Origin of the sequence: Actinomadura madurae (genome assembly GCF_047130825.1) — a bacterium.
Taxonomy (GTDB): Bacteria; Actinomycetota; Actinomycetes; order Streptosporangiales; family Streptosporangiaceae; genus Spirillospora; species Spirillospora madurae.
Genome location: NZ_CP083237.1, coordinates 10217611 through 10275281, shown reverse-complemented (window position 1 = coordinate 10275281; position 57671 = coordinate 10217611). Strand labels below are relative to the sequence as shown.

Below are 57671 nucleotides of genomic sequence, written 5' to 3'. Positions count from 1 at the left end.
CACGGCGACGTCGGTCACACCCTCGTGCCTCGCCAGGACGGCCCGCACCTCGCCCGGCTCCACGCGGAACCCGCGGATCTTGACCTGGTCGTCGACCCGGCCGGCGAACACCAGCTCCCCGCCCGCCGTCCAGCGCGCCAGGTCCCCGGTCCGGTACATGCGGCCGCCGAACGGGCACGCCACGAACCGTTCCGCCGTCGGGCCCGGGCGACCCACGTAGCCGCGCGCCAGCTGCGCGCCCGCGACATAGAGCTCCCCGGCCACACCGACCGGAACCGGCTGCAGCCGCTCGTCCAGCACGTACAGGCGCGTGTTGGCCACCGGCGTGCCGATCGGCACCGCACCGGACGCCGCCGCCTGCGGCGACAGCCGCGCCGTCGCGACGCCGATCGTGGTCTCGGTCGGGCCGTAGTGGTTGAACACGCCCCGGTCACCCGCGGCCGCCAGCAACCCGGCGACGAGCTCGGCCGACGCCGCCTCGCCGCCCAGCACCAGGGCCCGTCCGGGCATCACACCGGCACCGAGCGCCGCCACATGCGACGGCACGGCCTTGACGAAGTCGATCCGCTGCTCGGTCAGGTAGTCCCGTACCGCCACCGCGTCGGTCACCACGTCGTCGGCCGGAATGTGCAGCCGGCCCCCCGATACCAGGCTGGCGAACACCACCGTGTTCCCCAGGTCCGTCGCCTGCCCCTGCAACACCGCGGACCGGCCGCCGTCGAACCCCACACGCGCGGGCACGGTGGCCACATAGTTGGCCAGGCCGCCGTGGGTGACCGCCACGCCCTTGGGACGGCCCGTCGACCCGGACGTATAGATCACGTACGCCGCGTTCGCCGGCGCCACCCGTACCGCCGGCGCCGTCTCGGCCTGCAACGCCACCAGCGGATCGTCGACGCTCACCCAGCGGTGCCGGCCCGCGGGCAGCTCGTCCATGATCCGCCCGCTGGTGATCGTCATCACCGCGCCGCTGTCGGCCAGGGCGAAGGCGATCCTGTCGAGGGGCTGCTTCGGATCCACCGGCACGTAGGCCGCCCCGGCCTTCCACACCCCGAGGATCGCCGTGACCATCTCGGCCCCGCGGGGCAGGCACACCCCGACCACCGACTCGGCCCCGACGCCCTGGCCGCGCAGGAAGTTCGCCAGCCGGTTCGCCCGCGCCTCCAGCTCCGCGTAGGAGACCTCGGCGCCGTCGGCGACCACCGCCACCGCGTCCGGGGCCCGCTCCACCTGGGCCTCGAACGACTCCGGCACCGACGGCATCGGCACCTCGGCCGCGGTGTCGTTCCACTCCACCAGCACCCTGCGCCGCTCGGCCGGGTCCAGGAGATCGACCGCGCCCACCGGCACCGACGGATCGGCGGCCACCGCCGACAGCACCCGCACGAAGCAGTCCACGATCCGCTCGACCGAGCCCGCCTCGAACAGGTCCGCCGCCGCCGTCACCACACCCCACAGGCCGGCCGGGGCGCCCTCGGCGTCGAAGTCCTCTCCGACCAGCACGTCGAGGTCGAACTTCGCCGCGGGACGCACGGTCAGCACGTGCTCGCCGGTCAGGCCCTTCAGTTCCGGCTTCACCGACGCGGCGTCCTGCATGGTGAGGACGACCTGGAAGAGCGGGTGCCGGGCCAGCGAACGCGCCGGGGCCAGCTCCTCCACCAGCCGCTCGAACGGCACATCCTGGTGCGCGTACGCACCCAGACTCGTCTCCCGAACCCGGCCCAGCACCTCGGCGAACGTCGGATCACCCGAAAGATCACTCCGGATCACCAGCGTGTTGACGAAACACCCGACCAGATCATCCAGCGCCTCGTCCAACCGGCCCGCCACCGCCGACCCCACCGGCACATCCGTGCCCGCCCCCAGCCGCGACAACGTCACCGCCAACGCCGCGTGCAACACCATGAACACCGTCACACCCTCGGTCCGCGCGACCTCCCGCAACCGCGCGTGCACGTCGGACGGAACGTTCACGGCGGTCGCGTGACCGCGATGCGATGCGACGGCCGGCCGCGGGCGGTCGAACGGCAGCGGCAGCTCCTCCGGCGACCCCGCCAGAGCCTCCCGCCAGTACCCCACCTGACGGGACAGCAGACTGCCGGGATCCTCCTCCGACCCCAGCAACTCCCGCTGCCACAACGCGTAATCGGCGTACTGCACCGGCAACGCCGCCCACTCCGGCACCCGGCCCTCACACCGCGCCGCATACGCCACCGACAGATCACGCGCCAACCGGCCCATCGACCAGCCATCACCCGCGATGTGATGCACCACCAGCACCAGCACATGCTCATCCGGCCCCACACCGAACAACCACGCCCGCACCGGCACCTCGACCGACAGATCGAAGGCGTGCCGGGCCGCCGCGAGCACCGCCTCGCTGAGCTCGGGAGGTCCTTCGCCGCCCTCCGCAGGGGCGGGCGCGGAGAGATCCTGGAGCCCCCGGAGCCGCTCGTAGGATTCGGGTGTCGCGACCACGTCGACGAACGGCAGGTCCCAGACGAGTTCCTCCATGCCCACGACCCGCTGGTACGGCTCACCGTCGGCCACCGGGAACACCGTCCGCAGCGACTCGTGCCGCCCGATCACGTCCCGCAGCGCGGCGTGGAGTTCCGAGCGGTCGAGCCCGCCGGAGAGGTTCATGACGAGCGGCGGCGCGTTGTACGTCGGGCTCGGGCCCTCCATCTGCCCGAGGAACCACATGCGGCGCTGGTTGAACGACAGCGGCACGCGCTCTGGACGCTCCGCCGCGGTCAGCCGGAGGCGTCCGGCCTCCGAGCCGGCGATGCGGGTCGCGAGGCCGGCGACCGTGGGGGCCTCGAACACGTCGATGACGTCCATCTCGACGTCGAGAAGCGCCCGGATCCGGCTGATCAGGCCGGTCGCCATCAGGGAGTGGCCGCCGAGGTCGAAGAAGTTGTCGTCCACACCGACCTCGTCCACGCCGAGGACGTTGGCGAACGCGGCGCACAGGATCTCCTCCCGCACCGTGGCGGGCGGCCGGCTCGCGGCGCTCGTGTACGCGGGCGCGGGCAGGGCACCGCGGTCCACCTTCCCGTTGGGGGTGAGCGGGATCGCGTCGAGCACCACCACGGCCGAGGGGACCATGAAGTCCGGGAGCCGCTCGGCCGCGAATCCCCGGACCGAGGCCGCGAGCCCGTCGCCCTCCCCCGTCACGTACGCGACCAGGCGTTTCTCGCCCCGCTCGTCCTCGGCGACGATCACCGCCGCGTGGCCGACCTCGGGGTGCGCGGCCATCACCGCCTCGACCTCGGCGGGTTCGATCCGGTAGCCGCGGATCTTCACCTGCTCGTCGGCCCGGCCGACGTAGACCAGCCGTCCGTCGCCGGTCCACCGGACGCGGTCCCCGGTCCGGTACATCCGGGTGCCCGGTCCGCCGAACGGGCAGGCGACGAACCGTTCACCGGTCAGCCCGGGCCTGCCGAGATAGCCGCGCGCGAGGCCGGTCCCGGCGACGTAGAGCTCGCCCGCCACTCCCGCCGGCACCGGCCGCAGGAAGGCGTCCAGCACGAACACGCGCGTGTTGGCGAGCGGGCCGCCGACGTCGGGCTCCTCGCCCGCCGCCAGCGGAGCCGAGATCGCGACGCCGATCGTGGTCTCGGTCGCCCCGTACCCGTTCACGAACCGGCGGCCCGGCGCCCAGCGCGCCACCTGCTCGGCGCTCAAGGCCTCGCCCACCGACGTCAGCGTCACCACCGACGGCACGTCGGCGGGCTCCAGCATCGCCAGCGCCGAGGGCGGCAGGGTCGCGTACGAGACCTCGTGCCGGGCGATCACATCGGTGAGCCCCGGCCCGGGCAGCAGCTCGCTCGCGGACGCCACGACCAGCCGCGCCCCGGGGTAGAGGGCCATCAGCAGGTCCGAGGTGGCCGCGTCGAACCCGACCGCGGCGAACTGCAGCACGCGGCTGCCCGCGTCCACCCCGCACCGCTCGGCCTGCGCGGCCGCGAGGTTCACGCCGCTGGCATGGGTGAGCATGACGCCCTTCGGCCTGCCGGTGGAGCCGGAGGTGTAGATCACGTAGGCCAGGCAGTCCGGCCTCGGGGCCGCGGCGGGGGCCGTCGCGGGTGCCGCGTCCAGCGCCGCGCGCACCTGGGGGGAGTCGACGGCGACCGCCAGGATGTTCCTGACGGGCAGCTCGTCGAGGAGCTCCTCCTGGCCGAGCAGCACCGCGGCATGGCTGTCGGCCAGCATGAACCTGATCCGGTCGGCGGGATAGGCGGTGTCGATCGGCAGGTAGGCCGCACCGGCCTTCCACACCGCGACCAGCGCCACGATCAGGTCGACGCCACGGCTCATCGCCACCGCGACCACCGACTCGGGCCCGATGCCGAGGCTCGTGAGGTGGTGCGCCAGGCGGTTCGCCCGCTCGTCCAGTTCGGCGTACGTCAGCCGGGCCTCGTCGGACACGACGGCCACCGCGTCCGGTGCCCTCGCCACCCGCTCGGCGAACATGTCGGAGAGGTCGGTCTCCGGGACCTCGGTCGCGGTGTCGTTCCAGTCGACGAGCAGGCGCCGGTGCTCCTCGTCGGCCAGGAGGGGCACCCGTCCGGCGCGCTCGGCCGGCGCGACCGCGGCGAGCCGGTCGGCGATGGCCAGGATCCGCCGGTGGATGCGCTGGGCGGCGGCGGGTTCGTGGACGTCGAGGTTGACATCGACGTCGGTCCGGAACCCGGGATCCCCCGGCCGGTCGTAGACGTCGATGCGGGCGCCGTCGATCGCGCCGGTGGAAACGTTGTGGCCGGTGACGGCGCAGCCCCCGAACTTCTCCGGGTAGTCGAAGGCCATCACGTTGACGTACAGGTCGCAGAGAGCGCCGCGCCTCGACTCCCTGAGAGCGTCCTCGTAGCGGTAGCGCTGGTGCCGCAGGCCCCGGTGGACCGCGGTGTTCGTCTGCCGGACGAGATCCGCGACGGTCGTGTCACGGTCGATCCGGAGCCGGATCGGCAGGTTGTTGGCGGTCGTGGCGGGGGCGAACACCCTGCGGCGGTCCGGCAGGCCGAGGACGGGAAGACCGATGACGATGTCCCGCTCGCCGGTGACGCCGTGCTGGTGCACGGCCGCAGAAACGATCATCAGCTCGGTCAGGCCGGTCCCCAGCCCGCGTGCCGCCGACCTCAGGCGCTCGGCGGCGTCGCCGTCGAGGTGGCCGGCGTGCCGCGCCAGGGGGGCCATCAGCCGGGTTCCTCCGCGCCCGTGCGCTCCGGGGGCGTCGGGGAGGTCGGCGAGGACGCCGAGCCAGTACGCCCGGTCGCGGCCGAAGTCGGGCGAGGCCCGGTAGGCGCGTTCCGCCTCCAGGAGCGCGCCCAGCGGCTCCAGCGGCCCGTCGGCGGCGGGCGGGCCCCCGGTGAGCTCGCCGTAGAGGGCGGCGACCCTTCGGACGAGGACCACGAGGGCCCGGCCGTCCATGATCAAGTGATGGTACCGGTGGTACCAGCGGTGGTGATCCGGGCCGAGGACGAAGACCGCGTGCGTGAACAGCGGGCCGCCGGTGAGATCGGCGGGCGTGCGCACGTCCTGCCGCATCCACGCGTCGGCGGCCGCCGCCGGGTCGGGCCGGCCGCTGACGTCGATGACGGGCACCGCGTGCTCGGCCGAGGCGTCGACGTACTGCTTCGGAACACCGTCCACCACGCGGAAGCGGAGGCGGAGGGCGTCGGCCTCGGCCGCGGCGCGCCGCAGCGCCTCGGCGAAGAGCCCTACCTCGAGATCGCCGCGAATCTCCAGATACTCGGCGATGTTGTACGCCGGATTCTCGGGTGCGAACTGCTGGGCCCGCCAGATATCCAGCTGGCCGGCCATGAGATCATGAAGCACGCGTTCCACGACAGCCTTTCCCGACCGATCAGGGCTTCTACTTCTCCATCTTCTCCATGGCCTCGATCAGGCTCTTGGGCCGCATGTCCGTCCAGGACTTCTCTATGTAGTCGAGGCATTCCTGCCGGCCGGCCTCCCCGAACACCGTTTTCCAGCCGTCCGGCACGTCGATGAATACCGGCCAGAGCGAGTGCTGGTTCTCGTCGTTGACGAGAACCAGGTACATGGCATCGGGGTCTTCAAAAGGATTCGTCACCGTGCTGTCCCTTCACCGGGCCTTGAGAGTCCATGCCGGACAAATGACTAACGATCAACATGCCGCATGGTCAAACGGGTTCGCCAGCCGCCGGTTGAACGCGGCACGGGTGTTCAACCGGCGCACCGCCCCAGTTGGGCACCCGCCGCGGAGGCGCGTTCGAGCGCGCCGGGCAAACAGCGATGAACCCACGCTAGGATTCGGCCCGAACGCACGTTGTTGATCAGCGGACGCCTGACCGAATGGACCGATCACCGGTTTCCTCGCGGGCCATTGAGAATGTTTCACTCAGGCAGCTCGTGCTTCAACGGAAAAGCATCGGGCCGCGCAGCAGGTGATCGACGGGGCGCACCGGCTGCGGGCCGTGGTCATGCGCCCCTGAACCGTCCGTGCGAGAAGGGTGTCCGATGAGTTCTGGAACTGTCGAAGAATTCGATGTCGTCGTCGTGGGCGGCGGTCCCGGCGGCTCTGCTCTGGCCGCGCTCGTGGCGATGCAGGGGCATCGGGTCCTTCTCTTGGAGAAGGAGAGGTTCCCGCGGTACCAGATCGGCGAGTCCCTGCTTCCGGGCACGGTGCAGGGCGTGTGCGTGCTCCTCGGAGTGGCGGACGAGCTGGCCAAGGCCGGCTTCATGGTGAAGCGGGGCGGCACGCTCAGATGGGGCGCCAATCCGGAGCCGTGGACGGTCTCCTTCTCCCTCTCGCCGAAGATGGCCGCGCCGACGTCCTTCGCCTACCAGGTCGAGCGGAGCAGGTTCGACCAGATCCTGCTCGACAACGCCCGCCGCGTGGGCGTCGACGTACGGGAACAATGCTGCGTCACCAACGTGATCGACGACGAGGAGCGGGTTCGCGGGGTCTCCTATACCGACGCCGGCGGCACCGGCCGCGAGGCCCGCGCCCGGTTCGTCGTCGACGCGTCGGGAAACGGGAGCCGCATCAACCGGCATGTCGGCGGATCGCGAAAGTACTCCGAGTTCTTCCGAAATGTCGCGCTGTTCGGCTACTACGAGGGCGGCAAGCGCCTTCCCGCGCCCAACTCGGGGAACATCCTGTCCGCGGCGTTCGACAGCGGCTGGTTCTGGTACATCCCGCTCAGCGACACGCTGACCAGCGTCGGCGCCGTCGTCCGGCGCGACATGGCGAGCAAGATCCAGGGGGATCCGGAGCGCGCGCTCGAGGCGCTCATCGAGGAGTGCCCGATGATCAGCGACTACCTCTCGTCGGCCAAGCGCGTCACCACCGGCCAGTACGGGAAGCTCCGGGTCCGCAAGGACTACTCCTACCACCACACGGCGTTCTCGCGACCCGGCATGGTGCTCGTGGGCGACGCCGCCTGCTTCATCGACCCGGTGTTCTCCTCGGGCGTCCATCTGGCCACCTACAGCGCCCTGCTGGCCGCGCGCTCGATCAACAGCGTGATGGCCGGCATCGTGGACGAGCGGGTCGCCTTCGAGGAGTTCGAGGCGAGGTACCGGCGCGAGTACGGCGTGTTCTACGAGTTCCTGATGTCCTTCTACGACATGCACGTGAGCGAGACGTCGTACTTCTGGTCGGCGAAGAAGGTCACCAAGAGCACCCACACCGAACTGGAGTCGTTCATCGACCTGATCGCCGGTGTGTCCTCCGGAGAGTCCGCCCTCGCCGACGCGTCCGGCGTGGCGCGGCGTTTCCAGTCGAGGTCGAAGGAGTTCGCCGACGCGGTCGACGAGGTCGGCAGGGGCACGAGGGGCAGCATGATGCCCCTGTTCCGGGCCTCCCTGGTCCGCGAGGCGGTGCGGGAGGGCGCGGTGGTCCAGACGCGCGCACACCTGCGGGAGGAAGCCGGGGCCGAGACGCCGATGTTCGACAGCGGCCTGGTCTCCTCGGCCGACGGCATGTTCTGGGTGCGGGCCGAGGAGACGTAACCGGGGCCGCCCCAAGTCCCGGACGGCGTCACGGTCGTCCGGGATGCGCTCTGGAGAACGGCACCGGTGCCCGGCGCACGGCCGGGCACCGGTCGGACGGCTCCCCTCCGCCGGCGCTCTTCCCCTCGGCTCAGTTCGTCCGCTCGACGAGGTAGGCGGTGAGCCGGTTGACGGTGTCGGCCTCCCAAAGCTGGGGCGGCTCGATGTACACGCCCAGCGCGTCCTCGATGTCGGCGCAGAGCGTGTGCGCGTGAACGGAGTCCAGGCCGCCGCCGGTGAGCGACGCGTCGGGATCGATCTCGGCCTCGGGCACCCTGAGATGGAGGGCGAGGTGCTCGACCAGCCAGGAGCGGACACCCGCCGGCGTCCACGGCGCATCGGTCACATCGGTCTCGGTCACGTGGTCTCCCTTCTCAGCCCGTGATGCCTCGCACATCGGGCTCCAGCTCCGCGTACAGCGGCGCGATCTCGCCGGCGAGGAACCTCGCGCGCGTCTCGACCCGCTGGATCTTGCCGCTGGTCGTCCGGCCCACCGTGCCGCGCCGCACCAGGACGACGTTCCGCACCGGCACCCCCAGCTCCACCGTGAGCCGGCGCGACACGTCCGCCGCGACCGCGGGCAGCTCGGCCGCCGGCGTTCCGGGGGCGACCTCGTGCACGAGCACGATCCGCTCGTCGGGCGCGGGGACCCCGAAGGCCGCGCCGACGAGCCCCGCGAGCGCCGGCTGGTCGCCGCGCGCCGCCTGCTCGACGTCCTGCGGATAGATGTTGCGGCCGTAGACGATCATCATCTCCTTGAGCCGTCCGGTGACGAACAGCTCGCCGTTCACCACGGCGCCCAGATCGCCCGTGCGCAGCCATCCGGGGCCCGCCGGACCGGCGTCCTCATCGGCGAGACGCGCCTCGAAGACCTCGGCCCTGAGTTCGGGCCTGTTCCAGTAGCCGCGCCCCATGGGGGCGCCGCGCAGCCAGATCTCGCCCACGGCGCCGCCGGGCAGCCGGCGGCGGGTCCGCGGGTCGACGATCCGGGTGTCGAAGCCGCCGGGCGGCGCGCCGACGCCCACGATCTCCCTGCCCGTGCCGCGGGCCGTCGCGACGAGCGCCGGGGCTTCGGCGGACTCCAGGCGGTCCCGGTCGGCGACGAGGACGGTCGGCGGCGCGCTGGGCGGGGTGGACGTCACGAACACCGTGGCCTCCGCCATCCCGTACGCCGCCGCGAACGCCTCGGGCCGCAGCCCGGTGCGCGCGAAGCGCTTGGCGAACGCCGCCAGGGTGGGCGCGTGGATCGGCTCGGAGCCGTTGTGGATGATGCGCAGCCGGGACAGGTCGAGCGTGTCGAGATCGTCGTCCCGGATGAGGCGGGTGCACAGCTCGAAGGCGAAGTTGGGGCCCCCGGTGATCGTGCTCGCGTACCGCTCCATCATCCGGAGCCACTCCAGGGGGCGCCTGACGAAGGCCGTGGCGGGCATCAGCGCGATGGGATTGCCGAACATCAGGCCCGCCGTGAGATGGAGGAACAGGCCCATGTCGTGGTGGAGGGGCAGCCAGGAGCCGATCGAGTCCTCGGCGCCCGCCCCGGTGCCGGCGCGGATCGCGCCCATGTCGGCGAGGATGTTGCCGTGGCCGAGCATCACCCCTTTCGGGGTCGCCGTGGAGCCCGAGCTGTACTGGAGGACCGCGAGCGTGTCAGGGCCGGGACGGTGGAGCGGCCCCGCGGGCGGCTCCCCTGGTCCGGCCTCCCCCACGTCCTCGACCGGCACCTGCCCGAGCCCGTGATCTCTGAGCCGGGCGGCGAGCGGCTCCCGGTCGTCCTTCGTGGTGACGACGAGACGCGGCGCGCAGTCTCCGATGATCGCGGTGAGCCGGGTGTCGGCGCGCGACTGGCCGGGCGCCGGGACCGGCACCGCCACGAGGCCGGCGAACAGGCACGCGAGGTAGGTCTCGACGTACTCGGTGCAGGTCGGCAGCGCGATGACCACTCGGTCCCCGGGGGCCAGCCGCCCGGCGAGCCCGGCCGCCCGCACCCTGGCGCGGCGGCCGAGCTCGGCGTAGGTGAGGATCTCGTGGTCCTCGGCGGCGGGGCCCCGGACGATGGACAGCGCCATCCGGTCCGGGTGCTCGGCGACCCGTCCGGCGAACGCCTCGGCGACATTCCGGTATCCATCGAAATTCAGCATGAACGCACCGGCTTTCCTTCTGGGCTCCAGCACTTTGACATGGAATCGCGACACCGCTCAATGCGTTCAACCGCGGCCCTGAATGCACCGCCATTCGTCGGCTAATCGCCGGACCACACCGGGTCGCGCTTTTCCGTGAACGCCCGCACGCCTTCCGCCGCGTCGCGGCTGCGCCTGCGGCGTTCCTCCCAGACATAACTGGACGAGAATGCCTTTTCGAGGGGCATGTCAACCGATCGGAGAACGCTCTCCTTGAGGGCCCGCACGGAGAGCGGTGCGCTGCCGGCGATGCCGTCCGTCCATTCCGCGACGCACCGGTCCAGATCCGCGTAGGGCACGACCTCGTTGACCAGGCCGTACCGCAGCGCCGTCGCGGCGGTCATGCGCCGGCCGGTGAGCAGGTATCCCATCGCGATCTTCAGTGGCAGCTGCCGGGCCAGCCTGAACGCGCCGCCGGCCCCCGGGACCAGGCCGAGCGTCGCCTCGGGCAGCGCGAAGACCGCCTCCTCCGACGCGATGATCAGGTCACAGGCCAGCGCCAGTTCGAAACCGCCACCCACGGCGTATCCGTGCACCCGTGCGATCACTGGCTTCGACAGCGTGAACCGCTCGGTCAGCCGGGGCCACCCGGGCTGCCCCCGGCTCCCGAAGGTGGTGGGCGCCACGCCCTCCTCGGTCAGCCTGGCCCGCTCCTTGAGATCCTGCCCGGCCGAGAAGGCCCGGTCGCCCGCCCCCGTCAGAACGGCGACCCGCACTCCGTCATCGGCCTCCACGTCGTCCCACACGGCGCCCAGTTCCTCGTGCGTGCGCAGGTCCATGGCATTGAGCACCTCGGGCCGGTCGAGGGTCACATACGCGACGTGACCGCGCTTCTCGTAGCGCACCCGAGCACGGTCCTCGCGTGAGGACCCCAGAGCGGTCATTGCGACGCCCCTTCCGAAACGGTCAACTGCGTCGTTGCGCCACTTGGACGGGCCCGCGGGGATCGCCCGCCGACCAGGTTTCCCGCGACGTCCGCACCGGCCTCGGGGCCTTACAGTGCGTCGATGAGCGCGCCGGTGACGGTGTCGGCGTCCGCCGGGAGCCGGGTCACGCGCTCAACGGAGGAGGCGACCACCTCCTGGGCCTTGAGCCCGTTCCCGGAGATCACGGCCACCACCGACTCCTCCGGGGAGATGATCCCTGCTCTGGCCAGTCGCCTCGCCGTCGCGACCACGACGCCACCGGCGGGCTCGGTGAACACGCCCTCCGTCGAGGCGAGCAGCCCGATGCTTTCGACGATCTCCTCGTCGGAAATGGCGGAAGCCGATCCGTTGGACCTGCCGATCAGATCCAGGGCCACCTTTCCATCGGTGGGGTTGCCGATGGCGAGCGACTTCGCCAGCGTGTCGGGGACACAGGGCCGCACCGCGGATTCTCCGTGTTCGAACGCGTCCGCGACCGGAGCGCATCCGGCGGCCTGCGCGGCATGGATGCGCGGCCCGCCGCCGGCGGCCGTCATGCCGAGGCGGCTCATCTCCTCGAAACCATGGGCTATCCGGGTGAGCAGCGTCGCTCCCGCCACAGGCACGATCACGTTGGACGGCTGCCGCCAGCCGAGCTGTTCGACCACTTCGTAGGCGATCGTCTTGGCGCCCTCGGCATAGAACGGGCGCAGGTCCAGGTTGACGAAGGGCACCACCCCCTTGAGGGCGAGCTCCCGGCAGATCGCGTTCACCTGGTCGAACGTCCCCTGCAGCTGGAAGATCTCGGCGCCATGGACCGAGCTCACGACGTTCTTGGCCGGCTCGATGCCGTCGGGGTAGAAGACGACGGCGCGCATGTTCGCCGCGGCGGCGAGCGAGGCCAGCGAGTTGCCGACGTTGCCCGTGGAAACGCAGGCGACGGTCGACGCGCCTCGTTCGAACGCATACTGAAGGGCCATGGCGACGACTCGATCTTTGTACGAGAAGGATGGCCAGTTATAGCAGTCGAGCTTGAGGTAGAGATTCTCGAGACCGATGAGGCCGCCCAGTCGACGCGCGTGAACAAGTGGCGTCCATCCAGTATGGAGGCCAATGGTCGGCAGAGGCCCGACCGGCAGTAGCTCGCGCATCCTGTATATATTCCTGGGCCTCTCGCGCAAGGCTTCGGCATCCATCACGACGTCGTCGATCGGCGGGCTGAGGGTCGTGCTGCATTCACCGCACAGCCAAGGAACCTCTGGATTCGCGGCCACACCATGCCGTCGACAGACCAGAACTTCTTTGTTCATGACGAAATCGGCGTTCAGCGGCATGATTCTCCTTCGAAAAGCGGCTTCCGGGCATTACAACCGACCCGCGCGCAAACCGTCAAGGAGCGACTATGAAGCCGTCAGCGGCGGACGGCCGAAATGACGACCCGCGGATTGTCGTCCAACAGGGCCGGGGTGTGCGTCGCCTCTGCCCTGAGCACCTTGGCGGCCTCTTCACCGAGTTCCTCGGAGATCGCCTCCCAATTGCGCAGGATGGCCTCGTGCACGGCGATCTCCCGGTCCCGCGAACCGGTGGGACGCTTGGTGATGTCGGTGAATCCGGCTCTTTCGAGAAAGAAATCATAAGGCAGGTGAACAGGTTCCCAGCTGGTGAACACCAGCCGGCCTCCGGGACGGAGCACCCGTGCCAGCTCGCGGAACGCGCCCGACTTGTCGTGCACCATCCACAGCGCGTCGACACTGACCGCTCCGTCGAAGCCTCCGGCGGGCAGGCCGGTGTCCGTGGCGCTGGCCACGTGGAAGCCGGCCCGGGACGCCATGCCGAAGCCCGCCGCCCGATCCGACGCGGCGGCCACCGCCTCGGCGATGATGTCCACGCCGACCAGGGGGACATCGAGCTCGCGCGCGATCCAGAGACCGGGGCCGCCACGGCCGCAGCCGACGTCGAGCAGCCGTGTCGTGCCCGACTGCGCCAGGGTCTCCGCCAGCAGGCGCAGGTCGCTCAGAGTGACGAAACCGAAGGGCTCCACCTCGGCGGGGTAATCGCCGCCCAGGATCTCCCGGTAGATGGACTGGAGCGTGGAGCCCCGGCTCTGATTGGCCAGCACCGAACGGTAACGGTCCTCACTGGTGGAGAGTGGTATCTCAGCGGCACACATCGAAGCATGCTGCACCGGATGTCCAACCACGGCAACGCGTCAGTTGAACACGGGCCTTTCCCTCCGCCAATGGAACTCTGTGGCATCGCTGAGTGGGCGAATTCTTTCTCGGCCATCGCGCCGTCACCGTCCGGGCGGATCAGGCAGAGACCATCCGCGGTCTCGAAGTTCGGCGATCAGGCGCGGAGCCGATTCCGGGTCCACCGACAGTTCTGCCACGCCGACCGGCCGGCCCTGCAGATGCTCGATCGAGACGTCCTCGATGTTGATCCCCGCGACCCCGGCGGCCTGGAGGATGAGGGCGAGCTCGCCGGGGCGGTCGGCGACGAGGACGGTGACGGTCGTGAGCCGACCGGCCGATCCGCCGCGCTTGACCGGAATCCGGTCGCGGCCGGTGACGCCCCGTGTCAGCAGCCCGGCCACCGCCGGCTCCCCGCCGGCGCGCGCCCGCAGCGCGGAGGCGACCCTGGCCAGGTCGTCCGACACCGCCTCGATCACGTCGGCGACCGGGCCGGCATTGGCCGCCAGGATCTCCTGCCAGAGCGCCGGCGCCCCGCCGGCGATACGGGTGACGTCGCGGGCGCCCTGCCCCGCGAGGCCGACCATGCCCTCCGGTGCGTCGGCGAAGCGGGCCGCCATCGCGGACGACACCACGTGCGGCGCGTGCGAGACGAGCGCCATCGCCCGGTCGTGCCCGGCGGCGTCGATGCGGACCGGGGTGGCGCCGCACCCGGTGACGAGGCTGGTCACGGCCTCCACGGCCGCGGGGTCGGCGCCCTCCGCGGGGCACAGCGCCCAGGGGCGGCCGTCGAAGAGCTCGGGCCGGGCGGCGAGCGGGCCGGACCGCTCGCTCCCTCCCAGCGGGTGCCCGCCGACGAAGACCCGCAGGTCGCAGCCCAGCCGGGCCGCCTCGGCCAACGGCGGGACCTTGACGCTCGCCACATCGGTGTACGCCGCGGCCAGGCCGCGCTCCTGAGCGTCCAGCAGGGTCCTCGCGACCGCCGAGGGCGGCACGGCCAGCACGGCGACGTCGGCCGACTCGCCGCTCCACGGGGCTCCGGCCCCCAGCTCCGCGGCGAGCCCGGCGACCGCCGGATCCCGGTCGATCAGCAGGACCTCCGCGCCGACCCGCCGCATGGCCAGCGCGATGGAGGTCCCGATCAGCCCGGTCCCGATGACCGTGATCCGCTTGAGCGCCGGCCCGAGCCGCTCACCGTCCGGAGCGCGTCGCCCGTCGTGACCGATGATGGGGATATTCACGCGCCACCTCATTGGTGCCAATCTCGCCGGACGTGGTCGGCGACAATAGCCGCAGCACCGTTCAACCGTGCCCGCGCGGCGTTTGAACACCTTCATGCCGCACCGCCCCCGCATCATGCACCCTTGACGCCGTTTAGGCATTCCTGAAGGATCGCGAGGTCAGATAGGGGAGGCGACGGCCGCTCACCGGAAATCCCGACTTTCGAAGCCGGTCACTATAACTACTCCAAAACGCCTCCCTTCACCGCACGTAAGAGCCTTCTCCACCAGTGAAGAAGGCTCCACCAGGAAAGCCCGTCCCTGTGCCGGCGCCCGCGTCCTGGCCGCCGCCGGCGGCCGCCGTCAGGAGCGCGCCGTGCCGCGCGCTCCGCGGAGGCGCTCATCGACAGAGGAGCGGCCGTCCGCATCGCCGATGCGGACGAACAGCTCGCGCGCCTCCGCCCAGGCAGCCAGGGCCGCGTCGGGGTCGCCGGCGGCATCGCGTGCGTTCCCGAGGATGCGCAGGGCCCGCGCCAGATACGGAACCCATCCGCGCGTGCGCCACACCTCCACCGAACGCTCCAGGCACGCGACGGCGCCCAGAAGGTCCCCCTCCGCCATGTTCAACTCGCCGAGCACGCCGAGCCCGTCGGCCAGGTGGTGGCGGAAATTGCCCGCCAGGCTGAACGACAGCAGCCGTTCCAGCGTCGGCCTGGCCTGCGCGTCCCCGGTCGCGACGAAGAGCTTGGCGAGGTAGAGCAGCGAGAACGCCTCCACATAGCGGTCGTCCAGATCCCGCGCCATCACGATCGACTCGTCCAGCAGCCTCCTGCCCGCCTCGATGTCACCGCACAGGGCGCGGGCGGCCCCGAGGAACTGCACGATCGTCGCGACGAACCGCGGATTGCCCAGTTCCTCGGCCACCACGAGCGCCTGCTCCAGGCACTCCAGAGCGCTCTGCGGGTCGCCCTCACCGTGCACGACCGCCGTGACGTGGAGGGCACGGGCCTCCCCGGCGACGTAGCCCGCCTCCCGCGCGACGCGCAGAGCACGCTCCGCCAGTTCCAGCGCCTCGCCGTCCTCGCCGTCGGCCACCCGGCCCCAGACCATCGCCACCATCGCGTCGACCGTCCCGGCCGCGTCGCCCAGCTCGGTGAAGAGGTCGAGGACCCGCGCGGCCATCGTTCGCATCCGGATCATCGCCGGGCCCGGCCCGACCGGGGACGTCCAGGTAAGGACCTCCAGCAGCCCGCGCAGCACCACCGCCTCACCCCGCCTGGCACCGGTCTCCTGGCACAGCTCCAGCACCCGCTCGTGCATGCGGCGCCAGTCGTCGTACAGGCCGCGGACATCGCAGTACCGCTCCAGGGAGGCCGCCAGGTCCCACGCGTACTCGGTGAACCCCAGGTCGGCGGCCTGCACGGCCGCCGCGACCAGCGCCGCCCGCTCCGCGCCGAACCAGTGCATCGGATCGGCCAGCAGCCGGCTCCGCTCCGGGGACGGCGGCGGGAACCGCGGGACCGGTCCGTGCATGAGGGCGTAGCAGGGCCCCGGCACCCGCTCCGCCGCCTCCTCGGCGAGCGCCAGCCACCCGCCCAGTGCGCGCCGCAGCGCCGAGGCGCGCTCCTCCTCCGGGATGTCGCGTTCGGCCAGCTCGCGCGCGTACAACCGGAGCAGGTCGTGCAGCCGGTACCTCAGCTCCCCCGTCTCGTCCACCCCGGCGACCCCCACGAGGTGCGCGTCCACCAGCGTTTCGAGATGGTGCCGCGCCGCGGGCGGCGGCAGGTCCACCAGCGCGGCGACCGTCCAGCTCGCGAAGTCGGGCGCGTCCAGCAGCCCGATCAGCTGGAACGCGCGCCGGGCCGGCGCGGGGAGCAGCCGGTAGCTCATCTCGAACCCGGCCCGCACCTCGAGATCGCCGGCCACCAGTTCGTCGAGCCGGCGCCGCTCCTCCCGCAGGACGTCGGCCAGGTGCGACGGCCTCCAGTGGTCGCGGCCCACCAGCCGGGCCGCGGCGATGCGCACCGCCAGCGGCATGTGCCCGCACAGCCGCGCGATCTCGGCCACGACGTCCGGCTCGGCCGCGACCCGCCGCTCCCCCACGATGTTGGTGATCAGCTCCACCGCCTGCGCGGGCGGCAGGACGTCGAGGTTCAGCAGCCTCGCGCCCTCCAGGCCGATCAGCCGGTTGCGGCTGGTGACGAGGACGGCCGCGTCCGGCGTGCCCGGCAGCAGCGGCCGCACCTGGGACTCGTCGGCGGCGTTGTCGAGCACGACCAGGATCCTTCTGCCGGCCAGCCGGCTCCGGTACAGCGCCACCCGCTCGTCCAGGGACGGGGGGATGCCCGCGCCGGACATGCCGAGCGTGCGCAGGAAGCGGCCGAGCAGCTCGGCCGGCTCGGCGGGCTTGGCCGAGTCTCCGTGCAGGTCCACGTACAGCTGCCCGTCCGGGAAGGCATCCGCGACCCGGTGGGCGACGTGCACGGCGACCGTGGTCTTGCCGACCCCGCCGAGCCCCGAGATCGTGGTGACGGCCACCGCCCGCGGCCGGGAGGCCCTCGCGGTCCCGACGAGGCTCTCGACCAGCTCCGCCACCTCGGCCGTCCGGCCGGCGAAGTCGGGGATGTCGGGCGGGAGCTGGGCGGGCGGCGGGGCCCCCGGCGGGGCGGCCGCCGTGCCCGGCTCATCGATAGTGCCGTCGGCCGACAGGACGCGCATGTGCGCGCGCTGAACGTCCCGGCTCGGCTCGACGCCCAGATCGTCGGTGAGCCGCTCGCTGAGCCGCCGGTAGATCTGCAGGGCCTCCGCCGGGCGCCCGCTCGCCGTCAGCAGGTCGATCAGCGCGGCGTGCAAGGGCTCGTCGAAGGGGAGCTCCTCGATCAGCGCGCCGACGGCGCCGACCGCCCCCTCGGGGTCGCCCGACTCCAGGGCCGCGGCGGCGAGGGCCATCGCCGCCTCGCGGATCTGGTCCTCAAGACCGCGGACCAGCGTGTCCGTCCGGTCGATCCGGGAGAGGCCGGCCAGCAACGGCCCCTTGCGCTCGGCGAACGCGGCCGTGAGCGCTCGGTACCTCCGCTCGGGCGCGGACAGGGAGCGCGCCTCGTCGGCGAGCGTCAGGAACCGGCCGAGATCGGACCGGTCCGCCGGGCAGTGCAGCAGATACCCGTTCCGGTAGCTGACCTCGATCCGATCCGGCCGCCCGGTGTGGAGGGACGCCGCCCATTTGCGCAGCCGCGACACCCCGACGTGCACCGATTCGCGGCTCGTCTCCCGGACCCGGTCGGTCCAGACGAGCTCGGCGAGCCGGCCGGTGGCCAGCGGCTCGCCCCGCGCCAGGACGAGCACGCCCAGCAGCCCCCGGAGGACCGGAGAACTCGGCGGGGCCACCTCGTCGCCGTCCACACTGACGGCGAGCGGCCCCAGGACCCGGAAGAAGACACCCTCTGCACCCACGCCTCGACATCCCCGTCGACCATCGACCAGAAGTCGCCCGCCACAGCCGTCTCAGCGAAGCAGCGAACGCGAACAACACGCGGGGTGAGAACGCATAAGAACATCCCGGACACGCCCGGTGAGCCGATTCGCGCAACACTCGGGCGCGCCCCGGCTCCGGCCGCAGAGAGAACACAGGAGCACATGAGCAGTCCGATCCACGTTTGGGAGCGACCGCGGACCGCGGGTCGCGAACAGCAACAAGACTTACGCGTACACCAGAAATGCAATTGTCGAAGACCACTTGGCGGGGAGCTCGCGCACGACAAGAGGTTCCTTCCCTGCGATTTCACAGGTCCCGTACCCTCGGCGATCTAGATGATCTCCGTATTTGAACGTAGCACAACCCATAGGCGGTCCTCACCCCCTTACTCGTGCCGATTCGGCCGTACTCCGCGCACGGGCGTCCGGCCCCCGAGTACCGCGCCCCGCGCCACCGCCGGCCACCCGGGGACCCACCACGGCCGCCACGGCCGACAGGCTGTGAACTCCTGCGTCACCGGAGACGGCCGCCGGTTCAGGTGAGCGGTCGCGGCACCTGGACACAGCGCGCCGCCCCACTTTCCCGCACATGCGCACCGTGTTCAACGAACACGCGTGGACGCCTATCGTCGGCGACCTTAAAGTCGAGTCCGCACCGGCCCCCGTAGCCCAATGGCAGAGGCAGTCTCCTTAAAAGGGACCATTTGTCGGTTCGACTCCGACCGGGGGTACCCATTTCTTTCAGCACGGCCACCGAACGGCTCGTCCGGACGACGAACGCGCCAGCGAGGCGCACCCGTCCGCTGGGAATCCCGGAACGTTCGTCGGCCATCAGGTCCGGTATGCAACGGCCCACCGGCACGGTGGAAACGATTCGTGCCGCAGCGGTGATGTGCGGTGAGGCTCATCCTGGAGCGCGCCGGATTACCAGGCGGCCGTTAATGCCCCCGGAATCATCGATGACGCCAAAAGCGGGCAGCGGAAACGTCTGGGCCGGGCACGGCGCGGTGCTGGTGGTGTGGCCTACAATGACGGTCCGGCTGGGCCGCCCCCCCAGAACCAGTCCTCTGACCTGCTCAGACGTGGTGAGGCGATCGCGAGCCGGGCAGCGGACGAGGCGGTGAGGATGCCGAAGGAGCGTCGGTCCGTTCTCCGCCGTGCGCTGCGCATCCTGGACGTCTTCGAGGACGCCGCGGACGGGCTGAGCCTCTCGGAGATCAGCCGGCGGTCCGGCGTCCCGCTCACCACCACCCATCGCATCGTGGGGGAACTGCACGAGTGGGGCGCGCTCGAACGCGACGACTCCGGTGCCTACCGGATCGGGCTGCGGCTGTGGGAGGCGGCCTCTCTCGCGCCGCGGTCCGTGGGCCTGCAGCGCGTCGCTCTGCCGTTCATGCAGGATCTCTTCGAGACGACGCACCGCGGCGTGCACCTCGCCGTGCGGGAGCAGGACCAGGTCGTGTTCGTCGAGCGGTTCGTCAGCCCCGAGGTGGCCGGCGACCGGCCCCGCGTGGGCGGGCGCTACGCGATGCACGCCACCGCGGTCGGGCTGGTGCTGCTCGCGCACGCCCCGCTGGACATGCAAGAACAGGTCATCGGCGGGCCGCTCGCGAGGTACACCCCGCACACCTGCACGAGCGCCGGCGAGCTGCGCAGGCTGCTCGCCGGCGTCCGGCGGTCCGGGTACGCGATCAGCGACCGGCAGATCAACCCGAAGTACTCCTCGGTGGCCGCGCCGATCCATGGCCCCGCCGGCGGCGTCGTCGCGGCCCTCTCGCTCATCCTGCCCTACGAGGAGTTCAACGGCCCGAGCGTGCCGCATCTGGTCCAGGCCAGCGCTCGGGGGATCTCGCGGGCGCTGGGAGCGCCCCGGGGCCGGACCGGTCCACACTCCTCTTCCGATATGCGGAAAGGCGGGTAGTCGCCGCGGCGATGGGGAGCGACCCTCAGTCCGTCGGCCGGGGGGTGTGACCTGGCCAGATCGGACTTAGGAGGGGTTCGTGCCCGTAACCGAGTTCACCTCATCCGCCCTCGACCGCCGATCGTTCCTCATGATGGCCGTCGCCGCGGCAGGCGCTCCCCTGCTGGCGGGGTGCGGTTCGGGCGCCGCCGGTTCGAGCGGCGGCAAGAAGACCACGTTCCTGAGCTATCTGCCGCTGGAGACGCTGTCGCTCGCGCCCGAACTGCTCGCGGTCGCGGGCGGCCACTTCGCCAAGCACGGCCTGGACGTGAAGCTGCAGCCGGTCAAGGGATCGCCCCAGGCCATGCAGACGCTCCTGGCCGGCATCTCCCCCATCACGCGTGTGGGCCAGATCGACGTGATGACCGCGGTCGCCGACACCGGCCAGCCGCTGGTCAACATCGGCACGCTCAGCCGCGGCTCGTCCTTGCGCTTCGTGTACAGCAAGAAGAGACATCCGCTGGCCAAGCCGCAGGACTTCGTCGGCCAGACGATGGGCGTCCCCTCCGAGGGCGGGACGAGCGACAAGGTGGTGTCGCTGGTGCTCGCCAGCGCCGGGATCGACCCGAAGCAGACCAAGCGGCAGGTCGTCGGCCTCACCCCTGGAACGTTCAATCTGGTGGAACAGGGCCGCATCGTCGGCTACGTGGTCAGCGTCGACACCGCCAACCTCCTGACGTCCAAGAACTCCGACGTCGGCCTGTTCGATCCCGGCAAGTACGTCAAGTCCGACCAGCAGGTCTATGTCACGACGAAGGACGCCGCCACGAAGGACGCGCAGACCCTCACGTCGTTCATGGCCGGGATCCACGACGCGGTGGCGGCGATGGTGGCCGACCAGTCGCTCGACGAGACCGTCAAGAAGCTGCGCGACGAGTACTCCTTCGCCTCCCTCAACGACGACAAGGTCGCCAAGGCCAGCTTGACCATGCTGCGGAACTCCTGGACCGGCGGGGATCCGAGCAAGCCGCTGCTCGTCACGGACAAGGCCGTGTGGACGGCCGGATACAAGGAGCTCACGTCCGCCGGCGTCGCCAAACCCGGCGGCGATGCCCCCAGCTGGTTCGACAACGGCCTCCTGCCCAAGACGTGAACCAGATCGACTGGAGGAAGCGGATGACCAGGCACAGCGCCAGGACGCTCGGGGAGAGCCGGGCCGAAGCGCCGCCGGGCTCGTCCCCGGAAGGGAAGACGGGGACGGCGGCCAAGCTGGAGCTGATCGGGATCGGCAAGGAGTTCCGGAGCAGGCGGACCACCACGCAGGCCCTGTCCGGCATCGACCTGACGATCAGCGACGGCGAGTTCGTGTCGGTGATCGGACGCTCCGGGTGCGGCAAGACGACGCTGCTGCGCATGCTGGCCGGCCTGCTCGGGCCGTCCACGGGCGAGATCCTCGTCGAGGGCAGCCCGCTGTGGCACGGCTCCCGCGTGGACTCCTCCGTGGTGTCCCAGCTCGGCGTGGTGTTCCAGGAGGCCAACCTGTTCCCGTGGTACTCGGTCGCCGACAACATCTCGCTCCCGCTGCGGCTGCGCGGGGCCGGCAGGCGGGAACGGCGGGACCGGGCCCATGAGCTGGCCGAGCTGGTCGGCCTCGCCGGGTTCGAGTCGTCCTACCCCCGGGAGCTGTCCGGGGGGATGCGCCAGCGGGCCGCGATCGCCCGGGCGCTGAGCACCGGGCCGAAGCTGCTGCTGATGGACGAGCCGTTCGGCGCGCTCGACGCGCTCACCCGGGAGCGGATGAACCTCGAACTCCAGCGCATCGCGCTGGCCACCGACGCCACCGTCGTCTTCGTCACGCACGACATCACCGAGGCGGTCTTCCTGGGCGACCGGGTGGTCCATCTGACGCCGCGGCCCGGCCGGATCCGGCAGATCACGCCGGTCGGCTTCGAACGGCCGCGCGGCATCGACGTGCAGACCGAGCCGGAGTTCGGCGCGATCGTGCGGGGCCTGCGCCACGCGCTGGACGAGGAGGAATAGGGATGGGCAGGGAACGATCCAGGAGCCGGAGGATGCTGCCCTGGCTCAGCACGCCGCTCATCCTGCTCGCCTTCTTCGGTGCCTGGGAGCTGTTCGTCCGCGCCTCCGGCATCTCCGAGCTGGTGCTGCCGCCTCCGGCGAAGGTCTTCGAGAGCTTGCGGACCGTGGTCGGGGACCCGGCGACCTGGGGGCACGCGCGGACCACCGCGACCGAGACCATCGGCGGGTTCCTGATCGCGCTGGTGACGGGCGTCGCGGTGGGGGTCGTGCTCGGCAAGGTGCCCTGGCTGGAGCTCAGCCTGCGGCCGGTGATCGTGGCCTCCCAGGTCGTCCCCAAGGTCGCGCTGATCCCGCTGTTCGTGATCTGGTTCGGATTCGGGATGACCTCCAAGGTGATCATGGCCGCGATGCTCGCGTTCTTCCCGATCATGCTCAACGTGCAGCTGGGGGTCCGCTCGGTGGAGAGCGGCCAGCGCGAGGTCATGCGCAGCCTCAACGCGAGCCGGTGGCAGACCTTCACCCACCTGGAGCTGAAGAGCACCATGCCGTACGTCTTCGCCGGCATGGAGGTCGGCATCGTCTTCGCGATCATCGGCACGATCGTCGGCGAGTACCTCGGCGGCAGCGAGGGCCTGGGGTACCTGGTGGTGCGGACGCTCAACGAGCTGGACGCCCCCGCCCTGTTCGCGACGATCATCCTGCTGTCGGTGCTGGGGCTGCTGCTCTACTTCGTCGTCAACGGCCTGAAGCGGTTCTTCATCCCGTGGCACGAATCGGTCTACGGCCGGCAGGAGGTGAACCGGTGACCCGGCGGCTGCGCAGCGAGGTCCCGGACGGCAGCCCGCGCTGGGCCACCCGGCGCGCGCAGTGGCGCGCGCTCGGGCTGACCGACGCGGACCTGGACAAGCCCAAGATCGCGATCGTGAACTCCTCGTCGGGGCTCGCCCCGTGCTTCAGCCATCTCGACCCCATCGCCGCCGCGGTGAAGCGGTCGGTCGAGGCGGCGGGCGGCGTGGCGTTCGAGATCCGCACCGTCGCGCCGACGGACTTCATCATGAGCGCCGGCCGCGCCGGCGGCCACGTCCTGTCGAGCCGGGACCTGCTCGCCGCCGACATCGAGGCCGTCGTCGAGGGCGCCCGGCTGGACGGCATGGTCTGCCTGGCCTCATGCGACAAGACGACCCCCGGCCAGCTCATGGCGGCGGCCCGGACCGACGTTCCGGCCCTGGTCGTCGCCTGCGGCTACCAGAGCTGCGGACGGCTCGACACGGGCGAGCGGGTGGACATCGAGGAGGTCTTCCTGCGCGCGGGAAGTCTGAAGTTCGGCGGCATCACCTACGACGGCCTGTGCGAGATGAGCGCACGCGCGATCACCGGACCGGGCGTGTGCACCGGGATGGGCACCGCCAACTCCATGCACGTCGTCGCCGAGGCGCTCGGCATGACGCTGCCCGGCACGACGCCCGCACGGGCGAACGGCGAGACGATGTGGCGGGCCGTCGAGGCGAGTGGCGAGGCGATCGTCGGCGCGGTCCGCGAGGACCGCCGGCCCCGCACGATCATGACGCCGGCGGCGTTCGCGAACGCGGTGATGTCGGTGCTCGCGATCAGCGGTTCGATCAACTGCGTCAAGCACCTCCAGGCGATCGCCCGCGAGGCCGGCAGCGGGGTCGACGTCTACCGGCTGTTCGAGGAGTACGCCGGGACGATCAGGCCGCTGTCCGCCGTCCGCCCCAACGGCGAGGACTCCATCGAGGAGTTCGAGGACGCCGGCGGCGCGCTGGCCGTCCTCAAGCAGCTCGGCGGCGCCCTCGCCGGCGACGCGGTCACGGTCACCGGGGAGACGATGGCCGCCCGGACGGCGCGCGCGACGGTGCGGGACGAACGGGTCATCCGGCCGCTGCGCGACCCGCGGGCCGGCCATCCGACCGTCGTGGTCGTGCGCGGCTCGCTCGCGCCCGACACGGCCATCGTCAAGCTGTCGGTGACCGAGGACCGGCCCGCGACGTTCGAGGGCCCCGCCCGCGTCTTCGACGACGCCCCGTCGGCGATCGCCGGCATCGAGGGCGGGGAGGTACGGCCCGGCGACGTCCTGGTGCTGCGCGGGCTCGGCCCGGTGGGCACCCCCGGCATGGGCATGGCCTCGCAGACCGTCTTCGCGCTCGACGGCGCCGGCCTGACCGGGCAGGTCTCGGTGGTGACCGACGGGCAGCTGTCCGGGCTCGTCAACAAGGGCATCGTGGTCGGCGAGGTCTCCCCCGAGGGCGCGCTGCCGGGGCCGCTCGGGGTGGTCGCCGACGGCGACCGGATCGCGATCGACCTGGACGTCCGCCGCGTCGACCTGCTCGTCGACGAGCGGGAGCTGGCACGGCGGTACGCCGGACGGGAACGGCACAGGGTCCCCGGGGACAGCTCCGGATGGCTCTCCGTCTACGCACGATCGGTCGAACCGCTGCCCCTCGGCGCCACCCTCCGCGGCAACGACCTCCCCACGTCACGCCCCTGACCGTCCCGCCCGCGCCGCTCCAGGACCCTCAGGAGAAGGAATGCCGCACAAGCTCACCGAGCTTAAGATCAACACCGTCACCAAGCCGGCCGGAAACCCGACCGAGGACCTCACCGCCGACGTCTGCGTGGTCGGGGCCGGCATCTCGGGCCTGTCCGCCGCCGTCGAGGCGCGCCGCCTCGGCCGGACGGTCGTGCTCGCCGACGCCCTCCCGCTCCTCGGCGGGCAGTGCGTGAACTCGATCATCGGGCTGTTCTGCGGCGTCTACGGCAACGCCCCGGAGTACCGGCAGCTCACCCACGGGATCTTCGACCCCATGTTCGCGGACCTGGCCAAGACGGGCGACGTCCACTTCAACAGGGGCCACACGATGACCGTGGCCTACGACGAGGTCGTCCTCGGCCGGTGGGTGGAGAACCTCGTCCAGTCGCTGGGGATCCAGGTCGTGCTCGGCGCCTCGGTGCTCGACGTCGAGGCGGACGGCGGCCGGATCGACGCCACCACCTTCGCCACCCGGCACGGCCTCGTCCGCGTGCGCGCGACCGGCTTCGTCGACGCGAGCGGAGACGCCTCCCTCACCTGGGAGGCGGGCCTGCCCTGCCGGATCCCCGAGCGCACGGTGTGGGGTTCGCAGCAGATCCGGCTGGAGAACCTCCGCGAGGAGTTCAGGCCCGACCCGGACGAGCTGGTCGCCCGGATCGAGGAGAAGGCGACGGAGTACGGCCTGGTACGGCGCGACGGCCTGGCGTTCTTCTTCCCCGGCCGGAACACCGCGGTGATGAACATGACCCATGTCGAGGCGCCGCTTGAGGCCGTCCGGGCGTCCAGCGCGCAGATCGAGGGCAGGGCTCAGGCCGACCGCGTCGTGGAGTTCATGCGCAGGGAGTTCCCGAAGGCGTTCGGCGAGGCCAAGGTGCGCAGTTACGGCTTTCCCGGCCGCCGCCAGACGCGCTGGATCGCCGCCCTCCACCAGCTCTCGGTGGAGGAGGTCCGGTCCGGGTTCCGCTTCGAGGACGCGGTCGCCCGCACGGCATGGCCCATCGAGCTGCACGACAGGGCGGAGGGGTATGTGTGGGAGGTGTTCGACGCGGACCATGTGCACTACGTCCCGCTGCGGAGCCTGATCCCGGTGGGCGCGCACAACCTGGTCGCGGCCGGCCGGTGCGTCGACGGCGACGCCGCCGCGCTGTCGAGCGTCCGGGTCATGGGCCCGTGCGCGGCGATGGGGTTCGCCGCCGCCCATGCGGTCGACCTCGCCGGTGACGGCGGCGTCCAGCGGATCGACCCCGCCGAGCTGCGCGAACGCGTCCAGGAGAATGTCGATGGCTAGGAGGCGCCGGTGAAGCTGGCGGACGATGAGAAGGCGATGCTGGACGGTGCCGAGGGACCGGCGGTGGCCGCCGCGATGGACCTCCTGGTCCGGTACGGCGAGGCGCTGGGCGCCGACGGCCTCTGCGACATCCGCAACGTCGCCGGGACCATGACGCAGCCGTCGCCGGTGAAGGCCAGGCTGGTGCGCGAGGGCGGGTGGAACAAGGCGTTCTCGGTGATCAACCTGGACAGCGACGACGAGGTGGAGATCCCGCGCATGCGGGTGCCCACCTGCCAGTTGCAGCAAGGGTTCGGAGAGGACGCGCTCGGGGTGGCGCCGTACCCGGCGAACATGGTCGCGCTCCAGCGGGACGCCGAGTCCTTCTACGGCGCGCACGGCGTCAACATCCTCGCCACGTGCACGCCGTACCAGGTGGGGAACCTCCCGGTGCGCGGCGAGCACTGCGCCTGGATGGAGTCGTCGGCGGTGGTCTACTGCAACTCCGTCCTCGGGGCCAGGACCAACTGCGAAGGGACCGCGTCAACCGGGGCGGCCGGCCTGACGGGGAAGATCCCCTGCTGGGGGAACCACCTGCCGGAGAACCGGTACGGCACCCACCTGATCGAGTCCGCGGTGCCGGTCGAGGGGTTCCTCGACTGGGGGATGTTCGGGTACTTCGTCGGCGAGACCGTCCAGGAGAACCGCCCGGTCCTCACCGGCGACCTGCGCCGGCCCGACCTGAGCGACCTCAAGCACTTCGGCGCGGCGACGGCCTCGTCGGGCGGCGTGGAGCTCTACCACATCCCCGGCGTCACCCCCGAGGCGGCCACGCCGGAGGCCGCCTTCGGCGGGCGGGCGCTCCCGGAGAAGATCGTGTACGGCGAGCGCGAGCGTCGCGAGGTCTACCGGAGCCTGAACGACCAGGGCGAGTCCGCGGACGTCGACTTCATCCTGCTCGGATGCCCGCACGCCTCGCTCGACCAGATCGCCCGGACGGCCCGCGCGCTCGACGGAAGGAAACTGAACGCGGGCACCGAGCTGTGGATGATGACCCCGCGCGCGCTTCGCGAGGTCGCCGATCGCAGCGGCTACACCGAGATCATTCGCAGGGCGGGCGGGCGGCTGCTGACCGACTCGTGTCCGGCGATGTCCAGGTCCGCCCCCGAGGGCACGCGCGTGTTCGCCACCGACTCGGCCAAGCAGGCGCACTACCTGCCCGCGATCCTGGGCATCGAGGCATGGTTCGGGACCCTTGAGGAGTGCGTCGACGCGGCCGTCACCGGAACCTGGCGAGGAGAACTGACGTGATCATCGAGCTCCACGGCCGCGGCATCGTCCCCGGCCTCGCCGAGGGGGAGGCCCTGGTCTCGCACGAGACCATCTCGGGCTGGGGCGGCATCGACCCCGCGACGGGCACGGTGATCGAGCGCCGTCACGAACTGTTCGGGGTCTGCTTCACCGGCAAGGTGCTGGTCTTCCCGGGCGCCAAGGGCTCCTCGGGGTGGTCCGGCTTCTTCCAGAGCACCCGGCTGCTCGGCACGGCGCCGCTCGCGATGGTGTTCACGACGCTGTCCACCAAGTCGGCGCTCGGGGCGGTCGTCACCCGCGTCCCGGCCGTCTCCGAACTCGACCAGGACCCCGTGGAGATCATCCAGACCGGCGACCACGTCACCGTCGACGGCGACCGGGGAATCGTCACCGTGACGACCCGGCTCCCGCGGAACGCTTTCGAGGAGTGGAAGACTGCCACCATATAGTTTACTTGGGTGCAACTAGACCTGAACCTGCTGGTAGTGCTCAATGCCCTCCTTGAGGAGGGCAGCGTGATGGGTGCGGCCGAGCGGCTGCATCTGTCGTCACCGGCGGTCAGCCGCAGTCTGGGGCGGCTGCGGAAGCTGACGGGCGACGACATCCTGGTGCGGACGGGGCGCACGATGGTTCCGACGCCGTATGCGATGGCGATCCGGGACGATGTGCGCCAGTTGCTCGGCCAGGCCCATGACGTGCTCGTGCCGAGCGGCACGCTGGACCTCGGACAGCTGGAGCGCACGTTCACCTTGCAGTGCCACGACGGGCTCGGCGCTGCGCTGGCGCCGGCGCTGCTGCGCAGGGTGCATGAGCAGGCCCCGGGCGTGCGGCTCCGCATTCTCGCGGAGAACTCCGTGGACACCGACGATCTGCGGCGCGGCCGCGTCGACGTCGAACTCAGCCAGGACCGGCCGGACCGGCCCGAGTTTCGCTCCGAGACGCTCGGCTCCGATCCCCTGGTGGTGGCCATGCGGGCCGGACACCCCTGCGGCGAGCACCTCGATCTGCACTCGTACGCCGCGTACCCGCATGTAGTCGTTTCGCGGCGCGGCCGCCTGACCGGGCCGATCGACGAGGTGCTCGCCGCGGAGGGCCTGCGCCGGAACGTGTCCGCGGCCGTGGCGACCGGCACCATGGCGCTGCACGTGGCCAGCCGGAGCGACCTGCTGGTCACCACGACGGCGCTGGTCAGCCGCCCCCTCGTCGAGGCGTTCAACATGATCAGCAGGCCCTTGCCCGCCACCTTCCCGGCGGCCCCGATCAACTGCACCTGGCACCAGCGCTACGACTCCGACCTGGCCCACACCTGGCTCCGAGACCAGGTGCGGGCAGCGGTCACGGAGATCGCCGCCGATGAGCACTCCAGTTCCGGTTCCTGATTTTCAATTGCCCTCATAACACCACCATCACCAATTTCCCCGGCGATAACTTTTCCGGCGCAACGCGGCAATCGCCATTCCACTCGGGCGAATGATTGCACGGCGGTAAATCGTCGGTTTACCAAGGCGCACTGGAGTTCGCGGACCGGCCGAATTAGAGTCACAGCCTGCCCGCCGGTCGGCGTGAACAGTCATCCGGCCAGACCTTCCTACGGATCGCGGAAACCCCATGGACCTTGGACACGTACTGCTGCTGATTCTCGCCGGCGTGGTCGCCGGCGGAATCAACGCGCTGGCCGGCGGGGGCTCGCTGATCACGTTTCCCAGCCTGATCGTGACCGGTCTCCCCTCGGTCGAGGCGAACGTCACGAACTCGGTCTCGGTCTTTCCCGGCTACGTCTCCAGCGTGCTGGGCAGCCGCGCCGACCTGGCCGGGCAGTGGGGGCGGATCCGGGCGGTGCTGCCCGCCTGCGTCGCCGGTTCGGCGGCCGGATGCGCATTGCTGCTGCTCACGCCCGCTCGCGCGTTCGAGCTCATCGTGCCGTTCCTGGTGCTCGGCGCGGCCGCGGCGCTGTTCTTCCAGGAGCGCCTGCGCCGCCTGGTCGGTCACCCGCGTGCGCTCGGGCGCCGCCGCCGGACGGTCACCCTGCAGGTGGCCGTCCTCGCCGGCGCCGTCTACGGGGGCTATTTCGGCGCCGCGCTGGGCGTCATGTACGTCGCCGCGCTGGCCCTGGTGCTCGACGAGACGCTCAACCGGATCAACGCCGTCAAGAACGTCCTCACCGTCACCGTCGGCGGCGTCACTCTCCTGACATTCGCGCTCTTCGGCCCGGTCAACTGGCCCGCTGTTCTGATTCTGGCTCCCGCGACGGTCGTCGGCGGCTACACGGGGGCGATTCTGGCACGGCGCATGCCCGGCCGCCTTTTGAAGGCGCTCATCGTCACATTCGGCACGACGATCGGCACGGTCCTCTTCGTTCGAGCGCTCACCTGACGCCTATTTCATGGCCTACTTCACGAATTTCCAGACAGACGGAAAGGACCAGTCGATGAGGACAAGCTTCTGGAGCCGCACGCGGGCCCACGGTGGATCCGTTGACGAGATGCCGCTCGTCTCATGATCGACTGGGTCGAGCTCACCGAGTCGATGGGGACGTCCTGGTGGCTGTATCTGATTCTCATGTCCGTGTCCCTGCTGGACTCGTTCCTCCCGCTGATTCCGAGCGAGCCCGTCATCATCATCGCCGGCGTCTTCGCCGCCACGGGTTCCACCAACCTCGCCCTGGTCATCGCCGCCACGGCCGTCGGCGCCTTTCTGGGTGACCAGATCCCGTACGCCCTCGGCCGGCGGCTGAGCGCCAGGGTGCAGAAGCGGCTTCCGGACGGCTCCAGACGGCGCGCGACGCACGACTGGATCTCCCGGCACCTGGATCTGCGCGGCGGATTCGTCCTGGTGAGCACCAGGTTCATCCCGGTCGGGCGCTACCTGGTGACCGTCACCACCGGAATGGTGCGCTACAACTACCGGCGCTATGTCCTGTTCACCGCCGTCGGAGGCACCGCCTGGAGCGCCTACACCGTCCTGACGGGCTATCTCGGCGGCGTGCTCTTCCAGGAGAACGCGCTGCTGGCCTTCCTGGTCGGGCTGGGGCTGGCCCTCGTGATGTCGGGCGCGATGGAGGTGACCCGTCGTGTTCGCGCCCGCGGCGGGGTGGCATGAACGGGGCCGGGACACTGCTCGACCGTATTCGGATCACCGACGTGGTCGCCAATCTCGCGCATGCTCAGGACTCCAAGGACTGGGAGCGTTTTCGGGATCTGTTCGCGGATCGGATGACGCTGGACCTGACCGGGCGGTCCGGCGAACCCGCCGAGGAACTGACGGCGGACGAGATGACCGCGAAGGCGCGCACCATCATTGATGGCTTCGCCTGCACGCACCACGCCAGCTCCAATCTCCTCATCGAGGTTTCCGGCGCGACCGCGCGATGCCGGGCGCACATGGTCGCCTACCACCATGTCCCGACCCCGGGGGTCGACCATCTCACCATGCGGGGCTATTGGCAGCTGGACCTGGTCGACACGAACGGGAAATGGGTGATCCAGCGGTGGACGATCGTACGGACCGCGCCGTGGGAAGGAAATCCGGACCTTTACCGCATCGCACGTGAAGGAGCCTAGGTTGTTTTACGAGATCCGCCGTGAGACGGCGGTGCCGGGCCGCGGAAGGGAGCTGGCCCGGTGGATGGACGAGCAGGTGATTCCGCTGCACGAGGCGAGCGGAATGGTCGTCGCGGGAGCGTTCACCGATGCCGGCGACGAAGACGCCTTCGTCTGGATCCGCAGGTTCAGCAGCGATGCGGAACGCGAAGAAATCGTGGAGCGGGTGCACCGGGTTCCGCTCTTCGAGTCGGCGATCAGGCCTCGGCTCGGGGAACTCATGGCCGGCGAAGCGGTGACCGTGCGTCTGGCGCCCACCGCGCACTCCCGGCTCGCCTGACGGCCGGCCCCGCGCCCGGCGCGGAAACGTAGAGAATTCACAGCCATTCCAGGAGGTACGACAGGTGCGTGCAATTGTTGCCGGTGGCGGGATCATCGGGCTCACCACCGCGATCGCGTTGCACAGGCGGGGCATCGAGGCGGTGATCCACGAGCAGGCGCCGGAGATCCGGGCGGCCGGCGCGGGGCTCGGGTTGTGGGCGAACGCGATGGCGGTCTTCGACGAGCTGGGGCTGGGCGAGCGGGTGCGCGCCATCGGCCGGCCCGCGGAGATGTACTTCCGGAACCACGCGGGCGAACTGATCCAGCCTTCCGGGTTCTCCGACGACGACCACCGGTACCTTCTGGTGCACCGGGCCAAGCTGAACGACCTGCTCGCCGATGCGGTGGGCCGGGACGACATCCGCCTGAACTCGCGGCTGGTCGGCTACGACGAGACCGACGCCGCCGTGACCGCCCGTTTCGGTGACGGCACGACCGCCGAGGCGGACGTGCTCGTCGGCGCCGACGGCGCGTACTCGGTCGTCCGGTCCCTGCTGCTTCCGGGCAGCGACGCCGTGGAGCACAAGGGCCATCACGCGTGGCGCGCGGTCGTCCGGCCGCCGGCGGGCGTCACCGTCGACCGCAGCGTCATCGTGCTCGGTGAAGAGCGCACCCGCGGCGGATATGTGCCCACGGTCGACGGCACCGTGTACTGGCTGGTCAACCAGTTCGACGCCGATCCCCTGCGGGGCACTCCGAAAGAGCAGGCCGCGGAACGTGCCGCGTTCCTCGACACGACGGGCTGGAATCCGGCCCTGCTCGAACTGATCGCGTCGACGCCGGACGACCAGGTGCTGCACAACCAGATCATGCTGGTGCCGCCGCTGCCCCGGTGGGTCTCGCAGCGGGTCGTCCTCGCCGGCGACTCCGCTCACGCGCTCTCCCCGCACATCACGGCGGGTGCGTCGCTGGGCGTCGAGGACGCGCTGCTGCTGGCCCGGCTGCTCGCCTCGTCCGGCGGGGTGGCCGCCGCGCTGGCCGAGTACGAACAGGACCGGATCCCGCACTACCGAAAGGTCAACGAGCTGGCCAAGACGGTGGAGGACTCCGCGACGCCGGAGGAGTTCGCCGCCAACTACGTGGCCTTCAGCCACTGGATGCTCAACCGGTAGAGACATGGAGAACCGGATGGGCTTGTGCATCGACGCCAACGTCGCCGTGCCGATGCGTGACGGCGTCACGCTGGCGACCGATCTGTGGCGACCGGCCGGGGACGGCCCGTGGCCGGTCCTGCTCGCGCGCACTCCGTACGGCCGGACCTCCACCGCCCACCTGGGCAACCCGAAGCTGCCGGACATCCGCGCCCTGGTCGACAGCGGCTACCTGGCCGTCGTCCAGGACGTGCGCGGCACCGGAGAGTCGCCGGGGCTGATGGAACCGCACCGCTTCGATCAGAGCGACACCGTCGACACGCTGGCGTGGATCGCCGGCCAGGCGTGGTGCGACGGCAACGTGGGGATGTGGGGCGCGTCGTACATGGGCTTCCCGCAGTGGCAGGCGGCCACCGAGGCGCCGCCGGTCCTGCGCGCGATCGCTCCCGCGATGACCTCGGCGGACATCTACCGGGCCTGGTACTCCCCGCAGGGCGCGGTGTCGCAGGGCACGCTGTTCAACTGGTCGGCCCGCATGGCCGTGGCCAACCTGTCGCGCCCGCGCGGCGACGGCCCGCCGGATCCGCGGGACGCGGCGACGGTCCGAGCCGCGCTCGAAGACGTCGACGCGCTGTACTCGCTGCCGGTCGATGGCGCTCTCCTGCGAGGCCTGCCCTGGCTCGGCGAGATGCTCGCCAACCCCGACTACGACACGTACTGGAAGCGCCTGGCCGCGCTGGAGCGCAGCTCGGCGATCACCGTTCCGGCGCTGAACGTGACCGGCTGGTACGACGTGTTCGCGCGCGAGGTCGTCCGCTCGTACACCACCATGCGCCGCGACGGCGGCGGCGTTCCCGCCAGGGAGGGCCAGCGGTTGATCATCGGCCCGTGGGGCCACGGTGACGGCGCGGACCTGGGAATCTTTCCCGACCGGTCGTTCGGGCTCGCGGGGTCCGTCAAGGCGGCGGCGATCACCCGGGCCCATCTGCGGTTCTTCGACCGGTGGCTGAAGGGGTGCGCCGAGGCCGACCAGGGTGCGCGGGTGCGCATCTTCGTCATGGGCCTGGACCGGTGGCGCGACGAGGACGACTGGCCGCTTCCCGACACCCGGTACGAGGATTACTTCCTGCACAGCTCGGGACGGGCCAACAGTTCCAAGGGAGACGGGCGGTTGCATCGCCGCGCCGCCGCCGACGACCGCAACGACTCGTACTCCTACGATCCGCTCGATCCGGTCCCGACCGTGGGCGGAGCGACTCTGGGCTTCGACGGAGTGGCCGGCCCGGCCGATCAGACCGACGTGGAATGCCGTGACGACGTCCTCTGCTACACCGGCGAACCCCTCCAGGAACCGCTGGAGGTCACCGGCCACGTCACCCTCACCGTGCACGTGTCCTCGACAGCGGCCGACACGGACGTCACCGGCAAACTCGTCGACGTCTTCCCCGACGGCCGCGCCATCATCCTGTGCGAGGGTCTGTGGCGGATGCGGTACCGCGACTCCCTGAGCCGGCCACGGCCCCTGGAACCCGGCCAGATCGTCGAGGCCACCGTCGACATGGGCGTGACGTCGAACGTGTTCGGCCCCGGACACCGCGTCCGGCTTGAGGTGTCGAGCAGCAACTTCCCGCGGTACGACCGGAACACCAACGGCGGCGACCCCGCCATGTCCACGACGCGGGTCGCTCTCAACCGCGTCTTCCACGGACCGGCCCACCCCAGCCGGCTGACGCTCCCGGTCATCGCGAGGCCCCGATGAGCACGCGCCAGCGCATCGAGGCCGACCTGCTGATCCCCGGCCGGGGCGGTCCCGTCCGCGACGGCGTCGTCGTCATCGACGGCGCCGCCATCGCGTACGCGGGCCCGCGCGCCGGTGCCCCGATCGACGACCCGCCGGTCGAGCCGGTGCACGCGCGAACCGTGATGCCCGGCATGTGGGACTGTCACACGCACGTCAAAGGCGGCCGTCCGGGCGCCTTCGACGACGTCCGGCTGGTGCAGGAACATCCCGCGACGCGGGCGGCCCGGGGCGTGCAGGGGCTGCGCCGCGCCCTCGACGCCGGGGTCACCAGCATCCGCGAGGTCGGCGGAATGGGGCTGCATCTCGCCCCGGTGGTCGCCGAGGGCCACCTTCCCGGCCCGACGATCCACGCCGCGGGCGCCGTCCTGTCCGCCACCGGCGGCCACGGCGACATCCACGGCCTCCCGGCGGAGTGGGTCCACGACTGTGCCCGGATGGGCACCGAATTCCAGCTGGCCGACGGCGAGGCCGAATGCGCCAAGGCGGTCCGCGCACAGATCCGGCGCAACGCCCGGGTCATCAAGGTGTGCGCGTCCGGCGGCGTGCTCAGCGTCATCGACGATCCGGACCACCAGGAGTTCACCGTCCGCGAACTGCGCACCATCGTGGAGGTCGCCGGGCTCGCGGAACGCGGTGTCGCGGCCCACTGCCACGGCAAGGCGGGCATCATGGCGGCCCTGGAGGCCGGCGTGCTCACCATCGAGCACGGCAGCCACCTCGACGACGAGGCATGCACGGCGATGAGGGAAGCCGGCGCGATCCTCGTGCCGACGCTGACCATCGTCCGGGAACTGCTCGACGCCGGAGGGCTCCCGCCGTACGCGGCCCGCAAGCTCGCCGGCATCGCCCGCGCCCACCGGGACAACATCGCCCGCGCCCACCAGGCCGGCGTGCGGATCGCCATGGGCACCGACATCCAGAGCAGCGGCGACGCCCCCGCCGCCTGGGGCCGCCACGGGCGCGAGGCGGTGCTGCTCAACGACATCGGCATGGACCCGCTGGACGTCATCGAAGCCGCCACGGCCAACGGCCCCGCCACCCTCGGTCGCCAGGCACCCCGCTCCGGCCTCCTCCAGGAAGGATTCGACGCGGACATCCTCGCCATCGACGGCGACCCCCTGAGCGACATCTCCCTTCTCGCCGACCCGTCCAGAATCACCGCGGTCTGGCAGGCCGGCACTCAGGTGAAGGGCTGATGCGGGGCGAGCGCCTGCGGGTCACTTCCCCACGGTTGCCTGGACGGTCTCGACCTCTTCGACGTCCTGCACGGGGAGCGTCGTACCGCCGGCGAGCGCCAGGCTCAGCGCCACCGCGGCCAAGCCGATCGCGGACCGCCACCGCGGCCTCCGGGCCGCCCTCGGCCCGGTCGCGGTGACCTGCCCGCCGACCGCGATGCGCTTCCTGGCGGCCACCCAGGACGCCGCCTCGCCGTCGTCCAGCCCGCACGCCAGGACGAAGGCGACCAGCAGCTCCTCGCGGGGCAGGGTCGTGCGGCCGAGCGCGGTGGACGCGGTCGAGTAGGGCAGCACGCGACCGGCGTCGGCGGCCCGGCGCTCCAGTTGCCGGTAGCTGAGGCCCGACCAGGCCTTGAGCCGGCGGAGCGCGGCGATGAACTCGGCCTCGTCGCAGGCTGCGGCGGGCGACGGTGGCGGTGCGGTCACGATCTCACCCCGATGCTCGTTGATCGCCCCACTATGCCCCACGCTGACCAGCCCGTACACCGTCTCGCACAAGTTCGGACGGCGTGACCTCTTGATCGACGCGGCCCGCCACGGCGAGCCTCTGGCGCATCCCCCGCGAGACACTGCTCCGGAGGCCGCATGCAACGGATCAATCCGCTCTCCTTCGCCATGGCGCTCACGACCGCGCTGGCCTTGACGGGCTGCGGCAGCGCCATGGGCGTGCCGAGGGCCGCCCGTAGCGCCGAGCCCGTCGACCGTTCGATCGCCCGTTACCTCGACCGCACGCTGCCCAATGGGCCGGGCGGTACCGTGGTCGCCGCCCGCGGCGCCGAGCTCGCGCACTGCAAAGGCTTCGGCCTGGCGGACCGGACGTCCGGGAGCCCGGCCAACTGCGACACCGTGTACGACGTCATGTCGATCACCAAGCAGTTCACCGCAGCCGCGATCATGAAGCTGGAGATGATCGGCCGGCTCCGGACGACCGACCGGATCGGCACCGTCCTCGGCCCGGTGCCCGCGGACAAACGGGGCATCACCCTGCATCACCTACTGACCCACAAGGCCGGGCTGGCCGAGGGACTCGGCGACGACTACGAGCCCGTCTCCCGCGACGGGATGCTGGGCAGGGCGCTGAAATCCAAGCTGGTCTCCCGCCCCGGCACGGAATTCCACTACTCGAACACCGGGTTCAGCGTGCTCGCCGCCATCGTCGAGAAGGTGTCAGGGACCAGCTACGAGCGGTTCCTGGCAAAGCACTTGTTCGCACCGGCGGGCATGACGCAGACGGGCTATGTGCTGCCGAAATTCTCCCGTGCCCAGGTGGCCGTCGAGTACGACGAAGAGGGCACGAGCCAAGGCCGTCCGCTCGATCACCCCTGGGCCGCCGACGGACCGTACTGGTACCTGCGCGGCAACGGCGGCATGCTGTCCACCGGCCGTGACATGTTCAGATGGCACCGCGCGCTGCTCGGCGACACGATCCTCAGCGCCGACGTGAAGGCCAGGATGTTCGAGCCTCACGCTCGGATCCCCGGCACCGAGGCCGCCTACGGATACGGCTGGGGCGTCCTGCACACCAAGGACGGCCGAGTCGCCTGGCACAACGGCGGAAACGACTGGTCCTTCGCCAGCTACAGCCGCATATTGCGCGACGGAACCATGGTCTTCTGGGTCACCAACCAGGCCTCACAGGCAGACCAGTGGAACCTTGAGGATCGCGAACTGGAAATGAACCAGGCCCTGGCCGACCACGCCCGCGACACCGACTAGGAATCCGCCGCCAGATGCCTGACCACGCCGGCGAAGTCGGTCACGGGGCGGGACGCGCCGTCCAGGGGCCAGCACAGCGCCTCGAAAGCGACGCGCAGCACACGCGCGCGTTCGGCCGCCGCCACGCGCGTGACGCGCTGGGCCGCCTGCCAGTCGGCGACGAGGCGGCGGGCGGCCGGGAGGAGGGACTCGCCCGCGGCGGTCAGCCGCACCTCGCGTCCGTCGCGCTCGAACAGGGTGGTGCGCAGACCGCCCTCCAGCGCGCGGATCCGGCGGCTGAGCGCCGGCTGGGAGACGAACAGGCGCTCGGACGCCCGGGTGAAGTTGAGCTGCTCCGCGACCTCGATGAAGTAACGCAGGGAACGTGTGTCCACGTCCACGCCTCCACCTCCCGTGACGGGGCCTCGAACCTCGTGATCTATGCGTTCTGCGCATCACGATAGGTCTTGGACACGCCCGGGTGAATCGCGGTCTGCTGGATCCGCGGCGGAACCATCATCCTGACGGGAGTAGAAGAATGCTGCCTCGATCCTCCTCTCGACGCCACGTCCTGGCCGCGGGTGCCGCCGGGCCGGCGGGGACGCCGACCGGTGGCCCGAGCGCCTTCGCCGACCCCCGTCCGAGCCCCACCGGCCCGAACGGCCGGTTCGCCCGCAAGACGGTCCTCATCACCGGCGCGACCTCGGGCACCGGCAAGGCGACCGCCTACGCCATCGCCCGGGAAGGCGGACGGGTGATGTTCTGCGGCCGCCGCGCCGAGCTGGGCCGTGCCAACGAACGGGAGATCCGCGCGTTCGGGGGCGAGGCGACCTACCACCGGGCCGACGTGCGCGCGGAACGGGACGTGTCCGGGCTGGTCGCGGCCTGCGTGGCGAAGTACGGCCGGATCGACATCGCGGTCAACAACGCCGGGATCGAGACGCCCCGTCCGGCGCCCCTGCACGAGCAGCCGGTCGAGGACTTCGACGGGGTCTGGCGCACCAACGCCCGCGGCTTCGCCACCATCGACGCCTCCGGCGGCTACCTGACCGGCTGACGAGGGGATGATCATGAGAACCGCGATCACGTCGGCCGCGCTCCTTCTCCTCGCGATCGGCATGGGGGCCTGCGGGAGCGGCGAGCCCGCCGCTGACGACCGGCCCGCCGCCGCCCGGGAACGCCCCGATCCGGTGGTCCAGGTCGCCGCGCAGGCCGGCCGGTACGTCGACGCCGTCAACAGGCACGACCTGGACGCACTGGTGGAGTCCTTCGCCCCCGGCGGAAAGATCGTGGACGTGTCGCGTGAGATCGGCGGCCGTCCCGCGATCCGCGACTGGGCCCGCGCCGAAGTCATCGGCGGGCGGCTCGAAGTGCTGTCGGTGACCCGCACAGCCGGCGGTCAGGACCTGCTCGTCCACTGGGCTCCGCGGGGCGGCACGGGGTGGCGCGCCCACTACAGGTTCACCTTCCAAGGCGACCGCATCGCGCTGGCCGACCTGCAATACGCGTGACCGCGCGGCCCGGGGCGGCCAAGCGCTCACGATCCATGAAGCCGGAATGAAGCCTGTTCGTGAAAGGCTCCTGATTGCCTTGTCCATCGCGGTTGGGAGAATGCCATGCGGACGGTTTCGATGAAGACGCGGCCGGTGGTCCGGACCGAGCGGCCCAAGGGAGGCGCCGTCGTTCTGAACCCCTGGTGGACCTGAACGATGAGGCAGGGGCCCGGGCTCAGGCGCCTGGGCCCCAGTTCCACTTCCCCGTCACATCTGGCTTGGAGCCTTCATGCGTCTTCGTCGTTCCCGTTGCCTGATGTGCTATTGGAACGACGGCCAATTCGTCCTGCATCCGTATCCCTCGGGCACGCCGGTCACGGTGCATCCGGTGGCGGCCGAGATCCTGTCGGCATTCGAGGACTGGTGCGGTGTCGAGGAGGCGGCCAAGACGCTGGACCACCTGACCCGCGAGACCATCGACGAGGCGGCCCAGGCTCTGCTCGACGCCGGGGCGCTCGTCGCCGAGGACACCCCCGAGGCTGAGCGGGACGCGCGTGTGGACCGCGACTGGGGCGCCTGGACCCCGGAGGCGTCCTTCTTCCACTACGCGGTCCAGGACGTCTACGACGACATCCCTCTCATCGACGAACCGCTGGTCGTCGAGCCGGCCGAGGTGCCCGCCGTGTTCACCGGCTTTCCGGACGCGCCGCGGCTGCCGCTCCCCCGCCGTCCCGCCGATCTTCGGGCCCCGTACGAGCAGGTCCTGTACCGGCGCCGCACGCACCGCGATTTCCTGGCCGCCCCGGTGGGCCTGGACGTGCTCGCCGCGCTCATGGCCGCCGTGTTCGGCCCCGTCGACTTCGTGGACAGCGGGCAGGGGCCGGTCTTCCGCCGGACCAGCCCCCAGGGCGGCGCCCGCCAGGAGATCGACGCGTACGTGGGCGTCCTCGACGTCTCCGGCCTCGATCCCGGCTGGTACCACTACAACGCGCTGCAGCACAGCCTGGAACTGCTCACCGAAGGGCTGACCGGGCAGGAGGCCGGGTACCTGTGCGCCGACCAGGACTGGTGCGGCGACGCGGCGTTCCTGATCGTCCTCGCCGCCCGGCTGGAGCGCATGAACGTCAAGTACCGCGCGCCGCGCACCTATCGCGCCTGCCTGCTCGACGCCGGCCACCTCGCCCAGACCTTCGCGCTGACCGCCACCGCGCTGGGTCTCGGGCCCGCCCAGACCGCGGCCTTCCGCGACTCCGCCGTCGCCGAGCGGTGCCGCCTCGACAACACCGGCCGCACCCCGCTGTACGTCCTGGCCGGCGGCATCCCCCACCCGGACCCGCGGCGCGTCCCGGCGCCGGCCACGCCCGCCACCTGGCGCGACATCACTCTCAGCAGTTGAAGTACTTTCCGCTCGCGAATTCCTGCATGTCGTCTCCGTTCAGTGACCAGCGGCGGCGGCGGAGGCCCGTCAGGTCCTTTCCGTACACGTGGATCTCCACCGTGTCGGTGTCGGTCAGGTTGTGCATCGAGTGGATGTCGTCGTCCGGGACGAGGACGGAGACGGCGCCCGCGGCGTGCCGGTGGTGGTCGACCGGGTTGAGGGTGTCGTCGCCGGCGAGTTCGTAGCGCCGCTCCTCGATGCGGTTGGAGATCAGCCCGATGGCCCCCCAGGTCTCGTGGGTGTGGGGAGGGGCGACCTCCCCGGGCGCCCACACGATCGAGCTGATCGTGAAGGTGGGCGAGCGGTGCAGGATGTACCGTCCGCGGCCGTTGTGGGCCGCTGACCGCCGGGTGAACTCGACCGGGATCGGGGCCGGCCGGGTGACGAGCTCCTGCAGGAGTTCGGAGACCGTGGTCGCCAGCGCGTCGTCGGGCATCCTGTCCTCGGCGGTGGTGAGGTCGGTCAGGTCGTGGATGAACTGTTCGAGTGCGCTCATGCGTCGTCTTCCTTCGTGGTCGTCGGGTCAGGTGACGGTGAGGGCCGCCTCCATGCGGTCCAGGGCCTCGGCGAGGATGAGGGGCGAGGTCGCGAAGTTCAGGCGTGCCCACGTCGGGCAGGAGGCGGCGAAGTCCTCGCCTGCCTGGAGGGCGAGGCGAGCGGTCTTCAGAAGGTGCTCGTGAGCCGACGCTCCGCCGGGCGGCAGCCGCGTGAAGTCCAGCCACGCGAAGTACGTGCCTTCCGGCATGTGGGCGTGGACGTGCGAAGGGCGGGCCGCCACCCAGTCGAAGACCGTACTGCGGTTCAGTTCGAGGATCTCCAGTACGCCGCCCAGCCACCCGTCCGCGTCGGTCCAGGCGGCGATCGTCGCGGCGGCGGCGACGCCCGACACCCTGCCGAGCACCCGGTCGGGGAACGTCGCGGTGAAGCGCCGCCGCAATGGCTCGGACCCGAAGTGGACGACCGCGCATCGGAGGCCGCCCAGGTTGAACGCCTTCGTGGCCGACTGGAGTGTGACGGTGGTGGCACCGGAATCCTGGGCCACGGTGGAGAAGACGGTGTGGGCGTGGGGGGCGTACACGAGGTCCGCGTGCACCTCGTCGGAGACCACGACGACTCCGTGTTCGAGCGCCACCTCGGACAGGCGCCGGAGTTCCTCGGCGGTGAACACCCGGCCGGTCGGGTTGTGGGGGTTGCAGAGCAGCATGAGCCGCACGTCGGGGCGCGCGGCCTGCCGCCTGAGCAGGTCGAAGTCGATGGCGAACCCGCCCGGTCCGTCGACCATCGGCACATCGGCGACCTTCCGGCCGCTCGCCTCGACGCTCCGGACGAACGGGGGGTAGATCGGGCTGAAGAGAATGACCCCGTCCCCGGGCTCGCTGTAGGCCATCACGGTCGCCGTGAGGCCCTGCACCAGGTCGGCGATGACGGCCGTCCGGTCGGCCCTGGCCTCCCAGCCGAAGCGGGCGCGCATGCGCGCCGCGAAGGCTTCGCCTACACCGCGGTGCTCGGCGTCGAGCGGGTAGGTGAAGGTCCCCGCTCGCGCCGTCTCCAACACGGCGCGCCTGACGGCTTCCGCGGGCTGGAAGTCCATGTCGGCGAGCCACATCGGCAGCACGTCATCGGCGTAGGTGCGCCATTTCTTGCCTCCCCGGCCGCGGAGCGTGGCCTCGGCCAGCTCCAGCTCAGTCATGGTCCCCTCCGGGAGAACCTTCGGCCTTCGCCAGCATTTCCGTTCCGAGGCGCTCCTCCCAGTCGAGGTAGCGGACCATGTCCTCGCGGTTGCGTTCGAGCAGTTTGGGACGCCGTGCGACGAGTTCCGCGTCTTCCTTGGCCTCGGCCAGCGAAACGTCCGCGCCGTCGAGTCCCTCTTCCGTCGCCCGGCCCGAGGAGATCCACCCGTTGACGCCGCCTCCGAGCACCGAGACGTTCCGGTATCCCATGTCCAGCAGCGTCCTCGCCGCCAGCGTGGAGCGGAGTTCCCGGTCGGAGGCGAGGACGAGCCGGGTCTCGGTGTCGGCCGTCGCGTGGGCGCCGATACGCCCTTCGAGGTCGCCTCGCGGAATCCACAAGGACCCGGGTATGTGGCTCAGCGCGTACTCGCTGCTGCGCCTGACGTCGAGCAGCAGGCCCGTGCCGTCGGCCAGGACGTCCGACAGTTCGCCGCCGTCGATCGTGGGGACGTCGGGTCCGGAGAAGGCGAGGTCGTCCAGGTAGGCGTTCGGATCACCCGTTTCGATGGGGCCGTCGTGTTCCGCGAGGCCGCCCGCGAGCCAGGCGACGCGGCGGTATCCGATCCGCGCCAGGAGCGCGGCTCCGATCCTGGCTCGTGTCTCGGCGCCGGAGTAGCACACGAGGAGCGCGTCGCGGACGGCGAGTTGCTCGTCCACCGCGTTGGCCAGCTGGCCCGCTGGGCAGGAGAGGGCGCCCGGGATGTGTCCTGCCTTGAATTCGTCGACCATGCGGACGTCGATGACGTAGCAGGGTTCGTGACGTTCGCGCAGTGCGGCGAGTTCGGATGCCGGGATGGACAACGCGTGTGTGCCGCGGACGAACTCGTGCGCGAACTCGGCAGATCTCGCCGATCCTCCGGTCCCGGCCTCCGAGCCGGTCCACGGCCTCTGCTCCGTTTCGAGTTCACGGCCCGACATGACCCATGCCATCGTCCCGTTGCGGAGCGCGAACACGTTGTCGAAGCCGGCCTGCCGCAGTAGATAGGCCCCGACGATGCTTCGCGTCCGGCCTGCGCAATGGACGATGATGGGCGCGGTGCGGTCGGCCCGGTCGATGCCGGCGTCGAAGACCGTGGAGACGAGCTCGCCCCCGGGAATGTTGTAGGCACCGGGGATATGGCCCTTGGCGTATTCGCTGGAAGTGCGCGCGTCGAAGATGACGGTTTCCCCTGCCTCTGCCAGGGCCGCGACCTCGTCGGGCGTGAGCTGCCGGACCTCGTCGGTCACCGAGAGCTTCTCACCGAAGGTCTTGCCGAGGACGTTGACCCCGTACACCGGCGAGCGTCCGTCCGCGGCCCATTGGTCGATGCCGCCCCCAAGGACGCGGACGTCTCGATAGCCCATTCGCAGGCAGGTGCGCGCAGCCAGGACGCTTCGATGGTTCCCGTTCGAGTAAAGGACCAGGGGGACGTCCTTCCACGGCACCATACGTTCGAGGCAGATCTCGATGAGTCCTCGTGGAAGTGGGCAGCTGCCGGGGATCTGCCCGAGTGCGTACTCCCCGCGCTCCCGGACGTCCAGCAGAGCATGGGCCTTTCCTGCGGCGCGCCAACGCTCGATCTCGTCGTAATCGATGAAGGCGACATCGGTGAAGGCGGCATCAGCAAAGACGTCATGGTCTTCGGCGGTCATCTACGGCTCCTGTCTTCCACGTATCAAGGGCAGCTGTCGAAGGTCCGGGGTGAAGGGGATGGTCCGGCACCGCGCGGGGGCGCGTGAGCCGGCACGGACGGTGCAGGCCCTTTATGAAGGCGTACTTCGACGCTCACCAGCTGACCGGTGCATCCCTGGGCGAGCCGCGACGTGCCGCGGTCGGCGGTCAGGGTGTTCACGTTCCCGTGCCCGCAGGGCGAGTCGACGTCTGAGGGGTCCAAGGGGGCGTACCACGCGCCGGTGGAGAGCTGGACGCACCCCTTCTTGATGTCGGGCGTGAGGACCGCGCCCGCCAGGCAGCTTCCCTGCGCGCTGGTGATGACGACGACGCATCCGGGCGTGATCTCCCGCCGGGCCGCGTCCTCGGGGTGGATCAGCACGGGCTCGCGCCCTCCGACCTTGGTCTCCTGGCTGGCGGGGCCCATGTCCAGCTGGCTGTGCAGCCGGTGTGCGGGCTGGGACGCCAGCAGGGTGAGCGGGTACTGCTCGCTCGGTCCGGCGTCCGGCGGGAGCCAGGTCGGGTGGCCCGGGCAGTCGTCGTAGCCGAACGAACGGATCGTTTCGGAGCAGAGTTCGATGCGCCCGCTGGGCGTGTTCAGCCGGAAGGTCTCCGGGTCACGCGCGAAGTCGCGCAACATGATCTGGTCGTCCGGGACATCCGGCAACTCGGTGTGGCCCGCGCTCCAGAACTCCTCGAAGGGCGGCGGGGCCGCCCCCTGACCGGTGACCTCGCCGCGCCAGCGCTCGTAGATCCGGCGCAGCCAGTCACGTTCCAGGGCGTCCTCGGTGAACGCGGATCCGACGCCCATCGCCGCCGCCAGCTCGCTGAAGGTCTCGTAGTCCGTCCTCGCGTCGCCGGGCGGGTCGCACGCCTGATGCATGGCGATGAGGCACGGGTCGTTCCGCGAGGCGCCGATGTCCGACCGTTCGAAGGACGTCGCGCTCGGGACGACGATGTCCGCGTGCCCGGCCATCGCGGTCCAGAACGGTTCGTGGACGACGACCGTGTCCGGCATCGCCAGCGCCCGGCGGAGCCGCCCGATGTGCTGATGGTGATGGAACGGGTTGCCGCCGCACCAGTAGACGAGCCGTGCGTCCGGATAGCGGTGGACGCCTCCGTTGTATTCGAAGCGGGCTCCCGGATTGAGGAGCATGTCGGCGACTCTCGCGACGGGAATGAACGCGTCGACGGGATTGCGCCCCTGCGGAAGCGTGGGGAGGGGGTTGCGCCGCTGGGGAAGCCCCACGTCGCCCATGGATCCGTAGCCGTGCCCGAAACCGCCCCCGGGCAGGCCGATCTGGCCGAGGACGGCGGCCAGCGCGATCGCCGTCCACGGCGGCTGTTCCCCGTACCGGGCGCGCTGGAGTGACCAGGTGACCGACACGAAGGTCCGGTTCGCCGCCATCCGCAAGGCCAGCGCGTGGATGTCGGCGGCCGCGACACCGGTGATCCCCTCGGCCCATTCCGGGGTCTTCGGGACTCCGTCCTCCAGCCCGAGCAGGTACGCCTCCAGCCGGTCGTAGCCGGCGCAGCGCGTGCGGAGGAACTCGATGTCGTGCAGGTGGCCTGTGACCAGGACCCAGGCGAGGGCCAGCATCATCGCGACGTCGGTGCCGGGATTGATCGGACACCAGTGGACGTCGGCTCCCTCCGGGCAGTCGGCCCGCGAGGGGCTCACGGCGACGACGGTCGTGCCGCCGTCGATGATCCGGCGCAGGGCGGCCGCGCCCCGGTGCCGGGTGATCCCTCCGGGAGCCACCTGCATGTTCTTGGCCGGCAGCCCGCCGAAGGCGACGATCAGGGTGGTGTGCTCGGCGAGCACCGTCCAGCCGGTCAGGCCGTGGATCGCGTCCACGTCGGGACCGAGCACGTGGGGAAGGATCACGCTGGACGCGCCCGTGCTGTAGGTGTTGACCGAGCGCGCGTAGCCGCCGACGGTGTTGAGGAATCGGTGCACCTGGCTCTGCGGGTGGTGGAACCGGCCCGCGCTGCCCCACCCGTAGGAGCCGCCGAAGATCGCGGCGTTCCCGTGCAGATCGATGACGCGCTCCAGCTCGGCCGCCAGAAGCGCGGTGAGTTCGGGCCACTCCACGCGGACGAACTCGTCGTGCCCGCGCGCCCTGCTGGGACCGGCTCCGTTCTCCAGCCACCCGCGCCGCACCATCGGGTGGCGGATCCTCGCGGGGTGCCCGTTGGCGGGCGCCATGTTGCGCAGTAGAGAAGAAGGGGCCGGATCGAGTTCGTGCGGGTCGACGGTGAGTCCACCGTCGCCCATCCGGGTGCGGAGCGGGCCCCAGTGGGAGCTGGTCGGTCGGCTCGTGCTCATGTGACCGGCGCCTTCGGCGGCGGCCGGAGGCCGTGCCATCCGGTCGCGTCCTGCACCGTCATGGCGAGGGCGAGGACGTCCCGGTCCCTGCCGAGACCGGCCGCCATCTGGAGTCCCACGGGCAGCCCGTCGGACGCCGTTCCGCACGGAATGGAGACCGCCGGCTGGCCGGTGACGTTGAAGCAGTAGGTGTTGGCGAGCAGCGCGGCCTGGGCCGCCGGCGCCTGGTCGGGGCCGCAGTCGGCGATCCTCGGGGCGGTGACGGGGACCGTCGGGCCGATCACGGCGTCGAAGGGGCGCTGGGCGGCGAGCATCTCCGAGGCGAGCCGCCGCCTCTCCCGCTTGGCCGTCCGGTAACGGGCACCCGGCACCTCCAGGCCCGCCTCCAGCCGCGCCCTGACGTCGTCCCCGTAGTCCCCGGGACGATCGCGGAGCCAGCGACGGTGCACCTGCGCCGCCTCGAACGCCACCACGGTGGCGGTGACGGCGCGGGCCTCCTCCTCGTGGTGCAACTCGACCCAGTCGACGGTGGCGCCGAGCGCTTCGAACGTCTTGAGAGCGGAGTGGACCACCTCGTACACCTCCTGGGAGGCCGCCGCGAGATGCGACCTGACGATTCCGAGGTGCAGCCCCCGCAGCGAATCCCGCCGCCCAGGATCTCCCTGGTCGGAGCCGTCGTCCGGCGGCACGCCCTCCGCGAGCAGACTCCGCAGGACGCGGGTGCACCCGGCCGCCGTACGGCTGAACACGCCGACGGTGTCGCAGGACGGGCTGAGCGGGAACACCTTCGTCGTCGGGACGAGGCCCAGGCTGGGTTTGAAGCCGGTCACGCCCGTCAGGGCGGCGGGGATGCGCACCGACCCCCCGGTGTCCGTCCCGAGCGAGGCGCCGCACGCGCCGACGGCGACCGAGACGGCGCTGCCACCGCTCGATCCGCCGCTCACGCGCCGCGGATCCCACGGGTTCGACGTGGTGCGCGCCTTGGTGTTGACGTTGGTGGCGCCGTAGGCGAACTCGTGCATGTTGGTCTTGCCGACGTGCAGCGCTCCGGCGGACGCCAGCCGCCGCCAGCACTCGGCATCGGCCGGGGCCTTCTCGCTGAACCACGAGGAGCCGGCCGTGGTCGGCAGCCCCGCGACGTCGATGTTGTCCTTGACGCTCACCCCGACGGCGGCCAGCGGGCCGGGCGACCCGCGCAGGAGATCCTCCTCCGCGCGCCGCGCGTCCGCGTGGAGGCGCTCCGCGCTGACCGTCGCGAACGCGCCCGTCGCCGGCTCCCAGCGTTCGATCGCGGCGAGATGGCTCGCGGCGACCTCCGCGGGAGAGGCGTCCCGCCGGAGGACGGCGGCCTGTGTCTCCTCCAGGGTGAGATCGGACAGCGATGTGGACATCTACCCCGCCTCGTCCGGATCGAGGACGGCGACGCTGATGGAGCGCGGGGCGCCGCCGTTGATCGGCATGATGTCCATGGGGCACACGGAGAGGTGCGCGACGAGGTCCCGGTGAGCCCGCAGGCGGACGGAGGAACCGGCGGGCGCCGGCGATTCCAGGAAGGTGAGCCGCCCTTCGGCGTCGATCGGCGAGTTCTGGAACAGGTTCAGCGGATCGGGGAGCACCTCCAGGTCCTCGTGCCCCTCGGCCCGCAGCGCGGACCGCAGGTTGTCGGCGCAGTTGCGGTGCTCCGGTGCACCGAGCTGCCGGTAGCGCCACCGGTCGCAGGGCGGCATCGTCATGTCGTGGATGCCCGGTGACGAATCGGCGACCAGGGTGATCAGAGGTTCGCGGCGCCTGGTGACGAAGGTGCTTCCCACCGCAGGCCGGATCGTGCGCAGGGAGGCGCGCGAGTGGCTCATGGACGCGAACTCGGCCGGGTCGCCGGCCGCGAAGAACCACGCGTCGACGACCTGGCCGCCGAACGTGTTGACCACCTCGATCGTCTGGCCCGACGCGACACGGAAGGTCCCGACGTCGCCGGCTCCGACCGTCGTGGGACGCCCGGTCACGGCGCCTCCCGCAACGGCGCGGTCAGGTCGACGTCGTCCCATTCGGTGGCGACGAAGCCCACGCGGTCGCCGGAGTGGACGATGGGATCGCGCCGGACGCCGATCACGAGAGCGGGAGAGGGCAGCGAGAGCGCCTCCACGACGTCCCCGTACACGTTGCGGATCTCACCGAGCGGCCGTCCCGCGGGCACCACGTCACCGGGCTTGGCGAGGGCGCTGAAGAAGCCACCCTCGGCCGAGGTGACATGGGTCCGCCGTGTCGCCCTGCAGATCGAGGCGGGGCGGTCGACCGGCGCTTCCGGCGGCACGGCCGTCCCCGTCACCGCGGCGAGCCGGAGGAGGCCGCGCACCGCCTTGCCGACGGCCAGGCGGTCGTGCCGGCCCCCCGCGCCCGCCTCCAGCATGAACGCCGGCTTGCCGAGCTCCATCATCTGGTAGTCCAGCGCGCCCTCGATCCGGCCGGGCAGCTCGCCCTGGCCGGACACGTCCATCCGGCAGGCGACGCGCAGCTCGAACAGGGCGAGCAGGGAAAGCAGGTCGCGTTCCTCGCCTGCCTTCGGATGGAGTTTGTAGACGCCGTAGTTGCAGGCGTCGAGGAACGGGCCCATCGTGTGGATGTTGACGGCGGTGTCGGCGAGCGGCGACAGCTCGGCGAAGAGACGGTGGGCCAGCCGCTGCGTGCCGAGGAAGTCGGCCCGCCCGGGAAAGCTCTGGTCGAGGTCCGTCCCGTCGAACGGGGAGTGCTTGCGCCGATGGTCGAAGGCCAGCGGATTGGCGACGGGCGTCACGATGACATCGCCGCTCAGCGGGCGGCCCGAGACGGACCGGAAGAACTCCGTCGCCACGATGGGCGCCTGGGACTCGTCGCCGTGCACCGCGGCGTTCACCCACAGGCACGGGCCGTCGCCCGTGCCGCGGGCGATCAGGTAGGGGATGCCGACCGCGTTGCCGCTCGCCAGGCGGCCGGCGTCCATCAGCCCTCGGCCGACGTCTCCGGGAGCCATGCGGGCGAGGTGGTCGGCCACCGTTGAGTTCATCGGGGGTCTCCTCCGGATCTCGAGCGGGAGTCGGCGGCGCCGGGCCGTCCGCCGAGGAAGACGTTCTTCATCTCGGGGTCGTTGAGGATCTCGTCGGCGGGTCCGTCCCGGTGGATCCGGCCGTCCGTCATGACGACGGCGACGTCCGACGCGGCCAGGCCCTCGATCACGTTCTGCTCGACCATGACGACGGACACGCCGCCCGCGGCGATCTCCTGGAGCTTGTCGAAGACCTGGCGGCGGGCCTTCGGGGAGAGCCCGAGCGACGGCTCGTCGATGAGGAGCGCCTTCGGGCGCACCACCATCGCCATGGCGATCTCCAGGAGCTGCTGCTGGCCGCCGCTGAGGTTCCCGGCCGCGCGCGCCCGGGAGGCGGCCAGCGCGGGGAACTCCTCCAGCGCCGCCGTGATCGCGGCCGGGCGCTCGTCGCGGGGCAGTGTGTAGGCCCCGAGCCGGAGGTTCTCCAGGACGGTCATCTGCGGGAAGTTGCAGCGGCCCTGCGGAACCAGGCTGATGCCCGCCTTCAGGCGTTTCCAGGCCGGCATCCGGCGGACCTCGACGTCGCCGATCCGGACGGAGCCCGTGCACCAGCGGGTCAGACCGTAGATGCCGTTCAGAAGGGACGACTTGCCGGCACCGTTCGGGCCGACGATGGTCGTGATGCTGCTGTCCGCGAAGCCATGGGTGAGATCGTTGACGATCGGGACGTCCGCCAGGTAGCCCGCGGAGAAGGCGGAGACGCGCAGCCTCGGCTCAGTCCTCATCGTGGTCCGCCTTCCTGCCGAGGAACGCCTCGTACACGGCGGGGTCGTCCCGGATCACCGACGGCGGACCCTCCGCGAGCTTCCGGCCGGCGTCCAGGACGACGACCGAGGAGCAGCAGGTCGTGATGAACTCGACGTTGTGCTCGATGATCAGGAAGGTCTGCCCGTCCTCGTTGGCCTGGAGGACGGCATCGCGGATCAGGTCGATCACGCGCGGGTTCACGCCCGCCAGGGGTTCGTCCAGCATCGCGATCCGCGGCTGCGCCCCCAGGACCGAAGCCAGCGTGAGCAGCTTCTTCTGGCCGTAGGAGAGGATCCCCGCCGGTGCGGCCCGGAGCCGTTCGAGACCGAACAGGGTCAGCCAGGCCATCGCGCGGTCCAGGTCGGCGCGCCCCCGCCGGCCGCGGCGGGACCGCTTCGCCCCCGTCAGCCCGCGAAGCGCGAGCTCGATGTGCTCGTCCAGGGTGAGCTCGTCGTACAGCCGCACGGTCTGGAAGGTCCGTGCCAGGCCCGACCTGGCGATGGTGTGGGGCGCCTTGCCGAAGATGGACCGCCCGTCCAGCGTGATCCGGCCCGAGTCCGGGCGGACGAACCCGGTCATGCAGTCCAGAGCCGTCGACTTGCCCGATCCGTTCGGGCCGATGAGCCCGAGAATCGTGCCCACGGTGAGGGTGAAGTCGACGTCCTGCAGCGCGGCGACGCCCATGAAGGATTTTCCGAGGCCGGCCACCTGAAGCGCGGCGGGCGCCTTTCCCTGAGAAGCGTTCATCGGTGCCCCTCGACTCTCATGGCGCGCAGGCGCCTGTTCACCGCCCGCGTTCGGAGGAGCCCTCCGGCGCCCTGCGGGGCGAACAGGAGTCCCGCGACCAGGATCACGCCGTAGATCACCAGGCGGGCCTCGTCGGCCATGCGGAGGAACTCGGGAAGGGCCGAGAACACCACGGCGCTGTAGACGACGGGCCAGAAGGTGCCCGCACCGCCGAGGATGACGATGATGAGCATGACCTGCATCAGGTAGAAGTCGAAGATCGACGGGTCGATCGCCGTGAGCCGGAAGACGTGCAGCGCCCCGGTGAGCCCGGTCACGAACGCGCAGAGGGTGAAGACGGCGAGCTTGTAGGTGTTCGTCGCGTAGCCCTGCGCCTTCGTCAGCGGCTCGTTGTCGCGGATGGCGATCATCACGGTGCCCGCGGACGACCTGACCAGCCGGAGCATGACCCACAGCGCGCACACCGTGAATCCGGCGAGGAGGACGTAGTAGTGGCGCGGGGTCTCGGCCACCAGGTGGACCGAGCCGAGCGACAGTTCCGGGGCGGGCAGCCCGAAGATGCCCTGCCTGCCGCCGGTCACCCCGGTCCATTCCGCCGCGACCAGCGCGCAGAGCAACGAGAAGCTGAGCGTGATGATGGCGAACGCTTCCTGGGACAGGCGCACCGTCACGACGCCGATCACGGCGGCGACCGCCGCCGCGACCACGCCCGCGGAGAGGAAGGCGAAGGGCTGCCAGACACCGGTATGGCTCACGAGCCAGCTGCTCGTGTAGCCGCCGATGCCGACGAAGGCGACCTGCGCGAAGGAGAGCATCCCCACGTAGCCGTAGAGGAGGTTGAAGGCCGTGCCCAGCACCATGAAGGTCAGCGCGAGGCTGGCGACGTCGATGTAGTAGTCGTTGGCGATCACGGCGGGCAGCACCGCGATCATCGCGGCCAGCAGGAGCAGCGGGTGACGTTGGATCGTTCCCATCAGCCGGCCCGCCGGGGACGGTGCCCGCCCCTCGGTCACCCCGCCGGTCTCGGTGGCGCGGTCGTGCGCGCTCATGGCCGCGGTCACACCCGCACCTCCTTGGAGAACAGCCCCTGCGGCCGCACCAGCATGATCACGATCATGAACAGGAAGACGCTGACGCTCTGCGTCATCGCCGACCCGTAGCCGCCGGCGAAGCTCTCCAGGACGCCGACGCCGAAGGCGACGATCACGGCGCCGGGCACGCTGCCCAGGCCGCCGATGACGACGATGGCGAACACCTTGAAGACGATCGTGATGCCCATCTGCGGGCTGACGGTGAACACCGGGGCGAGGGTCGCGCCGGCGAGGCCGGCGAGGCCCACTCCCAGCGCCATCGCGAGCCGGCCGATCCTGGTCGGCGAGATGCCGACGACCAGTGCCGCCGTCGGGTTCTGGGAGACGCCGCGCATGGCCCGGCCCACCTGCGTCCGGTTGAGGAACAGGTAGAGCGCGCCGAGGGCGACGACGGCGACCACGACGATGAGCGCCCGGCCCGCCGGGACCATCACCTCCCCCAGCATGACGTGCCCCTGCGGCCTCGCGTCCTCGGCGAGCTGCCGCGGCCCGGCCCCCCACAGCATGATCGATCCGTTCTGGATGATCATGGCGAGGCCCAGGGTGAGCAGCAGGGTCCGGGAGAACGCGCCATCGGGGGGAAGGCGCCGCAGCAGGCCCTCGTGCAGGACGGTGCCCAGCGCCGCCATGATCCCGGCGCTCAGCAGGAGACCGGCCCAGTACCCTCCGTGCGGGATCAGGAAGTAGGCGGCGAACGCGCCGAGCATGTACAGGGCGCCATGGGCGAAGTTCACGACATTGAGAACGCCGAAGATGACGGCCAGACCCGCGGCGAGCAGTGCATAGCTGGACCCCAGAATCACCCCGTTGACCAGCAGTTCGAATATGTAGGTCGTATCCACGGGTGGTTACCTCCAACTCCGACCGGCGAAGCGGCCGGATCAGGTGGTGACGTCGGACTCGATGAAGACCTCGCCTTTCTTCAGCTGCAGGATGAACGCCTTGTCGTGCGCCTGGTTGTGGTCATCGAACTTGACCGTGCCGCCGGTCAGCGAAGTCATGTCGGTCGTGACGAGGGCCTTCTGGATGTCGACGGGATCCGAGCTCTTCGCCCGCCGGACGGCGTCCGCGATGACCATCACGGCGTTGTAGCCCTCGAAGGACTCGTAGGTCGGCGCGGTCTTGTGGCGGCTCTGGTAGAGCCTGGTGAACTTCGCGTTCTCCGGCGTGTCGATGAGGGAGCTGTAGGGATAGACGCTGGACGATCCGGCGAACTGCTCCTTCTTGAGGATCTCCAGGTTCTGTCCCTCGAACTCGACCCGTCCGGTCATGGGCAGGCGCAGGCCCGCTCCGGCCGCCTGCCGCAGGAATCCGAGATGGTCGGCGCCCGAGACGTACAGCGCGACGCCCTCGGTCCCGTTGTTGCGGTACTTGCTGATCTGCGTCGAGAAGTCGGCGGTTCCCTGGGCGACGTAGTCGATACCGGTCACCCCGAGGCCCTTCTGCCTGAGCGCCGCGTCGAACGCCTTCGCGCCGGTACGGCCGTAGGTGCTGTCCTCGGCCAGGATCGCCAGCTTCCGGATCTTGCCGGCCGATGCCAGGTGGGTGGCCAGCGCGCCGGCCAGCGTCGCGTCGGACGGGTTGATCCGGAACGTGAACTCGTTGCCGCCCTTGCCCGAGGCGGTGGTGATGTCGGGTGACGTGGACGTCGAGACGATGAAGGGCACCCGGTGGCGTTTCGCCAGCGGCATGGCGGAGAGCGTGACCCCGCTGCAGAGCGCACCGATCACCGTGGACACCCGCTGCTTCGTGATGAGCTTGGTGAGCGAGCTCGCGCCGTCGGTCGGGTTGCACGCGTTGTCCTCGGCGGCGAGCGAGAGCTTCCGCCCTCCGAGGACGCCGCCCTCGTCGTTGACCTGGTCGATGGCGAGCTCGACTCCCCTGCGCTCGTTCTCGCCGAGCGACGCGGCGGACCCCGACAGCGGGGTCGAGAGCCCGATCTTGATCGGTCCCGACCCGTCGCTCCCGGCGGCGCTGCCGCACCCGGCGGCCGCGATTATCAGGGCGGCGGACATCGCGAGCGTTCCCGTACACCTCATCTATGCCTCCAGTCGTTCGGGCATCGCCCTCACGGCACCCGCCGCATGACCGCGGATGAGTTAACGGGACCTGCCCACCCTTCAGCCGCCGCAGCGTTCCCCCGGCATCTCCGGAAGGACGTATCTGCAATCGACTGCACATAGGTACAATCGACTGCAGGAAGCTGCTTTGTCAAGAGGTGCACCGGGCGTTCCCGCCGGTTGACCCGCATCGCAAGGAGGCGACAGGTGACCAACGAGCCGACGGGACAGGGGCAGCGGACGCCGACGCACAAGCTGATCGCGCAGGAGGCCGGCGTCCATCCCTCCACGGTCTCCAGGATCCTGCGCCGGCCGCCCGGCCCGCGGAGGGCCGACTTCGCGGAGACGGAGGCGCGCGTACGGGAGATCGCCAAACGCCTCGGCTACCGGCCGGATCTCACCGCGGCCAGCCTCCGGACCAAGCGCAGCCGGGTCATCGGCGTCCTGATGCCGCGGCTCCACGACGTGGTGCTCGCGGCGATCCTCAGCGGGATCGACGCCGAGGCCTTCGAGCTCGGCTACCAGACGATCGTCACCAACACCCACGGCGTGCCGCGCCGGCGGCTGGAGCGCGTGGAGATGCTGCTCAGCCGCAAGGTGGACGGCCTGGTCATCGGCGACGCCACCCTGGACGACAGGACTTACCAGGAGCTGAGCCGCTCCGAGATCCAGCAGGTCCTCGTCAACCACCGCCAGGCCGGGCACGTGTCGGTGACCGGCAACGACCGGCTCGGGGGACGGCTGGTGGGCGAGCATCTCCTGGAGCGCGGGCACCGGGACATCGGCATCATCGCCGGACCGCGCTACCCCGTCGCCCTCGACCGCGTCCAGGGCTGTGTCGAGGCGTTCGAGCGAGCGGGCATCACCGTCGGGGAGGCTCAGATCGTGCACACGGACTTCGATCCGGAGGGAGGCAGGCAAGCGGCCGGGCAACTGCTCGAACTCCCCCGCTGGCCGTCGGCGATCTTCGCGGTGAACGACTCGGCCGCCATAGGAGCCATGGGGACGCTGAGGGACCACGGGCTGACCGTGGGGCGCGACCTGGCGCTGGTCGGCTACAACGACATCGCCATCGCCCGGGACCTGCCCATTTCGCTCTCCAGCGTCCGCACGCCGTTGCGGGAGATGGGCGAGACGGCGGCCCGCCTGCTCGTCGCCAAGCTGGAGGGGGACACCGGCGAATCCGTCATGCTCGATCCCGAGCTGGTGGTCCGCCAGTCAAGCGCCACCGAGCTTTCGGCCCTCACTGGACGAGCTGGATGAGCAGGAGTGCGATGTCGTCGTACCGCCGGGCGGACGTGGGGGCGTTCTTCAGGAGGGTGTCGGCGACCTCGTCCATGGTCTGGTCGGTCGCCGAGGCGAGCCGGCCGGCCAGTTCGGTCGTCGTGTCGTCGATGTCGGTACCGGGGACCTCGACCAGGCCGTCGGTGTAGAGGGCGAGAACGGTACCGGGCGCCAGAGGGATCTCCTCGGTGGAGTAGCCGGCATCGGGGTCGATGCCGAGCAGGAGCCCGGGTGACAGGGAAAGCGCTTCGGCCTTCCCGTCCGGACGGCGGATCAGGGGTGGCGGATGACCCGCGGTCGCGAACTGGGCACTCCGGCTTCCCAGATCGAGCCGGGCGATCAGGCAACTGGTGAACAGCCCGGAATCCAGGTCGAACAGGAGCCGGTTGGTGCGGGCGAGGATGTCGCCCGGCGGTGCGCCGATGGTGGCGTGGGCATGGACACCGGTGCGGACCTGGCCCATGAGGGCGGCCGCGGTGGTGTGGTGCCCCTGGACGTCGCCGATCGTGGCGACGGCGGTCGTCCGGTCGATGCGGATGAGGTCGTAGAAGTCTCCGCCGATGTCCAGGCCGTGGCCGGCGGGCCGGTAGCGGGCGGCCAGGTCCAGGCCGTCGATGCGGGGCAGGCTGCGCGGCAGCAGCACCGCCTGCAGGGCGTGGGCCAGCTGATGCTTGGTGTCGTAGAGGCGGGCGCGGTCCAGCGCCTGGGCGATGAGCCCGGCCATCGACATCAGGATGGCGCGCTCCGCCCGCGAATGGTCGCGCGGTCGCTCGTAGGTGAGGATGAGGGAGCCGATGATGCGGTCAGAGGCGATCAGGGGCAGGAAGGCTCGCGCGTCCGTGCCTTCCACGTGGATGGCCTCGGGGTAGGCGCGCCTCAGCTCGGCGAAGCTGGAGAAGAAGCCGGGTTTGCCGGACGCCAGCGTCTGCGCGGCAGGGACGTCGGAGGTCAGCGGCGTCCCGTCCAGTTGTTCCATGAGTTCGGCGATGCGTCCGCGGTGGCCGATGACGCGGAGCCTGCCCCCCTCCGCCGTCATCAGCACCATGCCGCTGGGGCCGAAGGCGGGCACGATCTGGTCGGCGGCGAGGTCGACGACATCGCTCAGCCCCGCCGCCTCGGTGAGGGCGGCCGCCAGATGCATCAGCTGGTAGATCACCGACACCCCGGTCAGCTCCGGGCTGACCGGCGGCCTGCGCCGCATGGGTTCCCGGCCACCGGAGGTCCCTGTACCGGCGGGGACGATCTGGATGCTGATTCCGGACGTGTCGGGGTGAAGATGGAAGGTCAGCCGGGTGTCCGGCGGGCGCACCACGGAGAAGGACGAGGGTTGGCGGCTCATCACGGCGGCCCGGTAGTGGTCCTCGAAGAGGGTGGGATCGCCGAGCCACGGCATCGCCTCCCATGGGCGGGCGCCCATCAGATCCGCGACGTCGACGCCGAACATGTCGATCGCGGCGGAATTGACGAAGACGATCCGGCCGTCGACATCGAGGGCGCAGCAGCCCGTCGGGAGGCGTTCGGTGAACCTGACCGCCGCCTGCGCCTCGTCGGCCGCCGGCGGGCGGGCGAGGGCGGGCCGAGGGGGCGGGAGGATGCGGGGCCTGTCCGGGTAGTGCATCAGTCCCCCGCCGGAGTCGCGCCCCAGGAGGAGGCTCGCGCGCCGGCGGAAATCCGTGATCGCCTCGCGCTCGTGAGAACTCGGCTCCGGCGGCCGCGAGACCGGCCAGACCAGCACCAGGCTCCCCACCGCATCGGCGTCGTCGGCGATCGGCACCACCGCGAGGGCGTAGTCATAGGGCAGCGTGAGCGCCAGCCGGGGGTAGCGGCGCGCGATCTCCTCGCGGCCCCTCAGCCACAGGAAACGCCCCTGGCGAGCGGCATCGGAAACCGGGTTCGCGTCGTCCAGGGCGACCCGCTCCCACGGGGCGGCGATCTGCTGGGAGGCGCCGCAGAGCACCGCCAGCCTCAGCGCCCGCTCCCCCGCGGGCCGCAGGAACAGCGCGCCGATCGAAGCGTCGACCTCCAGCATCAGCTCGACCAGCGCCGTCTCGAGCCGCTTGATGCCGGTGTCAGGAGCGGCGCTCGCACGGGAGCGTCGCGATCCCATGGTCTCCACCCCCGTCCACATGCCGGCGAACCGCGGTCACTGATCGTTCGAATGGCGGCTCCCCCGGTGGCGCGAAGGCATACCCGCCCCGGCCGGACGTACTCCCTGCTCACAGGGGCGCGTGCCCGCGCCCGCGGCTGACCCCGCGAGGCCCGCCCTGCGGCGTCATGGAGACCAGGGTCACCGCAGCGCGGCTCCTTCGGGGAGGCCGATGAGGTCGAGCTCGTCGCGGTAGGGCAGGCCCTCCCAGTCGCCGCGGGTCTGCACCGCGAACGCGCCGGCGCTGTGGGCGCGGCGCAGCCGGGCCTCGACGTCCAGGCCGTCGAGCAGGCCGGACAGGTAACCGGCGGCGAACGCGTCGCCGGCGCCGATCGAGTCGACGAGGTCGACGCGGTGGGCGGGCACGGCGTGCGCGCCGTCCGCGGTGTACGAGCGGGCCTCGTCGCCGTTCTTGACGACGACCTCGGCGGCGCCGCCGTCCAGGAGCTGGGCGGCGATGGCGTCCGGCTTGCCGTCGCCGAGCAGGGTCAGCTCGTCGGGGGACGCGATGACGCGGTCCACCGCAGCGGCGAGCGGGGCGAGCGCCTCGGCCGCCGCGGCCCGGCTCCACAGCCGCGGCCGGTGGTTGACGTCGAGGCTGATCTGCGCGTTCCGGGCCCGGGCGAGCCGGCACAGTGCGGTCACGGCGTCCCGGCAGGACGGGCCGAGCGCGGGGGTGATCCCGGTGATGTGCACGATCCGCGGCTCGAACGGCAGGGCCTCGACGTCCTCCCGGCACAGCCGGGACCCGGCGGACCCGGCGCGCAGGTAGTGGACGCGGGTGACGTCCGGCAGCCGCTGCTCGAACATGATCAGGCCGGTGGGCGCGGCGGTGTCGCGGTGGACGGCCGACGCGTCGACCCCCTCGGCGCGCAGCGTGCGGGTGATGAGGTGCCCGGCCTCGTCGGACCCGACGCGTCCCGCCCAGGCGGTGGTGTGGCCGAGCCGGCCGAGGCCGATCGCGACGTTGCTCTCGGCACCGGCGATGCCGGCGGTGAAGCCGGAGCCGAGCCGCACCGGGCCGGTGGCGCGCAGCGCCATCATCGTCTCCCCGGCGGTGAGGACG

The 57671-nt window shown here is 71.1% G+C and carries 47 protein-coding genes and 1 tRNA gene (2 of these 48 only partly in view); 23 read left to right on the top strand and 25 right to left on the bottom strand.

Annotated elements, in window-relative coordinates; translation table 11 throughout:
- A protein-coding gene (locus tag K8Z49_RS48190) for an amino acid adenylation domain-containing protein (protein WP_412517222.1) crosses the window boundary here: on the bottom strand, positions 1–5838 show its start. Its footprint begins 10059 nt before the window's first position; the window shows 5838 of its 15897 coding nt (coding positions 1–5838); the start codon lies at positions 5836–5838; its stop codon lies off the left edge, out of view.
- 37 nt (positions 5839–5875) lie between these two features.
- On the bottom strand, positions 5876–6094 hold the full coding sequence (locus tag K8Z49_RS48185) for an MbtH family protein (protein WP_024935673.1): 219 nt from the start codon (positions 6092–6094) through the stop codon (positions 5876–5878).
- Positions 6095–6501: 407 nt separating this feature from the next.
- Here K8Z49_RS48185 and K8Z49_RS48180 point away from each other — a divergent pair, with 407 nt between their 5' ends.
- Positions 6502–7998 (top strand): tryptophan 7-halogenase, encoded by a 1497-nt coding sequence (locus K8Z49_RS48180; RefSeq protein ID WP_412517221.1) that lies wholly within the window; start codon positions 6502–6504, stop codon positions 7996–7998.
- Between the two features lie 130 nt (positions 7999–8128).
- Here K8Z49_RS48180 and K8Z49_RS48175 read toward each other — a convergent pair whose 3' ends face one another.
- The 7 genes from K8Z49_RS48175 to K8Z49_RS48145 all read right to left on the bottom strand — a co-directional run bounded on the left by K8Z49_RS48175 (position 8129) and on the right by K8Z49_RS48145 (position 17981).
- Positions 8129–8398 carry an acyl carrier protein gene (locus tag K8Z49_RS48175; protein ID WP_052357646.1) on the bottom strand — a complete coding sequence of 90 codons (270 nt, stop codon included), beginning with the start codon at positions 8396–8398 and terminating at the stop codon, positions 8129–8131.
- Positions 8399–8411: 13 nt separating this feature from the next.
- Positions 8412–10175, bottom strand: coding sequence for a fatty acyl-AMP ligase (locus K8Z49_RS48170; RefSeq protein ID WP_052357647.1), 1764 nt, complete (start codon positions 10173–10175; stop codon positions 8412–8414).
- Between the two features lie 101 nt (positions 10176–10276).
- Positions 10277–11098 (bottom strand): enoyl-CoA-hydratase DpgD, encoded by an 822-nt coding sequence (gene dpgD, locus K8Z49_RS48165; protein WP_052357648.1) that lies wholly within the window; start codon positions 11096–11098, stop codon positions 10277–10279.
- Positions 11099–11208: 110 nt separating this feature from the next.
- A complete protein-coding gene (thrC, locus tag K8Z49_RS48160) occupies positions 11209–12453 on the bottom strand; it encodes a threonine synthase (RefSeq protein WP_111833228.1) in 1245 nt (414 codons plus the stop codon).
- A gap of 77 nt (positions 12454–12530) precedes the next feature.
- Positions 12531–13238 (bottom strand): class I SAM-dependent methyltransferase, encoded by a 708-nt coding sequence (locus tag K8Z49_RS48155; RefSeq protein WP_021593048.1) that lies wholly within the window; start codon positions 13236–13238, stop codon positions 12531–12533.
- Positions 13239–13412: 174 nt separating this feature from the next.
- The gene (locus K8Z49_RS48150; protein WP_256255222.1) at positions 13413–14543 is read right to left on the bottom strand and encodes a prephenate dehydrogenase; all 1131 of its coding nucleotides are present in this window, start codon (positions 14541–14543) and stop codon (positions 13413–13415) included.
- Positions 14544–14891: 348 nt separating this feature from the next.
- Positions 14892–17981, bottom strand: a complete 3090-nt coding sequence (locus K8Z49_RS48145) for an AfsR/SARP family transcriptional regulator (RefSeq protein WP_412517220.1) — start codon at positions 17979–17981, stop codon at positions 14892–14894.
- A 679-nt stretch (positions 17982–18660) separates the two neighbouring features.
- On the opposite strand from K8Z49_RS48145, the gene K8Z49_RS48140 reads away from it, so the two are divergent.
- The 17 genes from K8Z49_RS48140 (at position 18661) to K8Z49_RS48060 (ending at position 35076) form a co-directional block, all read left to right on the top strand.
- Positions 18661–18733: transfer RNA gene (locus K8Z49_RS48140), tRNA-Leu, on the top strand.
- Between the two features lie 395 nt (positions 18734–19128).
- Positions 19129–19923 carry an IclR family transcriptional regulator gene (locus K8Z49_RS48135; RefSeq protein WP_021593045.1) on the top strand — a complete coding sequence of 265 codons (795 nt, stop codon included), beginning with the start codon at positions 19129–19131 and terminating at the stop codon, positions 19921–19923.
- A gap of 79 nt (positions 19924–20002) precedes the next feature.
- The gene (locus K8Z49_RS48130; protein ID WP_218163569.1) at positions 20003–21055 is read left to right on the top strand and encodes an ABC transporter substrate-binding protein; all 1053 of its coding nucleotides are present in this window, start codon (positions 20003–20005) and stop codon (positions 21053–21055) included.
- A gap of 23 nt (positions 21056–21078) precedes the next feature.
- Positions 21079–21942, top strand: coding sequence for an ABC transporter ATP-binding protein (locus K8Z49_RS48125; RefSeq protein ID WP_024935677.1), 864 nt, complete (start codon positions 21079–21081; stop codon positions 21940–21942).
- Between the two features lie 32 nt (positions 21943–21974).
- Positions 21975–22748: an ABC transporter permease gene (locus K8Z49_RS48120; protein WP_021593042.1), complete on the top strand. Its 774-nt coding sequence runs from the start codon at positions 21975–21977 to the stop codon at positions 22746–22748.
- Entirely contained in the window at positions 22745–24448 is a 1704-nt protein-coding gene (locus tag K8Z49_RS48115) for a dihydroxy-acid dehydratase (RefSeq protein WP_021593041.1), read from the top strand. Before K8Z49_RS48120 ends, K8Z49_RS48115 begins: the two co-directional genes overlap by 4 nt.
- Positions 24449–24488: 40 nt before the next feature.
- Positions 24489–25778 carry an FAD-dependent oxidoreductase gene (locus K8Z49_RS48110; protein WP_021593040.1) on the top strand — a complete coding sequence of 430 codons (1290 nt, stop codon included), beginning with the start codon at positions 24489–24491 and terminating at the stop codon, positions 25776–25778.
- 9 nt (positions 25779–25787) lie between these two features.
- Complete coding sequence (locus tag K8Z49_RS48105; RefSeq protein WP_412517219.1) at positions 25788–27068, top strand: aconitase X; 1281 nt, start codon at positions 25788–25790, stop codon at positions 27066–27068.
- Positions 27065–27517, top strand: a complete 453-nt coding sequence (locus K8Z49_RS48100; RefSeq protein WP_021593038.1) for an aconitase X swivel domain-containing protein — start codon at positions 27065–27067, stop codon at positions 27515–27517. Before K8Z49_RS48105 ends, K8Z49_RS48100 begins: the two co-directional genes overlap by 4 nt.
- A 9-nt stretch (positions 27518–27526) precedes the next feature.
- Entirely contained in the window at positions 27527–28447 is a 921-nt protein-coding gene (locus K8Z49_RS48095) for a LysR family transcriptional regulator (protein WP_412517218.1), read from the top strand.
- A gap of 229 nt (positions 28448–28676) precedes the next feature.
- Complete coding sequence (locus tag K8Z49_RS48090) at positions 28677–29441, top strand: sulfite exporter TauE/SafE family protein (protein ID WP_111833221.1); 765 nt, start codon at positions 28677–28679, stop codon at positions 29439–29441.
- Between the two features lie 123 nt (positions 29442–29564).
- Positions 29565–30167 (top strand): DedA family protein, encoded by a 603-nt coding sequence (locus K8Z49_RS48085; protein WP_021594725.1) that lies wholly within the window; start codon positions 29565–29567, stop codon positions 30165–30167.
- Positions 30164–30628 (top strand): nuclear transport factor 2 family protein, encoded by a 465-nt coding sequence (locus K8Z49_RS48080; protein ID WP_075020083.1) that lies wholly within the window; start codon positions 30164–30166, stop codon positions 30626–30628. Before K8Z49_RS48085 ends, K8Z49_RS48080 begins: the two co-directional genes overlap by 4 nt.
- Positions 30629–30692: 64 nt before the next feature.
- Complete coding sequence (locus K8Z49_RS48075) at positions 30693–30947, top strand: hypothetical protein (protein WP_412517217.1); 255 nt, start codon at positions 30693–30695, stop codon at positions 30945–30947.
- A 64-nt stretch (positions 30948–31011) separates the two neighbouring features.
- Positions 31012–32100, top strand: a complete 1089-nt coding sequence (locus K8Z49_RS48070) for an FAD-dependent monooxygenase (protein ID WP_075020081.1) — start codon at positions 31012–31014, stop codon at positions 32098–32100.
- Between the two features lie 16 nt (positions 32101–32116).
- A complete protein-coding gene (locus K8Z49_RS48065) occupies positions 32117–33838 on the top strand; it encodes a CocE/NonD family hydrolase (protein ID WP_021594721.1) in 1722 nt (573 codons plus the stop codon).
- Positions 33835–35076, top strand: coding sequence for a metal-dependent hydrolase family protein (locus K8Z49_RS48060; protein ID WP_021594720.1), 1242 nt, complete (start codon positions 33835–33837; stop codon positions 35074–35076). The genes K8Z49_RS48065 and K8Z49_RS48060 overlap by 4 nt, the downstream gene beginning before the upstream one ends.
- A 21-nt stretch (positions 35077–35097) precedes the next feature.
- Here the strand turns inward: K8Z49_RS48060 and K8Z49_RS48055 are convergent, their stop codons facing one another.
- Positions 35098–35541 carry a hypothetical protein gene (locus K8Z49_RS48055; RefSeq protein ID WP_075020080.1) on the bottom strand — a complete coding sequence of 148 codons (444 nt, stop codon included), beginning with the start codon at positions 35539–35541 and terminating at the stop codon, positions 35098–35100.
- A 159-nt stretch (positions 35542–35700) separates the two neighbouring features.
- Here K8Z49_RS48055 and K8Z49_RS48050 point away from each other — a divergent pair, with 159 nt between their 5' ends.
- On the top strand, positions 35701–36831 hold the full coding sequence (locus tag K8Z49_RS48050) for a serine hydrolase domain-containing protein (RefSeq protein ID WP_412517216.1): 1131 nt from the start codon (positions 35701–35703) through the stop codon (positions 36829–36831).
- Here K8Z49_RS48050 and K8Z49_RS48045 read toward each other — a convergent pair.
- A complete protein-coding gene (locus K8Z49_RS48045) occupies positions 36828–37205 on the bottom strand; it encodes a LysR family transcriptional regulator (RefSeq protein WP_200871879.1) in 378 nt (125 codons plus the stop codon). The two genes, K8Z49_RS48050 and K8Z49_RS48045, sit on opposite strands and share 4 nt — an antisense overlap.
- Positions 37206–37348: 143 nt before the next feature.
- On the opposite strand from K8Z49_RS48045, the gene K8Z49_RS48040 reads away from it, so the two are divergent.
- From K8Z49_RS48040 to K8Z49_RS48030, 3 genes are all read left to right on the top strand, one after another.
- Positions 37349–37867: an SDR family NAD(P)-dependent oxidoreductase gene (locus K8Z49_RS48040; RefSeq protein ID WP_412517215.1), complete on the top strand. Its 519-nt coding sequence runs from the start codon at positions 37349–37351 to the stop codon at positions 37865–37867.
- 13 nt (positions 37868–37880) lie between these two features.
- Positions 37881–38321, top strand: coding sequence for a nuclear transport factor 2 family protein (locus tag K8Z49_RS48035; RefSeq protein WP_181663436.1), 441 nt, complete (start codon positions 37881–37883; stop codon positions 38319–38321).
- Positions 38322–38619: 298 nt separating this feature from the next.
- Positions 38620–39699, top strand: a complete 1080-nt coding sequence (locus K8Z49_RS48030) for a SagB/ThcOx family dehydrogenase (protein ID WP_412517214.1) — start codon at positions 38620–38622, stop codon at positions 39697–39699.
- On the opposite strand, the gene K8Z49_RS48025 is transcribed toward K8Z49_RS48030, so the two are convergent.
- The 12 genes from K8Z49_RS48025 to K8Z49_RS47970 are packed head-to-tail and all read right to left on the bottom strand — an operon-like array spanning position 39689 to position 53154.
- Positions 39689–40237: a cysteine dioxygenase family protein gene (locus K8Z49_RS48025; RefSeq protein WP_021594712.1), complete on the bottom strand. Its 549-nt coding sequence runs from the start codon at positions 40235–40237 to the stop codon at positions 39689–39691. The two genes, K8Z49_RS48030 and K8Z49_RS48025, sit on opposite strands and share 11 nt — an antisense overlap.
- Positions 40238–40264: 27 nt before the next feature.
- Positions 40265–41431 (bottom strand): MalY/PatB family protein, encoded by a 1167-nt coding sequence (locus K8Z49_RS48020; protein WP_412517213.1) that lies wholly within the window; start codon positions 41429–41431, stop codon positions 40265–40267.
- Positions 41424–43103, bottom strand: a complete 1680-nt coding sequence (locus K8Z49_RS48015) for a rhodanese-like domain-containing protein (protein WP_412517212.1) — start codon at positions 43101–43103, stop codon at positions 41424–41426. The genes K8Z49_RS48020 and K8Z49_RS48015 overlap by 8 nt, the downstream gene beginning before the upstream one ends.
- A gap of 23 nt (positions 43104–43126) precedes the next feature.
- Entirely contained in the window at positions 43127–45451 is a 2325-nt protein-coding gene (locus K8Z49_RS48010) for a molybdopterin-dependent oxidoreductase (RefSeq protein WP_412517211.1), read from the bottom strand.
- Positions 45448–46842, bottom strand: a complete 1395-nt coding sequence (locus K8Z49_RS48005) for an amidase (protein ID WP_021594708.1) — start codon at positions 46840–46842, stop codon at positions 45448–45450. The genes K8Z49_RS48010 and K8Z49_RS48005 overlap by 4 nt, the downstream gene beginning before the upstream one ends.
- A complete protein-coding gene (locus K8Z49_RS48000; RefSeq protein WP_181663435.1) occupies positions 46843–47454 on the bottom strand; it encodes a DUF1989 domain-containing protein in 612 nt (203 codons plus the stop codon).
- On the bottom strand, positions 47451–48491 hold the full coding sequence (locus tag K8Z49_RS47995) for a M14 family metallopeptidase (RefSeq protein WP_412517210.1): 1041 nt from the start codon (positions 48489–48491) through the stop codon (positions 47451–47453). Before K8Z49_RS47995 ends, K8Z49_RS48000 begins: the two co-directional genes overlap by 4 nt.
- Positions 48488–49255, bottom strand: coding sequence for an ABC transporter ATP-binding protein (locus tag K8Z49_RS47990; protein ID WP_412517209.1), 768 nt, complete (start codon positions 49253–49255; stop codon positions 48488–48490). Before K8Z49_RS47990 ends, K8Z49_RS47995 begins: the two co-directional genes overlap by 4 nt.
- A complete protein-coding gene (locus K8Z49_RS47985; RefSeq protein ID WP_075020071.1) occupies positions 49245–50024 on the bottom strand; it encodes an ABC transporter ATP-binding protein in 780 nt (259 codons plus the stop codon). Before K8Z49_RS47985 ends, K8Z49_RS47990 begins: the two co-directional genes overlap by 11 nt.
- Positions 50021–51085, bottom strand: a complete 1065-nt coding sequence (locus K8Z49_RS47980; RefSeq protein WP_083597264.1) for a branched-chain amino acid ABC transporter permease — start codon at positions 51083–51085, stop codon at positions 50021–50023. The genes K8Z49_RS47985 and K8Z49_RS47980 overlap by 4 nt, the downstream gene beginning before the upstream one ends.
- Positions 51082–51957, bottom strand: coding sequence for a branched-chain amino acid ABC transporter permease (locus K8Z49_RS47975; RefSeq protein ID WP_021594702.1), 876 nt, complete (start codon positions 51955–51957; stop codon positions 51082–51084). Before K8Z49_RS47975 ends, K8Z49_RS47980 begins: the two co-directional genes overlap by 4 nt.
- A gap of 39 nt (positions 51958–51996) precedes the next feature.
- Positions 51997–53154 carry an ABC transporter substrate-binding protein gene (locus tag K8Z49_RS47970; protein WP_024935686.1) on the bottom strand — a complete coding sequence of 386 codons (1158 nt, stop codon included), beginning with the start codon at positions 53152–53154 and terminating at the stop codon, positions 51997–51999.
- A gap of 228 nt (positions 53155–53382) precedes the next feature.
- Between K8Z49_RS47970 and K8Z49_RS47965 the strand changes: the two genes are divergently transcribed.
- Complete coding sequence (locus tag K8Z49_RS47965) at positions 53383–54438, top strand: LacI family DNA-binding transcriptional regulator (RefSeq protein WP_412517208.1); 1056 nt, start codon at positions 53383–53385, stop codon at positions 54436–54438.
- Here K8Z49_RS47965 and K8Z49_RS47960 read toward each other — a convergent pair.
- Both K8Z49_RS47960 and K8Z49_RS47955 read right to left on the bottom strand, forming a co-directional pair.
- Entirely contained in the window at positions 54419–56566 is a 2148-nt protein-coding gene (locus K8Z49_RS47960; protein ID WP_412517207.1) for a SpoIIE family protein phosphatase, read from the bottom strand. The two genes, K8Z49_RS47965 and K8Z49_RS47960, sit on opposite strands and share 20 nt — an antisense overlap.
- Before the next feature lie 180 nt (positions 56567–56746).
- Positions 56747–57671: the 3' portion of a sugar kinase gene (locus K8Z49_RS47955; protein ID WP_412517206.1), read on the bottom strand. The gene runs 14 nt beyond the window's last position; only the last 925 of its 939 coding nucleotides appear in the window; its start codon lies off the right edge, out of view; the stop codon is at positions 56747–56749.

What these genes read in the sequence shown, in the direction of transcription:
- K8Z49_RS48180 (WP_412517221.1), top strand. Translation starts at nt 6,502, where the DNA reads ATGAGTTCTGGAACTGTCGAAGAATTCGATGTCGTCGTCGTGGGCGGC.
- K8Z49_RS48170 (WP_052357647.1), bottom strand. Translation starts at nt 10,175, where the DNA reads ATGCTGAATTTCGATGGATACCGGAATGTCGCCGAGGCGTTCGCCGGA.
- dpgD (WP_052357648.1), bottom strand. Translation starts at nt 11,098, where the DNA reads ATGACCGCTCTGGGGTCCTCACGCGAGGACCGTGCTCGGGTGCGCTAC.
- thrC (WP_111833228.1), bottom strand. Translation starts at nt 12,453, where the DNA reads ATGCCGCTGAACGCCGATTTCGTCATGAACAAAGAAGTTCTGGTCTGT.
- K8Z49_RS48135 (WP_021593045.1), top strand. Translation starts at nt 19,129, where the DNA reads ATGCCGAAGGAGCGTCGGTCCGTTCTCCGCCGTGCGCTGCGCATCCTG.
- K8Z49_RS48125 (WP_024935677.1), top strand. Translation starts at nt 21,079, where the DNA reads ATGACCAGGCACAGCGCCAGGACGCTCGGGGAGAGCCGGGCCGAAGCG.
- K8Z49_RS48120 (WP_021593042.1), top strand. Translation starts at nt 21,975, where the DNA reads ATGCTGCCCTGGCTCAGCACGCCGCTCATCCTGCTCGCCTTCTTCGGT.
- K8Z49_RS48110 (WP_021593040.1), top strand. Translation starts at nt 24,489, where the DNA reads ATGCCGCACAAGCTCACCGAGCTTAAGATCAACACCGTCACCAAGCCG.
- K8Z49_RS48090 (WP_111833221.1), top strand. Translation starts at nt 28,677, where the DNA reads ATGGACCTTGGACACGTACTGCTGCTGATTCTCGCCGGCGTGGTCGCC.
- K8Z49_RS48085 (WP_021594725.1), top strand. Translation starts at nt 29,565, where the DNA reads ATGATCGACTGGGTCGAGCTCACCGAGTCGATGGGGACGTCCTGGTGG.
- K8Z49_RS48080 (WP_075020083.1), top strand. Translation starts at nt 30,164, where the DNA reads ATGAACGGGGCCGGGACACTGCTCGACCGTATTCGGATCACCGACGTG.
- K8Z49_RS48075 (WP_412517217.1), top strand. Translation starts at nt 30,693, where the DNA reads ATGGACGAGCAGGTGATTCCGCTGCACGAGGCGAGCGGAATGGTCGTC.
- K8Z49_RS48065 (WP_021594721.1), top strand. Translation starts at nt 32,117, where the DNA reads ATGGGCTTGTGCATCGACGCCAACGTCGCCGTGCCGATGCGTGACGGC.
- K8Z49_RS48060 (WP_021594720.1), top strand. Translation starts at nt 33,835, where the DNA reads ATGAGCACGCGCCAGCGCATCGAGGCCGACCTGCTGATCCCCGGCCGG.
- K8Z49_RS48050 (WP_412517216.1), top strand. Translation starts at nt 35,701, where the DNA reads ATGCAACGGATCAATCCGCTCTCCTTCGCCATGGCGCTCACGACCGCG.
- K8Z49_RS48040 (WP_412517215.1), top strand. Translation starts at nt 37,349, where the DNA reads ATGCTGCCTCGATCCTCCTCTCGACGCCACGTCCTGGCCGCGGGTGCC.
- K8Z49_RS48035 (WP_181663436.1), top strand. Translation starts at nt 37,881, where the DNA reads ATGAGAACCGCGATCACGTCGGCCGCGCTCCTTCTCCTCGCGATCGGC.
- K8Z49_RS48030 (WP_412517214.1), top strand. Translation starts at nt 38,620, where the DNA reads ATGTGCTATTGGAACGACGGCCAATTCGTCCTGCATCCGTATCCCTCG.
- K8Z49_RS48025 (WP_021594712.1), bottom strand. Translation starts at nt 40,237, where the DNA reads ATGAGCGCACTCGAACAGTTCATCCACGACCTGACCGACCTCACCACC.
- K8Z49_RS48020 (WP_412517213.1), bottom strand. Translation starts at nt 41,431, where the DNA reads ATGACTGAGCTGGAGCTGGCCGAGGCCACGCTCCGCGGCCGGGGAGGC.
- K8Z49_RS48015 (WP_412517212.1), bottom strand. Translation starts at nt 43,103, where the DNA reads ATGACCGCCGAAGACCATGACGTCTTTGCTGATGCCGCCTTCACCGAT.
- K8Z49_RS48010 (WP_412517211.1), bottom strand. Translation starts at nt 45,451, where the DNA reads ATGAGCACGAGCCGACCGACCAGCTCCCACTGGGGCCCGCTCCGCACC.
- K8Z49_RS48005 (WP_021594708.1), bottom strand. Translation starts at nt 46,842, where the DNA reads ATGTCCACATCGCTGTCCGATCTCACCCTGGAGGAGACACAGGCCGCC.
- K8Z49_RS47995 (WP_412517210.1), bottom strand. Translation starts at nt 48,491, where the DNA reads ATGAACTCAACGGTGGCCGACCACCTCGCCCGCATGGCTCCCGGAGAC.
- K8Z49_RS47990 (WP_412517209.1), bottom strand. Translation starts at nt 49,255, where the DNA reads ATGAGGACTGAGCCGAGGCTGCGCGTCTCCGCCTTCTCCGCGGGCTAC.
- K8Z49_RS47985 (WP_075020071.1), bottom strand. Translation starts at nt 50,024, where the DNA reads ATGAACGCTTCTCAGGGAAAGGCGCCCGCCGCGCTTCAGGTGGCCGGC.
- K8Z49_RS47970 (WP_024935686.1), bottom strand. Translation starts at nt 53,154, where the DNA reads ATGAGGTGTACGGGAACGCTCGCGATGTCCGCCGCCCTGATAATCGCG.
- K8Z49_RS47960 (WP_412517207.1), bottom strand. Translation starts at nt 56,566, where the DNA reads ATGGGATCGCGACGCTCCCGTGCGAGCGCCGCTCCTGACACCGGCATC.